The organism is Nonomuraea antri, from assembly GCF_013283785.1.
Taxonomy (GTDB): domain Bacteria; phylum Actinomycetota; class Actinomycetes; order Streptosporangiales; family Streptosporangiaceae; genus Nonomuraea; species Nonomuraea antri.
The window spans coordinates 1-57671 of sequence record NZ_JABCPZ010000034.1 but is presented as its reverse complement, the minus strand read 5'-3'; the positions used below and the strand labels follow the sequence as shown (position 1 = coordinate 57671).

The following is a 57671-nucleotide window of genomic DNA, read 5'->3' as shown; positions in this document are numbered from 1 at the left end:
GCCCAGTGCAGCGCGCGGCCGATGCCCATGAAGAGACCGGGGATCGCGTACCACAGCACCTTGGCGAGGTACTTCGGCGCGCGCACGCAGTGGTAGCCGAGGACGTAGCCCGCGTCGCGGGCCTGCCAGACGACCATGGTTCGGACGGACTGCCAGGTGCGCAGCCAGACCGGGACGATCGGCGCCCTGCGCTGTGCGGTCCGGGTGGCCTGCGGGATGACGTCCTCGTCCGGAGGGTCCACCGGCGGTCCGAGTACGCGATCGGTGACAGCGATCGTCTCGCGGTCGAAGAACTCGTCCTCGTCCTGGACCTCCTCGGCCGGCCGGGCACGACGACGGGAGTCGAGCGGAACGACCTCGGCCGTGCCCTCATCTTCCGCGTCGGGCCACTCGAAGCCCTCCAGCTCGCGTCCGGGGACCGGCCGCCTGCCGGGTTCGTGTGGATCGTGGGTCATGATGAGTACACCTCGTGTGCCTTGACGGTTGCCGGGGTGCGGGGCGCGGCCACTGTTCTTGGCGGAGTGGGGGCCGCGCCCTGCGGTGAGTGGTCGGACCGCTGCTCGTCCGGCAGCGGACCGGCGGTCGAGCCCTGCGGTCCGTCCGCCTGAGGGTCAGCGGTCGGGAGCCGGTCCGGTGGAGCCTCGGTCCGCAGGCGGGCGAGGAGGGTTCCGGCGCGGTCGGTGGAGATCGACCGGCCGGTCTGCCGGATGGCGTCGCGGAGCCGGTCCCGGGTGAGTTGCACGCCCTGGGCCTGGTGATCGGTGGCGATCTGCCAGCCGAGCTGCATCAGGTCGTCCACGTCACCGCGAGCCGCGGGCGGGCGCCGCCGGCCCTTCCGTCCGGTCCTGGTGATGACGGGTTTCGGCAAGGCTGCCCGCTTGGTCTCGGGCACGAGTCGTACGCCTTCAGGTGCGAGTTCGCCGAGCCGGTAGAGGGCACGTTCGCGACGAGTGGCCTTGAACCTCCACAGCCAGCCGTACTGGTCCTGAAGGTCGGTGCGGGCGAGGATGCGGTCACGCTCGCGCCTGAGCGTGTTCGGGTAGGAACGGATCTCCCAGAGCACCATCCGGCGCCACAGTGCGAGCGTGGACGGGAAGGCCAGCAGCCAGCGGGAAAGCCGGATGGAGTCCATGCGGTCAGGCTTGGCGAGGTCGGCCCGCTTGCGAACCGCGTACGCGCCCACCTCCACGGCCACCACCCACAGCAGCGGGAGCATGGCGTGCGCGACCATCCCGAAGAGCGTGCTCTCGCTCGCCACGTTCAGGTACACGGTCGCCCCCGTCAGCGACCACGGGACGAGCCGCAGCACGCGTATCCGCATGCCGAGCCGCGCCAGGACGATGTCCAGCGCCGAGAAGACGGCGATGCCCAGGTCGATGCCGAGCGGCACCATCCAGGCCATCGCCCCGAAGGACGGCGCCGCGGCCCTGGCCACGGTGGCGAAGCTGATGACGAATCCGAACAGTCCCAGGAGGGCCACGGCGGCCGTCGTGACCGAGACGGCGGTGTGCTCCCCCTCGGTCAGCGGGCGCGGCCCGCAGCTCATGGTTTCGGCCGCGGTCATCGGCCCCACCGCCTCCGGCACTGCGGGCAGCCCGGCCGGTTGCACCGGTTCGCCACGTGGCTGGACCAGGCGCGAAGCACCATGTCCGGTGACCCCGCCGCTTGGACCGTGAAGCGTGCGGCCTGACGCAGGCGGTGGCGTTCTTGGGCAATGCGCACGAGCTCGCAGGCGAGCCATCCGGCGCTGAACGTGAACAGGTAGAGCAGGACTGAGATCATGCGGCCCTCCTCGATGGGGCGTGGGTCTCGTGGTCGAGGTCCGCGGCGAACACCGCTCGCCGGCAGGGCGAGCAGTAGAACTGCACGGGTCCTCCGTCGAGCAGTGCCGAGCAACGTGGACAGCGCGTGGTCGGCCAAGGCGAGTGATGCATGGCTCCTCCTTCAGCGGCCGGACTGGGAACGGACGAGGATGCGGCACCGGCGGCAGCCGGACAGGCCGCGAGTGCCGTGGGAGGTGCAGACCTCCACTTGGCGGCTGGTGCCGCAGCGGCGGCAGCGGATGGCGCTGCGCGAGCGATTGCCGCAGTCAGAGCACTGGAAGCGAGCCATCAGGCAGCTCCCCTGCGGCTGGCCCGCCTCCGGACGGCGCGGAGTTCGGCTGCGGTCAGGCCGGCCCAGATGCCCGTCTGCGGGCGTACGGCCAGCGCGTACGTCAGGCAGGCGGTCTGGGCGGGACACGTGGCGCATACGGCCTTGGCCCGGTCCTCGCGGGCCTGCCGCTCGTCCTCCGGTTCCTCCTCGAACAGATCGGGACCGGTGAACAGCTCGGCGTCGCCGGTCTCGCAGGCCGGGTCGGAGTTGAGCACCTCGTCCCGGAGGTCTGACAGTTGCCTGTCGCTCAGGCGAGCGGCGTTCCTCTTGGTCATCGCCGCACCACCGCCAGAGCGGCGAGCGCCTCGGCCACGGCGAGCCGGTGGCATGAGGGGCAGATCGGCGGAGTCGGCGCCTCCTCATCGGAGGCGATTTCTTCCATGCCGCCGCAGACCAGGCAGGTCCACTGCGCGTACAGGACGGTGATGGGCTGGAGATCGGACTCAGGCAGTACGTGGTCAGGCCCGAAGGGCATGATGGAGATACCTCTCTCAAGGGGTGCCGGGGCGTGGATCAGGTTTGGCGACTTTGGGCCACGCCCCGGCTTTTCGTTTTGGCAGGTCAGCCGAGACCGTTGCTGAACGTGGTCAGGGCTTTGGTGATCGTCTGGATGCCATCCACGGCGGCGTTCACCGCCACTGCGGCCTTGTGCGGCTGAGTCACCACGAAGAAGGCCGCGAGGATCATCAGCACCGTGGGAAGGAAGCGTCGAGGTCGAAGAACAGGCATGTCGTGGTGATCCCTTCTGGTCTTGGTCGGGCCTGTTCTTCCTGGTGGCAGGCTTCCAAGTGGAAACTCTGTCCTGTACAGGTATAGAACAGGTCCTGCAAGTCCGTCAAGCTCCTTTCGGGACCCGCCGTGTTCGTGGCACCAGAAAACCGCGCAGGTCAGGGGGTGCGGCAGTGTTCAAAAGGCGGTGCAATTCAGCAAAGGGGGGTGCACGACCGCCGGGCAGGGGTGCAAACTGACAGCGACGAAGTGATCACTGTGGGTTGCAGAGCCCCCGTAGTGCCGGGAGTGCCATGAAGCTCCGAGAGCCGAACCACCAGCTCGCGGCGGTGATGGCACGGGCAGGCACGTCGAACAAGGGGCTGGCGCGCCGGGTGCAGGACATGGCCGCACGTCACGGCGTGGACATCCGTTGCGATCACGTGTCGGTGAAACGCTGGCTGGACGGTATGCACCCCCGCGGCATGACCCCACACTTCATCGCCGAGGCTCTGAGCCGCCTCGGAGAACGGGTCAGCGTGCGCGACATCGGCATGATGTACGCCGAAGCCACGCCCTTCGTCGCCCGGTCCTCGCAGCGCGCCGAGAGCTGCGCTGCCGGTGTTTCGGTTCTGATCTCGGGAGACCTGTCGGCCAACCCTCGGGTGGTCGACAGCGAGGTGTCCTCGAACGCCTGGAACGACTCCATGGTCACGTGGCTGGTGGCCCCTGGCGCCTCGGCCCGGTCACGTTCCGCCGGACAGCTGATCACTGCGGGCAGCGTCGAAGCCGTGCGCGAGACGACCGCTCTGTTCGCCAAGCTCGACTACCGGTTCGGCGGCGGTCACGCCCGCTCCACGGTCGTCCAGTACATCGCCATGGAGATCGAACCGCTGCTCAAGCACGTCCGCGCGGACACGGCGCTCGGCCGGCAGTTTCTCTCGGAGACGGCGGCCATGCTGCGACTGGCCGCGTGGATGGCGTACGACACGGGGCTCCACGGCCTGGCCCAGCAGTACATGACCAAAGCCCTCGCGCTGGCCCGCGAAGCCGGCGACCGGATGCTCGGCGGCCGCATCCTGGCCGGCATGAGCCACCAGGCCAACTACCTGGGCCATTACGGCATGTCCGCCAACCTGGCGAGGTCGGCCCGCATGGGCGCCGAGGGCGCGGCCACGCCCACCGCCATGGCGCTGTTCAACGCGATGGAGGCCCGCGCACTGGCGTCACAGGGCGACGAGGCCGGCTGCAGCCGCGCACTGGGCGAGGCCGAACGGTGGTTCGAGCGACGCAGGCCCGAGGACGATCCGGTGTGGCTCAGGTACTTCGACGAGGCCGAGCTGGCGGCCGAGTTCGCACACTGTTTTCACGACCTCGGCTACCACCGCCGTGCCCGCGACTGCGTGATGGAAAGCGTTCAACTTGCCGACAGTCTCTACGTCCGAAGCTTGTCTTTCGTACGCACCATTCTTGCCACGAGCCACGTCGCCAGCGGCGAGCTCGAACATGGACTTGCCGTAGCGCGCGAGGTAGTGACCACCGTGGCCGACCTGCGATCGGCTCGGACTCGACGCTATGTACGGGACTTCGTCAAGCAACTCGCTCGCTTCAGGAACGATCAAAGGGTGCACGAGTTTCAAACATTCGCCGAGACGAGGCTGGCCCGAGCCCGCTCAGAGGCGGAAGCAGCAAAGTAATGCGAGTAGTCGGACACGACAACGGATTCAGCGGCCGAAATATTCGCAACTATAACTGCAACATTCATTTCACAGGAGCCGGTACCCAAAACAGGAGCCACCAGGTCCCGACTGCAGAGGCCAGCCATGCCCTCTCCGAGCCACCGATTGCTTCCGACCTGCCAGGGTTGATTGTGCTGCGGTCCGTCACACTTGGTTCCGATAGCCTCACGAAAAAAGAGAAAGATCACAGCACGAACCATCCATCTCGAAGTTAGACATGTGATGCAGATCACACTCCCCTTGCCGGTGTCATTAAACGGAGCCTTGACATCCGACTTGACCAGGCCAGACTGGCAAGGACTTCAACAGTTCCTGACTGGGCGTGTTGGGTAAGCGACGCTCCCATCGTTGACCGGTCGTCGTTCCTCGATCATAAACAGAGCGATCGTCCTTATGCCTGCCTAGGCGCCTGGAGGCCCTCTTGCCCGGGGCCTGCGTCAGCGTGCCACAAAGGAGTTCAGGATGCGCGCTCGTCTACGGATGCGGTTGGTGGTTTTCGTCGTCGGGCTGGCGGCAATGGTACTGATCGCCAGCGTCGGAGTTTCGGATCAACTGATCACCATGGCCGCGGCGGCTGCGCCTGATCCCGAACAGTCGGTGGATGCCCAGCCGGTGCCAGCGAAACGAGCGGCCAAGGGCGCGGAGGAGACAACGCCGAAGCTGACGCGGGCCAAGCCGGTATGGCCACGGCCGGGCAAAGCTGAAGTGAACGTGCCCGAATCTGGCGAACTGGCTGCGGCAGGGGGGGTTGCCGGTGCAGGTGGGCCGAGCTCAGGGTGCCGGGCTGGACAAGGTCATGGTGGAGACTCTCTCCCCGGAGGCCACTGCGAAGCTGGGCGGAGTGGGGATGGTGGCCCGGCTAGTGCGGGCCGATGGCGGGACTACACCGGGCAAGGTGCGAGCTGCGTTCTCCTATGCCGACTTCCGTGATGCCTACGGCGGCCAGTTCTCGGGTCGGCTGCAGGTGCTGAGGCTGCCCGCGTGCGTGGTGCAGCAGCCGCGTCCACGCGGCTGTGTAGTGCGGCCATCGGTGGTGCCGACGGTCAACGATCGCAAGGCTGGGACATTGATCGCGGAGGTGGAGGTGTCCCCCGCCAACGCCTCCATGACAGCGGTCAAGGCACCGACGCTAGGCAAGGACCGTAAGACGGATGCGATCAAGGCATCTGAGGCGGTGCTGGCAGCGCAGTTGGCGGCAGGCTCGGTGTATCTGCTGGCGGGTGATCTGACCGGGCCGGACGGCAACTGGGGCGCGACCGATCTCAAGCCGTCGGGGACGTGGCAGGCGGGTACATCGGGTGGTGGGTTCGACTATGACGTTCCGTTGCCAGAGCCGCCGTCGCCAGCTGGTAGCGGTCCGAGCTTGTCGCTTCAATACAGTGCCTCGTCGGTGGACGGTCAGGGATCGTGGACCAACAACCAGTCCGGTGTGGTGGGAGCAGGCTGGGATCTGAGCGCGGGGTTCATGAGCGGCGTTTCCGCCGCTGTGACGTGTGGACCTACTACGACGACAACACAGCCGAGCTGATTTGGATCGCCGATGAGAGCAAGGTCGGGCGCGCGTTGTGCTGGGAGTCGCCGGACGAGACCGCCGTCGGCGCCGACCGAACGCAGTCGGAGTTGGTGCTGAACGCAGGCGGGCGGTCGGCGCAGATCGTGAAGACCACTGCGGGGGCCTGGAGGACGGTACCGGACTTCGGCTGGAAGATCGAGCAGGTGGCCGGGGGCGCGGACGGAAACGCGTATTGGAGGATCACCGATCGGGAGGGGCAGATCTGGCGATTCGGCGCCACTAAGGACGCCCAGTGGCAGGTCCCTTATGTTGGCGACGAGAACGGCGAGCCGTGCTTTGACCGGTATTGGAACAACGCCATCCCGCCCACCTGCACGGGGGTGTGGCGGTGGAACCTGGACCAAGAGGTCGACCGCAACGAGAACGTGATCGATTACTCCTACAACCGGGAGACCAACTACTTCTGCCTGCCCTCCTGCGTCGATGAGGTCTACCAGGTACTTCCCTATGATCGGGGCGGCTTCCTGGCTTCAGTCTCATGGGGACACAACACGCAGGTGACCGGTAGCACGCCGACGGCGCGCACCCTGTTCACCACCCTCGCCCGGGACGGCGATGACGTGCCGACCGACCTGCACTGCGCGCAGCCGACCGGATGCGTCAATGACGCGATCGCGTTCTACTCCACCCGCAAGCTCACCACCATCCGCACCGAATCCCGCAACCCGAGTTCAGCGGCTTGGGATCCGGTGGACCGGCTGGACTTAACCCACACCTGGGTCTATCAGCGGACCGACCAGGGCCTGCCCTGGGACGCGGCGATGTGGCTGGACACCGTGCAACAGACCGGGCAAGCCGCCAGCCCGAACGTAGTGTTGCCGCCGCTGGACTTCGACGCGGTAATGCTGGCCGGGCGGATGGACTACATCAACAACTCCGACTGGCCCGATCAGCTGTCGTGGCGGATGGTGCCGCGAATCGCCGCGATCAAGAACGGCATGGGCGGCCGGATCGAGGTCACCTACGGCCAAGCCGACCCTTGCGGGGGCGGCAAGGGTCGCGACGGTTCCAACTACCACAGCGACCAGAGCGGTGATTGCTACCAGGTCGATATGGGCAGCGACCCCGAAGGCGGCTATGAGGCCTGGGCCCGCTATTACAAGCAACTGGCGACCAAGGTAATAGAGCGGGACATGGTTGCCGGCTCGCCGGACGTGGTGCACAGCTACGAGTTCCTGGGCAGCCCACGTTGGGCCAACCCGACACAGACCGCCGAGCCTGGCCTGGCACCCTCAGGCTCGGACTGGCGCGGTTACGGCCAGGTCCGCACCGTGAAGGGCTCAGGCAGCGACCCAACTGGCTACACCGTCACCACGCAAACGTTCCTGCGCGGCAGCGGGCTGCAGGTCATGGACTTCGACGGCACCGCGATCAGCGACGCGCCGCTGCTGCAAGGCGAGGTGCTGCAGGAGCAGACCTGGCAGATGACCTCCCTCAGCCCGCGCGCCTATACCGAGGTCGACTCCACCCGCTGGGAGTACACGCTCCAATCCACCGGCACCGGCCCCGGCGGGCAGAATCCGGCCTACGTCCTGCAGACCCGAGAGCGCTCCCGGCAGAAGGTCACCGGTGGCACCTGGCGTTACACCGACGAACGCACTGCCTACAACGCCGACGGGCTACCTATCAAGGTCAACGACTACGGCGAGGATGGCGTCACTACCGACAACTCCTGCACCACCACCACATACGCCCGCAACACCGACCCCGGCCAATGGCTCGTCGCCTTCCCCTCAGTGGTGGAAAGGCGCTCCGGCGACAACTGCACCACTGGCACCCTGGTCGGCAAGGCCGTCACCCTGTACGACGGGGGCTCCGACCCAGCCACCAACAAGCCCAGCGACGGCAACCCCACCGAGATCCGCTCCTACGCCGACGCCTCCACCATCTCCACCACCAAGGCGACCTTCGACGACTACGGCCGGACACGGACTGCGACCGACCCGCTGAACAAGACCACCACGACCACCTACATCCCGGCCGTTGGCTGGCCCAAGGACGGCATCACCGTCACCAACCCACTTCAGCACATTGTCACCACCCGGCTTTCGCACACGCTGGGCGAACCGGCCTCGGTTACCGACGCCAACGGCAAGATCACCGAGGCCGACTACGACGGGCTGGGCCGCACCACCGCGTTGTGGAGGCCGGGCCAGCCGCGCAGCGGCGGCACTCCCAGCGCCACAGTCGCCTACGACATTCCGTTCGACAACTCGCTCGGCCAGCCCACCGCGCCAATCAAAACCACGATCAAGCAGTTGCTGACCGGCACCGGCACTGCGGCCAAATGGACCACAACTCACAGCTACGACGACGGCCTCGGCCGCGCTCGCGAGTCCCAGACTGCTTCCCCGGGAGGTGGCCGGATCGTCCTGGCCACCACCTACAACCCGCGCGGCCTCGCCGAAGCGGTCTCCGAACCGGTCTACAACAGCCAGGCTCCGGGCAGCGGACTCCTCAATCCGACGCTGACCAGTTTGCCGCAGTGGACCAAGACCCTCTACGACGGGTTGGAACGGCCCACAGCCGCCATCGCCTACCACGAAGGCACCGAACTGCGCCGCACCACCACTGCCTACCCCGGCGTTGAGCGCACCGAGGCCACTCCGCCCGTCGGCGGCAAGACCGCCACCGTCACTGACGTCTTCGACCGGGTCGTCAAGGTCGAGGAATGGTCTGACGCCAGCAACCACGCCGACAGCAGCTACGGCTACGACCTCAACGACAACCTCACCCGTATGACGGACGCCAACGGCAACGTACGCACCTACACCTACGACTGGCTGGACCGGCGCACCGCCTCCTCCGACCCGGACGCCGGCACCTCTAGCCACGGCTACGACTCGGCTGGCCGCCAAATCTGGAGCATCGATGGCAACGGCCAGAAGATCTCCACGACCTACGACGATCTCGGCCGCCGTACCAGCCAATGGGCCGGCGAACCCAATACCGGCACCAAGCTCGCCGACTGGACCTACGACACCATCGCCAAGGGCCATCCCGGCGCCGCCATCCGCTACACCGGTGGCCAGCCCTACACCCGAACGGTCACCGGTTACGACAGCGACTACCGGCCCACCACCACCAAGGTCACCATCCCGGCTGCTGAAGGCGCTCTGGCCAGCGAATACACCTTCACCTCCGTCTATGACGCCGCGGGGAACCTTCGCCAACAAGGCCTGCCCGCAGCCGGTGGCCTGGCTGCCGAAACGCTCACCCATAGCTACACCGACCTCGGCTTCGCCAAGAGTCTGACCAGCGACCTCGGCGGCTCCATCTACGTCAAGGACACCGCCTTCACGGCCACGGGCAAGCTGGAAAGCCGTCTGCTGGGCGGCAACGGCCAGCTCAAGCGCACCCTGGAGCGCAACTCCACCACCGACTGGCTGTCCCGGGTCACCACCCAGACCAAGGCGGACACGCCCAGCCCCGACACCGTCCAAGACGACCGCTACAGCTACAACATCGCCGGCAACATCGCCCGCGTCCTAGACGCGGCCTCAGCCGTCCCCGGCAGCAACGACGGCCAGTCCGAATGCTTCACCTACGACGGCCTGCTCCGCCTCAAGACCGCCTACACCACCACCGCCAGCTCGTGCACCGGAACCGGCGACGCCCACGGCGCCGACCCCTACAGCCAGGCCTACGCCTACGACAAGGTCGGCAACCTCACCAGTCTGACCGACAACGGCCAGACCGCCACCTACACCTATCCCGCCCCCGGTCCGACCGCGGTCCGTCCCAATGCCGTCACCACCATCACTCGCCCCACCGGCACAGACACCTATGCCTACGACAACGCCGGCCAACTTGCCGCCCGCACCGTCGCCGACAAACAAGCCACCTTCGGCTGGAACCCGCTCGGCCAACTCGACCGAGCCACCATCGACAGCCAGCAAACCAGCATGGTGTATGACGCGGAGGGCGAACGGCTCCTCCGCCGTGATCCTGACGGCAGCACAATCCTCTACCTCGGCCTTATGGAACTACGCCTGTCCGCCGGACAGGTCTCCGCCAAGCGCTACTACACCGCTAGCGACGGCTCCCTGATCGCTCTGCGTGAGACCAGCGGCGTCACCTGGCTGCTCGCCGGTATGCACGGCAGCGCCCAACTGGCGATCAACGACGCCACTGGCACCGTCAGCCGTGAACGCTATCTGCCCTTCGGTCAGCGCCGCGGCGGCGACGACCTGCCCTTCACCGACCGTGGTTTCCTCGGCAAGACCGAAGACGCCTCCACTGGCCTGACCTACCTCGGTGCCCGCTACTACGACCCGGCCATCGCCCGGTTCATCTCCGTCGACCCCGAACTCGACCTGCGCACCCCCGAATGGGCCAACCCCTATTCCTACGCTGCCAACAACCCGATCGACATGTCCGACCCCGACGGCCGCCGCGTCGACACCGGCAGCCGGAAATCTGACGCGAGGTTCGCCGAAACCCACCACACCAGCGGCAAGAAGAAGACCGCCCGCGAACGCAACATTTACAAGAAGCGCCATAAGGAGTACGACGATCTTAAGCGGAAACGCGAAACCGAGCGCAAACGAGACGAACTCATCCGCAAGATCCTCGGCGGAAGGGACTGGAACAAAAACCCAGGGGTTAGAAAGGAAAACACTGAAGCGCTCCGCTGGCTGGGCGAGGTGGAGCAGGGCGGGATATCCGACAATGGATTCGGAACTCTCCCGGTGTTCCACACATCTATCTCCAAATATCGGGCCTTGTCCAAGCAAAAGCTGGACAGCCTGGCAGGTGAATTGAAGGCGCTCGGGAAATGCAACAGCTTCGTTCCCGGCACTCAAATCCTCATGGCTGACGGGACCAGCAAGGCGATCGAGACCGTCAAAGTCGGAGATAAGGTTCTCGCGACAGACCCAGCGAACGGTAAGTCGGCTGCGAAACGCGTCGAGGCGCTGATTCGCGGCGAGGGCGCCAAGAACCTGGTCGAGGTGACCGTCACCACGGACAGCACAAGCGACAGCAAGGTCCGCGTGGTCATCTCCACAGAGGCTCACCCCTTCTGGGCGAGCGATCTCCGTAAGTGGATCCGCGCCGGGGACCTCGAGAGAGGCATGTGGCTACGCACTTCCGCGGGAACCCATGTTCAAATTTCGGCCATCAAGCGGTGGACTGCTGTCAAACGGGTCCACAACATAACAGTCGAGCACCTGCAAACGTACTATGTTCTGGCAGACGCTACGCCGGTTCTGGTCCACAACAGTGGGCCTTGCTCGAAAACTCTTGGTGAGAACCTTGAAAAGGCAGGACATAGAGGCGGACCAGGGGAAGCCGCTCACCATATCGTAGCGGGAAAGGACCTCAGAGCGGCTCCAGCGAGAAAGGCGCTGGACAAATTCGGTATCGATATCAATGACGCAGTAAATGGCGTCTGGCTCCCTGGTGGATCAAAGAAGCCAAATCCCGGAGGATCCATTCCTCACTCCAGGGTTCACACGAACACCTACTATGACTCCGTCAACGACGCGCTGAGCATGGCCAGATCACGAAGTGAGGCAATCGAAATACTGGCACAATTGAGGCGAGAGCTACGAGACGGACTCCTGGGCTAGAACCCCAGAAAGCACTCTCGAGCCCCCGCGACTTCCACCAATTCCTAGAATGCCAATGACAGCAAATCGTTTCACGGATCGCCGGCAGGGCGGGATCCATCACATCCTGCCACAGGATGCAGAGGTATGACTGCTCTGCTATGATCTGAACGGGGTTCGTGTTGTTGCGATTATATTTCCCTCATCGAAGGACTGCGAACTCTCCCCTCCATCGGATAATACACAGGAAAGGGGAGTACCAGCTCAATGAACGAATCCGAATGGGAAGAGTGGTGCGCCGCACTCCCTCGCGAGGAGCGGGAAGTTGCTCATGCAATGCTGATAAAGGTCGCCGATTTGGGTTCTACGGAAGACCTACGGGGAGTTATCTGGAGCGAATTGGATCAAGGCGCTCCGGAGCTTGCACGATTTCTCCTGCTCAGGAGAATCTGGCTGACTTTGATTAGATCGTGGTCGGAAAATGATAACCTACGCGGATTGCGAGCAATTGAGCGCTTGGTGGACCAGGGCGTAGACTTGAACGATCTGAAGAGCCTCGCTCAAGAGATTTCCTACGAAACTGTGTTCGGTCTACTTTACCTGCTGGATCTCGGCCATGATGATACGATGAGCGGTATGCCGGGATGGAGGCTTCTAGAGGTAGACAGTGATAGGAATTCTGTCGGCCGATCAATGGGCGGATTGCATGAGAGTCTCCTCGGCGCCGATCCGACCGGAAATGAAGGAATGGACTTCTTGGACTAGCTTCGATCTTCGTGATCCTGGCGTAGCCAGTCAGAAGGGCCGCCAAGCGCGCGGCAGGACATCATGTCGCAGTGAGGCCATACGGCGGTCGAACTCAACGCGGATATCAGATCCGTGGTTTACGTTCTGCATGAGCCATGTCGTCATGGCAGTCTCCCGGATGCGGCGCAATGTGTGAAACCCAGGCCACCGGGCGATGTCGAAGCCGTAGGCGTCCACAGCCTGTGCGTACGCCTCGTCCTCGATCCAGCGGAAGCCCTGGTACGGAATCCCGACCGCGGTACTGATGTCCCACTCGCGTGGGCCGAAGGCGAACCTTTCGAAGTCGATGAGGATGACGTTCCCGTCCGTCCGTCGCATCAGATTGCCCTTGTGGGCATCACCGTGGATGTGGCCGGCGGGAAGCGCGAACTCCAGCGCGTTGTACTCCGCGTAAAGCTCCTTGATCCGCCGCCGGAGGAACTCGATGTCCTTGTCCGGCACGCTCGGCGCGCAGTCCAGGCGGTCCTCCACCCGGCCCAGCGGGTCGAACAGCGGAAGGACCAGATCCACCGGCTTGGGCAGCGCGTGCAGCTCTCGCAGCATCACCGCGAGGTCCTTGAAGCCCGGGGCTGGATCGGCGCTCTCCACGAGCTGCCAGAACGTCACCACCCGGCCCTCGTGGACGAGCGCCTGGGGGCAGTCCGGGAAGAGCCGCACGCCAGGGAAGCCCGCCTCTTCCAGCCAGGCCGCGATCGCCACCTCCTTGCGGACGTCGGCGAGAAGATCCACGCTGCGAGCGATCCTCACCACCACCGGCGCGGACGTGAGGCGGAACAGCTTGTTCTCACCCACACGCAGAGGGACCGCGTCCCGGCTGTCCAGCCCGACCTCGGCGCATGCCGCGACGAGCGCCGTGTGGGCATCTTGCAGGGAGAAGCCTCGCGCGGTGTGGGTCTCCGTCATGGACTAGCCCTCGCTGTTCGTATCCGAAGGTGGTGATTGGGCGGCCACGAAGCGGCCTTTGCTGGGGACGACGACGATCAGGCCCTCTTGCTGAAGCAGTTCCAGGGCCTTGCGTACCGTGATGCGTGCCGTGCCGAACCTTGCGGCGAGGACAGGTTCACCAGGCAGTCGGACGTCGGGTGGAAACTCGCCGGCCTTGATGGCGGTGCGGAGCTGGTTCGCCACGTCTTCGTAGCGGGTACTCGCCGGCGTGTCCGCCGTGGGCTGGCCTTGCACCCGGCGGCCCCGGCCCATCTGGCTGACGACCAGGCCCTCGCGCTCCAGCTCGGCGAGCGCCTGCCGTACGGTCCCGCGGGCCACGCCGAACTCGGCCGTCAGAGCAGACTCGGACGGCATCATCGATCCAGGCGGGTACTCCCCCGCCTCGATCCGGCTGCGCAGATCGCCGGCCAGCGTGACGTACGTGGGCTGAGCTTTGCCTTGAGTCATGGGGCTCCCTTGCCGAGCAACATCAGACCAAGGCTAGGACGACGCGGTCATGAGCAGGGTCCGCTTGGGTCCGGGCGCCTGCCTGACCGATGGCTTCAGTGGTCAGGCAGGCGACCTAAGCCGACGTCGCCCGTGAGGATCGATTCCCATATGTCCTCTGCCACCCGGCGACGCCATGGGCCGGCATAGACCTCCCGAGGCAACGTGTCCCGATCCGTACGGCGGATCCGATAGCAGCCGCCGGTGGCGAGGAACTCGTAGACGGTGGGCCGACACGGGCACGTGTGCTTGAGCGTCCGGCTCTGGGAGGGTTCGTCGGTGGTCCAGTCGAGGGAAGGCGCCTGGCGACCGGCTCGGAGGGGCGGGTGCGGCGAGTGCCCGGGACATGACCAGGTGTCCGTCTCCGGACTCGTCGGTTCGCACCCTTGCCTCTTGGATTCAGCGTGGGTCGTCATCCACCGCTCCAGGCGTCGCGGCCATCATGGTTCCCCCTGCAGATCAAGGGCGAGCTGATCGTCGTTGCCCCGTTCCGGCTGGTGAGGGACACCGGCTGTGCGCTGGAGGGTCGCCATACCGGCGTTTGGGAGTTGATCGACCAGCTCGGCCAGGAGCAGGGCGGCGCCTACCGCGTCCCACAGCGCGCGGTGCGGCTGCCCGTCCGGGACCAGCGCCTTCACCTCGCCCTCCAGTTCGTGCTGCGCGAGCAGACCGGTCAGGTTCCACCGCTTGATGTCCGGGCGCAGGTGGCGGACGAGCCGTGCGGTGTCGATCAGGCCGGCGGGCTCGACCTCGGGCAGGCGCAGGTGGATGAGCCGCCAGTCGACGCCGATGTTGTGGCCGACCAGGATGCGGTTGTTCAGCTTCTCGGCGATGGTGGCGCGGACCGCGTCGAGGCTGGGGGCGCCGGTCAGGGCGGCACCGGAGAGGCCGGGCGAGATCCAGGGGCGGGGCTGGATCCAGCGGCCCGGGTTGATGAGGCTGTGCCAGGCCGCGCCCATGTCGGGCCGGCCCTCGGCCAGCGGGACGACCGCGATCTCCAGGATCGCCTCGTCCTGGCGGTCCTGCGCGCCTGTGCCTTCGAGGTCGAGCGCGACGAGTTCGGCGGCCGTCCACGTCTGGTCTCGCATGGGGTGCTCCAGAGGTCGGTTCAGTCGTCTTCGTGACGGGCGGCGGACGCCAGCCGTTCGCGAGCGCCGTCGAGCAGCGCCCGGTCCTCGGCGCTCAGCTCGTAGCCTTCCAGGGCCCGGCCGTGTGCGGTGTGCACGTGCGGGTGTTCGACCTCCCAGAACTGGAAGCCGAACAGGTGCTGGAGGGCGTATCGGCGCTGTTCGCCCAGCTTGGCGGTCAGGACGTGGCCGTCCTCGATCAGGAACGGCGTGTCCGGGTCGAACCCGAACGAGTCCAGCGCGACCCGGATCTCCTCGGTCGTCGGCGGCGAGAGCGCCGCGGCGCAGCGCGCCACCTGCTCGGGCGGGCAGATGTCGCACAGTTCGGGCACCCCGAGGTGGCCGTTGTAGTCGGGGAGCTGCCAGCCGTACGTGACCCCGCACGAGGTCTTACGGAACAGCGGGATCGAGATGCCGGATTCGCGCCATGCCTGAACGACTCGGGCGTCCAGTTCCTGCGGGAGGATCTTGCGGCGCTGCCAGTTCTCGCCGTACGGCACCGGGACGCCCAGGCTCTTGAGGTGGGCCGCGTTCTCCTCCTTGTGGTAGTAGCCGGTGAACACGAGCGCGTCCACGCCGGCGTCGGCGGCGACGCCGAGCACGTGCGCCATCGAGGCGCAGTCGTCGTTCCAGCCGGGCACGATGGGCCGCCAGTAGAGGATCACCTTCGTGCGGCGCTTGTGCCGGGCCGCGGTGACGATGGAGTCCACGGTGATGGTGGACTTGGCGATCGGCTCGACCCGGTCGTCCCGGATGCCGGAGTAGGTGAACAGCAGGGTCGGCCGCACGTGCTTGAGGCGCTCCAGCCGAGCCATGTCGTTCTCGGTGACGTGGAAGCGGGTGATGACCAGCACCAGGTTGGTCAGGCCGCGCCGGTCGAGGTCCTCCAGCACGGCGAAGGTGTGCGGCTTCACGCCCGGCAGCATCGGGTCGGTGGCCTTGTTGAAGAGCTGGACCGGCGTGGTGTGCGGCACGAACTCGGGATGCGCGGTGAGCATTTGCACCGCCTCGTCCGTGGGGACGAGGAGCTGGGGCATCTTCTGGTCGAAGTTCCCCCAGAAGTGACGCACGCAGTACGCGCAGTCCAGCGGGCAGCCGATGATGTGGTTCAGGCTGAGCCCGGACTTGCGGTTGGTGATGATCTGCGCCATGTACGGGTCGAGCGTCGCCTGCTGGGCGGCGGGCATGAGGGGCAGCTTTCCGGGGCCGGTGAAGAGGGGCTTGCTCATCGTGCGTGCGCCTCCTGGGTCAGGATGTGCCGGTACGGTTCGCCGAACCAGATCATGAAGTCGGCCGCGGCGTCGGCGACGTTGTCGCTGGCGTGGACGAGGTTCCGGATGAACCGGCCCTCGGCCGCGGCCTGCTCGGCGCTGTCATTGCCGTAGTAGCCGCGGATGGTGATCGCCGGTGCCCGGGACGGGTCGTAGTGGCCGAGCAGGTCCCGTACGCGCTGCGCGGTGTCGTCGGTGCAACCGCGGGCGAGCGCGACGGTCACGGTCGAGCCCACATAGTGGTCGATCAGGTCGGCGCGGACGTCGAACGGGAAGCGGTGCTGCAGCTCCAGCATGTCGGCGTAGTGGGCGAGGATCTGCCTGGCGGTGACCACCACTTCGCGGGTCTGGACGATGGTCACGGTGCCGGCGATCCATTCGAGGATCGGCCCGACCAGCCCGCGCTCGGTGGCGTCGGGCTTGCACATGACGACCGTCCAGTAGCCCCAGCCACCCGGCGGCGTCGTCGGCTGCCCGGTCATGCCGCCACCTGCGGCATCCGGTTCGGCCAGCGGCGTTCGACCAGCCAGCGATAGCTCGGGACCAGCGCCTGCAGGATCTCCGTGCTGACGGGCTGGTCGGTGTGAGAGATCTGCCGGTACGCCTCCCACACCAGCAGGACCTGCTGCCAGTACGGTGCCAGGCCGGTCGCGGCGATGCTGGCCACGGTGTGCTGATGAGCGTTGGTCCGCAGTCCGGCCTCCTCCTGGGCGAGCAGGCGCAGCCAGGTGAGACAGGCGTCGGCGGGCATGGCCGCGAAGCGGAAGGCCGGCGGCTGGTAGCCGTCCGCGCCGACCTCGGCGAGGATCTTGCGGACCTTGGGCCGGTTGGGCAGGTTGACGTGCATCGACCCGACGTGGTGGCTGTAGTGCCCGACCTGGACGCCGAGCTGGTGGGCAGCCAGCTCCTGCAGGACGGTGAAGGAGAAGACGTCGCTCGGCAAACCCATGAACGCGTCGTTTCCTCGCATGTAGCACGTCAGGTGCAGCCGGTCCTCGCGCAGGAAGAACTGGGCGGCGATCGTGCAGGACACATCCGGGTTGTCGTCGACGGCCAGCTCGGCTGGACTGAAGATCGACAGGACGGCGCGTTTGGTGTCGTTGTCCTTGCCCAGCAGGTCGAGCACGCGCTGCCACTGGGTCCGGCCGTCCGGCCCGGGGGTGAACAGGCTGCGACCGTAGGCCGTGCCCGTGAGTGTGCTTCCATCGTGGCTGCCGGCCCGCATCATAGGCGCGTAGTAGCCGATCATGTCGAGGTCGGCGCGGCCGGACCAGTACCAGAGCACCTCCGCCCAGTTGTAGGCGAGGTTGATCGGCCGGCTGGTCAGGTAGGGCACGCGCTGCGTCGGGTCGGCGATGCGGAAGGACACGTCGAGCAGCTCCAGCGAGGTGTTTCCGCGCGTGGAGATGCGGTACTCGGGGCTCGTCGTTACCTGCCGCAACACTTCGATGTACGCCTCGTGGAACGTCTCTGCGCGATCAGGTGTCATGGGGGGTTCCTTCGGTTGCGGACCTCGCTCGTACGGTCTGCGAAGAGGTCCGGACGCGATTGTGTGGACGGAGGGGTGACCACGGGACCGGCTGATGCAGCCAGGTCCGGGTGCGGACGCAAGGGGTCGAACCTGAGAATCCGCTCCCCCAGCCCTCGGAGAGTGCCGGCCTTGCGACAGGCGCCGCCCTCGACCGTGTCCCCGAGGTAGAAGGCGGTGAACTGCCGGCTGCCCGGCTCCCAGAGCACGAGCCACTGGCTGCGCAGGTGCCACTGCAGGTGAGCGGCCCCGAGTTCGTCCGGAACGAGCCCGAGCCGTGGAGAGTCGGTGGTCATGAGCGTGCCTCGGATGGTTGTCAGGGAGGGGGAAGCGGCTGAGAGACGTCCGCGCTCGGGAGCCGGCCGTCACTACGGAGCGACACGAGCGGAGGCGCACCGGCGGCGACGTCTTCGCCCTCGTCGACGAGCCATGCCTGCACCTGCCACACGACGTCCGCGCCGAGGTCCTCGGGCGTCGTGCTCATCGCCGTCATGAGGAAGAGCCGCGCGGCGGCCTCGTACCGGTCGGTGGGCAGGTTGAGCGCGCCGCTGGCCCGCCACGTCCTCCCCTTGTCAGTCGAGACGCGCAGGGCGAGCAGGACCGATCGGCCCGCTAACACGGGCGTTCCGGCGGGGTTGGCGAAGGCGTGGCGGTGATCCGCATCCAGAGCCTGCATCGTGTGCCGCTCCTCACGTACGGTGACGATTCCCTTCCACCCTGGATTCGTACGGCTCTGCCGGGAACACCAGCGAGCCAGGCAGTCAAGAGTCAGCCCGCGGTCAGATCACGGTCAGTTCGGCGGCCTTTCAGTCAGGCCGCTGTGCGACGATGCGGACGGAGGGAGACAGCCGATGTCCGAGCCCAACCTGCTGTTGCAGCAGGCGCGAGAACGATTGCCGTCCCCCGGCGTTCCAGGTGAGCACGCCTCGCGCCAGGAGCTGGCAGACCTGGTCAACGCCTGGTTGTACGAGAACCGCAACCGTCAGGGCGGCCTGACACAGGAGTACGTCGGGAAGCTGGAGCGCGGCGAAGTGCGCTGGCCGAACCGCGACTACCGCGAGGCGTTCCGCACCATTCTCGGCGCGGAACGTGACCGGGACCTTGGATTCACCCGATCACGGCGCGCGACCTCGGTCGTTACCGTGGCAGACGTGGATCGGAAAGGCTTCATCCGCACCGCCCTGGGCGCGGTCGCCGCTGTCCCGCTCGCCGACCTGGCCCTGCCCGCCCAGGCCATCGCCCCACCCGCGGTCGTCCACCCTTCCGACATCGCCGAGCTGCGCACCATCGCCAACGTCTTCACCACGTGGGATCACACGTACGGCGGCTGCCTCGTCCGTGAAGCGGTCGCCGGCCAACTCCGCTTCGCGGTGGGCCTGCTGAAGCAGTCTCGCTGCCCGGCCAAGCTGCACGATCCCCTGTACTCGGCTGTCGGCTGGCTGGCGCACACGGCGGCGTTCATGGCGTTCGACGCGTACGCGCACGACGACGCCCGGAAGATGTTCACCCTCGCTCTCACCTGCGCCGAGCAGGCGAACGACTGGCACCTGCGCGCCAAGGTGCTCTCCGCGATGGCGCGGCAGGCCATCTGGTGCGGCGACCCTGACAACGGGCTGACCCTGGTGGAGTTCGCCATGGTGCGGGCGGACCGGCTGACACCGGGCGAGCGCGCCATGCTCCGGTCGGCCCAGGCGCGGGCGTTCGCCAAGCTCGGCAGGGTGGCGGAGGCGTGGCGGGCCGTCGAGGACGCGGACACCGAGTTCGGCCGCATCTGCCCCGGCGAAGAGAAGCCGTGGATGCGGTACTACGACGCCGCCCAGCACTCAGGAGACACCGGTCATGCCTTGTTCGACCTGGTCATCGATGTGCATGGCCCATCGGTCGATCGGAGATACCTGGACGAGGCGTCCACCAGACTGGCCGGCGCGGTAGCCGGCCACACCGCGGCCTACGTCCGATCCCGCGCGATCAGCGGGATCAAGCTCGCCTCGCTCACCATGGCCGCAGGAGATCCCGAGGAAGCCGCCTCCATAGGCGGCCGGGCAGTCACGGACGCGGGGACGGTACGTTCCCGCCGAGCACAGGACGACATGAAGGAGCTCGCCCGCCTCGCCCTCCCCCACCGGAGCCGAACGCCCGTGGCCGTCCTGCGCCACCGCATCCGGGAGGCCGTCCAGACATGACGCAGACCAGCAGCGCCGAGACGACGGTCAGGACCACGCTGGATGCGGCCTGCCGCCGTGCTGGACTCGACCCGGCCGGCGCCGAGCTGATGCGGCTCGGCGAGAACGCCCTGTACCGGTTGCCCGGCGGCATCGTCGCCCGTGTATCGCGCAGCGGCCAACTCGCCGCCGCGGCGCGGGAGGTGGCGGTGGCGCGCTGGCTCGAAGCCAACCACGTGCCGGCCGTACGGGCATGGCCGGACGTCGACCAGCCCGTGGAGGTCGACGGCCGGGCGGTCACCTGGTGGCGAGAGCTGCCACTCCACCGGCACGGCACCGCGCCGCTGGTCGCGACCGCCCTGCGCCGCCTCCACGACCTCCCACCGCCGACCGGCTTCGCCATCGGCCAGCTGGACCCGTTCGTCCGGCTGGCGGAGCGGATCGACCGCGCCGTCACCCTCGACGAGCGGGACCGCTCCTGGATGCGCGCCCACCTCGCCGAGCTGGAGGCCCGGTGGGTGGAGCTGCCCAAGGGCCTGCCGAAAACCGTCGTGCACGGGGACGCGTGGATCGGCAACGTAGTGAGGACGGACGACGGCGAGGCGGTGCTGCTGGATCTGGAGCGCTGCTCAGCCGGCCCACCCGAATGGGACCTGACCTCCACGGCGGTGAAGGCGTTCACTCTGGCCGGCATCACGACCGAGGACTACGACGCCTTCGTCCGGGCGTACGGGCACGACGTCACCTCGTGGGCTGGTTTCGAGACCCTACGGGACATCCGAGAGTTCCGTATGACCTGCATGGCCGCCCAGGTGGCAGCAGAGAATCCCGCCCGGCGCGACGAGGCGGTGCTGAGGCTGGCGTGCCTGCGTGGCGAGCGTGGACCAAGACCGTGGTCCTGGACAGCCGTGCCATAGCGCGCTTCCTGCGCGCTGCCGAGAAGCTTGCCCATCGCGTGACATGATCATTTATCGATGGCACCGTAGACAGCCTGCATCCCACTCGGAGCGTGCCACACTCAGATGTGCTAAGCCGCCGCCTCCGCATCCGGCCCCGGGGAGCCCGCAATGTCCGATTTCACGAAAGTGCTTCAAAACGGCCTCGGCTCCCAGTAAACATGCAGGTCGGCGAGAGTGCTCCCCGCGCACGCGGGGATGGTCCCCGATCATGCGGCGTCTGGGGGAACGGGGGGAAGTGCTCCCCGCGCACGCGGGGATGGTCCCTTCAGGCAGAGCTGAAGTCAGAGCGTGAAGCCGTGCTCCCCGCGCACGCGGGGATGGTCCCGCGATGAACGCCCCGAAGGGCGGCAGGACGATGTGCTCCCCGCGCACGCGGGGATGGTCCCGCTCGCGACGTACTCCCCGACATCGAGCGCGTGTGCTCCCCGCGCACGCGGGGATGGTCCCGTGGCCGGGGTGGTCGTGCCCGTGGTGGCCGTGTGCTCCCCGCGCACGCGGGGATGGTCCCCTCAGCAAGGGGTCCGTGCTCGAAATTGAATCGTGCTCCCCGCGCACGCGGGGATGGTCCCCGCACCTCGCTGCGCAGAGCCTCGGTCCGCGTGTGCTCCCCGCGCACGCGGGGATGGTCCCTCGCGGATCGCGCTGCGGGAGCTGAAGGAGAGGTGCTCCCCGCGCACGCGGGGATGGTCCCGTGGCGCTACCGGCCGTGCCCGAAGCGGAGAAGTGCTCCCCGCGCACGCGGGGATGGTCCCTACCAGCACGAGATGCCGCGCGAGGACCAGCAGTGCTCCCCGCGCACGCGGGGATGGTCCCGACCTGCACGACCGCCCGCGCACCGTGAGCGAGTGCTCCCCGCGCACGCGGGGATGGTCCCAGCCTGGGCGGCGCCGCAGTGGACATCACCGCGTGCTCCCCGCGCACGCGGGGATGGTCCCAGGGACTTGCTTAAGGGGGTTGTTAGAACGCTGTGCTCCCCGCGCACGCGGGGATGGTCCCAGCGTGTCCATGAGCGTCGTCGGGTCGACCGGGTGCTCCCCGCGCACGCGGGGATGGTCCCGCGCCCTCCTCCCCGTCGCCGTCGGCATCGCTGTGCTCCCCGCGCACGCGGGGATGGTCCCTGCCGAGACTCCGCTTGGTATAGACGAGCCCCGTGCTCCCCGCGCACGCGGGGATGGTCCCGATCCCCGAGCTGTTCACCATGGCCCTGAGCGGTGCTCCCCGCGCACGCGGGGATGGTCCCCTGGAAACGCGCGAGGGTGCGGACGCCTATTCGTGCTCCCCGCGCACGCGGGGATGGTCCCCCGTACATGTCCAGCGTGGCGCTGCGGGAGACGTGCTCCCCGCGCACGCGGGGATGGTCCTGATGCGCGCTTGCAGGGCTTCAACCTGGGGTTGTGCTCCCCGCGCACGCGGGGATGGTCCCATGCCTGGAAGCGCCTGAGTTTGCCGCTGACGGTGCTCCCCGCGCACGCGGGGATGGTCCTCCGGGCGGGTGCTGAACCACACCTATGTCGGAGTGCTCCCCGCGCACGCGGGGATGGTCCCAGTGGAGCGGATGATGGCGCGCATCGCGGACTGTGCTCCCCGCGCACGCGGGGATGGTCCCCTGACCCTGGATCGCCTGCGAGAGTTTCCGCAGTGCTCCCCGCGCACGCGGGGATGGTCCCTCCTGGTCGGCTTGGCATCTGGCTTCACGTCGAGCTCAGTGCTCCCCGCGCACGCGGGGATGGTCCCGAGTGGCGTCGGCTGGAGCTGCAGGACGAGGTGTGCTCCCCGCGCACGCGGGGATGGTCCTACGGTGATCGCGTGCCCGAAACGACAGGTCGTGTGCTCCCCGCGCACGCGGGGATGGTCCCGTTGACCCGGCTGAGCACGAGCTCAGCCGGGTGTGCTCCCCGCACACGCGGGGATGGTCCCTCCGGATGCTCCGTCGACCGGCCGCCCCGCAGGTGCTCCCCGCGCACGCGGGGATGGTCCCACTTCGATCACGCCGCGCTCCTCGGGCACGCCGTGCTCCCCGCGCACGCGGGGATGGTCCCGTTGACCCGGCTGAGCACGAGCTCAGCCGGGTGTGCTCCCCGCGCACGCGGGATGGCCCCGCGTACGAGTACCTGAAGAGGCTCTTCTCTGGGTGCTCCCCGCGCACGCCGGGATGGTCCCTCGTGCACCTTGCCGGGGGTGTCCTCGTGGTCGTGCTCCCCGCGCACGCGGGGATGGTCCCGCGCGCCGGGTCTCGCACACCTTCACCGCCTCGTGCTCCCCGCGCATGCGGGGATGGTCCCGCATCCAAGACGGGAAATACCCGCCCGGCACGGTGCTCCCCGCGCACGCGGGGATGGTCCCGCGCCCGCCACGCCCAGGGACAGGTTCTCCATGTGCTCCCCGCGCACGCGGGGATGGTCCCTACGTGCGGGGTGACGTGGTCGAGCTTCCGGGATGCTCCCCGCGCACGCGGGGATGGTCCGGTGCTGCTGGATGAGGGTTTGCCGATGGCGGAGTGCTCCCCGCGCACGCGGGGATGGTCCCCAAGGACGGCCCCGCGCCCTCGTACCGGCCGTGTGCTCCCCGCGCACGTGGGGATGGTCCCTCGGCCAGGTCGCGCAGCTTGTCCCGCTGTCCTGCGCTCCCCCGCACACGGGGATGGTCCCGTTCCGTCTTGCGAGCTGCACTCCTGGCCAAAGTGCTCCCGCGCACACAAGGAGCACCCGGAGATCGCCAGCCAACTCGTGCGGGCACCGCCACTCTTCGCTACGTCTATTGATCAGCTCTCCCGTATCGACGGCGCTTCGCCGCCTTGCTCCAGTTACGAGGCGCTTCCGATGAGGTCCGCTCCTGCCGCTCCTTCGGCCGGCGCAGCAGGATGAGTCCCTCGTGGTCGATGGGGTGCCACTTGTGATCATGTGTCTCGAAGGCGAACCCCTGCTCGTTGTCCGTGGTGTACGCAAGAAGTGCCCTGCCGGTGTCGGCGTACTGCTGGACCTGCAGCCAGAGTTGCTCTCGAATACGCGCTGACGGTCCCCCGATGAACACGCCGGGAGAGATCTCCATGAGCCAGCGGGTCAGGAACCCGCGCAGACCGACCGGGCATCGGGTGAGCACGATGACGGTCACCAGGGCACCTCATCCGCGTAGTTGCGCCCTGACTCCAGCTCGATGCCGTGATCGCTCTGTAGGAGCACTCGGTCGACGTCCTCGTCGACGGCGCCTGTCTCAGCGGTATCGCCGGTCAGAAGCAGGCGTTTGATGTCGCCCACGCACCGCTTGAGTAGACCGACCTTGTTGATCCTGTCGCGGACGGCACGACGGGTTCGTGATCCGACGTCATCCGGACTGTGCGCCGCTTCTTCAAAGGCGACCGGGATGGCAATTTCAGTCTTGTAGAGGTCTGCGATGTCGAGGACGAACGCGAGCTCATGCCCAGAGTGAATGAAGCCCAGCCCAGGCGAGCAACCGAGCGCCGCCACCGTGGTCTGAGCCACGCCGTACATGCACTGTGCCGCAGCCGTGATCGCCTGATTCAGGGGGTCGCCCGCGTTGAAGTCGCCAGGGATGTAGACCCTGCCGTTCCACGGAAGCCCGACGCGGTCGGCTTCCTTGCGGTAGTGCTCCTTGACCCGGCGTCCCTCTCTCCCGAGGAGCTCGTGCCGGGTCAACGCTGACGGATCCTCTCCCGGAAAACGCATGCGGTACATCTCCCGAGCTACCTCAAGCCGGGTTCGGCGGTTGGCCCACTTGGCCGCCTGTGGGCTTGATCCGGTTTGACGGACATCCGAGATCAGGGGTTCGCCCCCGAAAGGATGCCCATGATGGACAGCATGGGGAAGAAGAAGCCGCGTCCTCGCCGCTCGTTCACACCGGAGTTCAAGGCCGAGATCGTCGAGCTGTGCCGACGTGGTGACCGCTCGGTCGGCCAGGTGGCCAAGGACTTCGACCTGACCGAGACGGCGGTGCGGCAATGGGTGCGCCAGGCCGAGGTCGACGAGGGGCATCGGGATGGGCTGACCAGCAGTGAGAGGGAGGAGCTGGCGGCGTTGCGGCGGGAGAACCGGCGGCTGCGCGAGGACGTCGACGTTCTCAAGCGGGCGACGGCTTTCTTCGTGAGGGAGACCCGGTGAGCGTGCACCCGTTCATCGAGGCGGAGAAGCAGGGTGGTCACAGCGTCAAGCGCGCGTGTGAGTTGCTGGGAGTCTCCCGTGCCGCCTTCTACGCCCGCCGTACCGCAGTGCCCGGTCCGCGTGCGGTGCGCGATGCCGAACTGGCCGAGCGGATCGCCGTGGTGCACGCGCGCTCACGCGACAGCTACGGGGTGCCGCGGGTGCACGCGCAGTTGCGGCAGGACGGGCAGCGGTGCGGACGGCGGCGGGTGGCCCGGCTGATGCGCGCGCTGGGCCTGGCCGGACGGTATCAGCGACGCCGGCGGCAGACCACGGTCCCCGACCCGCAGGCGAGCCTTCGGCCGGACCTGATCGAGCGTGACTTCACACCGGACGCGGCGGCTATCGATACGCGCTGGTGCGGCGATATCACCTACATCGCCACCGAGGAGGGCTGGCTGTATCTGGCCACCGTCATCGACATCGCCTCCCGGCGGGTGGTCGGCTGGGCGACGGCCGATCATCTGCGTACCGGCCTGGTCGCCGAAGCCCTGCAGCAGGCCTGCGCCCGCCGCCGCCCGGCCGGGCCGGTGATCTTCCACTCCGATCGCGGCTGTCAATACACCAGCGCCGCCTACGCCGAGCTGGCCACACGGCTCGGCGTGCGGTTGTCGGTCGGACGGACCGGGCAGTGCTGGGACAACGCGCTGGCCGAGTCGTTCTTCGCCACCATCAAGGGCGAACTCCTCGATACCCGGCCCTGGCCCACCCGAGCTGCCGCCCGCAGAGCGATCTTCGAGTTCGTCGAAAGCTGGTACAACCTGCACCGGCTGCACAGCAGCCTGGGCTACCGTAGCCCTGCCGACTACGAGGCCGCCCGCGCGGCCTGACCACCACAACGATGGTGTCCGTCAAAGCGGAGCAAGCTCACTGCGCCTCCACGAGGGACGACGAACGATTGAGCGATCTCCCGCCGGAGTAGAAGCGAACGCCCTGCTCACCTACCCAGACCACGCCGGCTCCGCTGTCGCCGAGCAGGCTCATCGCCTGATGAGTCACTCGGGTACCTGGGCCCAGGAGCAGGGTGCCGATCGTCGCGGCCGGGATGTGAGTGGTGCCGTGGGCGTCCTCGGCCGTGATCGCATTGTCTTCTCTGTGCAGGACGCAGCGTTCCAGATAGATGAAGGAGATGCGGTCTCCCATTCGCACGAGTTCGTGAGGCGAGGACTGGCCTCGCTGGCCTACGGTGGCCATCTTTCACGCCTCAGCGAGAGTCATCAGACCGCAGCCGTAGGCCTTCGCCTTGCCCAGCCCGCGGGTGAGGGTATGGCGCAAGGCGTCAGGGTCGGTCACCTGCAGGCGGCCGTCGAAGGTGACGGTGACGAGGGTGACGGGCTTTCGGTGGCCGGTCTTGGCGAATTCGAGTTGCCTGCGATCGCGCACGACGAGTTCGTACTGATCGAGTTCATCGTGCAGGCGTTGCTCCTGCGGCTTTTCGAGGACCGCGAAGCCCGCCTTCTCCTGTCGTTGGAGAAGCCAGTGCATCTGATGACGCTGTCCGATGTGCGCTGTGAGTTTGGTCGGTTCATCGGCGTTTCTGCGAATGCTGTGAACAGGGTTCGCAGTCAGGCGGAACGACCAGACGTCTCCCTTGGCCAGCCGGGACAGCAGGGGACTGTAGTCATGGGTCTGCCATCGCCCGGTCTCCGGCCAGCCGGCCTCCTCCACCAGATGGGTGAGGTCCGGTTTGTCTGGGCTTACGAGGTAGAGAAACGTCTCGGAGCGGCTGTTGCGGTCGATCCGCCAGAGAACCCGGGAGCCGCCGTCCTGAGGCAGGGGCTCTGCGAACGCAAACATGACCGCGGCGTGCAACCGCTGTGGCGAGGACAGCAGGCGTCGGGCGCCGAGCCGCGCGGTGTTGAAGCGGAACCTGGTCAGGAACATCATGCGCCCCCGAGAGCGGCGATGGGATCGTGGGCGGGGCCGGCCGCGGGATTGGTCACAGTGGCAGGGCGGGGCCGGTGGACACCACGAAGCCGGTACTGGCGGTGCAGGGGGTCGAAGCTCACCGGCTGGTCGCGCAAGCTGTCCACCGGCCCGTCCTCCTCGACAGCTTCCACAAGGATTTCGAGCTTGACCTGGTGCTCGTTGCGCCGCCGTCGCTGGTACCAGCGAGCAGCGCGCCACGGCTCCCGGCGCAGAGCCTCCACCAGGCCGTTCTCTCGAACTCCGAGATAGACCGGCCGGGACGGCGGGCAAGAGCGTCGTCCCAGGTATGGCAGGAAGACCGGCGCATGCAGCGCCAAGCGGAGCATGTCGATGAGCGTGTCGTCGCCTTCGACCCCGGCCACGAACACCGCATCCGCCAGATAGAACCGCTCCGACACGGGCGCGGCTTCGCCGGTGACGAAGTGGTGGGCGGTGTGGAAGTCGCGCAGCATCGTGCCCGGCTGATCCACTCGGACGCCGAAGCGCATGGCCGCCAGGTCGTCGAGGTCGTCCGAGCGCTCTCGCCCGAGGGCGGCCGCCAGCAACCCGATCACGCCGCTCTTGGTCGGCGCAGCTTCTGTGGACCGGCGGGCGAAGCGCGAAGTCGATCCCCAGGACTGAAGCGGTCCAGCGAGCTGCAACAGCAGGACGCTCATGCCTCGCCCTGCCTCCGTGCGACTTCCGCGCCCACGGCGGCGATCAGATCGGGCATGGGCATGCTGGAGCCGAGCCTGGTCAGGGCTTCGGTGCTCTTGCCCACCCGCAGAACCCACGTGGGATCGCTGTCTCCGATGCCGTACGCGGTCTCGACGTCGCTGAGATAGGAGACGAGCGCCTCGGTCGCCTGCTTCATGTGGCCGCCCGTCTCCGGATCGGCCCGGCAGGGCTCCTCGAATGCCGCCACGAGGTTGACGGGCCGTACGCTTCGTAGCTTCACGACGACGGCGTCGGGCAGGGTGTGGTTACCGAAGGTGTTGATCTTCCCTGTGGGCAGCGATGTGAGGAAGCACTGAACGAACGCTTCCACCGCCCTGCGGACGGGTTCAGTGACCGGCTCGTCGTCTCGGAGTCCGGCACCGAGGTTGCGGCGGAGCAGGTCGACGTCCACCGCGGCGTAGCGATAGAGGGTGGCGGAGTTGAACTCGACCGTGCCGATCATGCCGGCGCCCAGGTCGTCGTCCTCGCGTTCCTTGTAGTCGTCGACCGCCGTGTAGTAATCGGACTCGTTGTCCACCCGATGGACGCTGATCGAGTGCGCCACCTGGGCCGCAGCATCGACGTTGATGTCCGCTCCGTCCGCGATCATCCGGCCGAAGAGTGCGATGTCCACGGAGTGGTGCGTGTTCGCGATCCGCTTGGCCTGGTCCTTGACGGCCTTGTCCTTGAAGTAGTCCTTGCTGCCCGAACCGTGAGCCTTGACCGCGAGCTCTGCCAGACCATCGAGCTGATGAGCGCTCAGGAACATGAGGTACTTCGATTCAGGAGCCGCGGCACCCGCAGCCGCGTCATTACGACCTCTCTTCGGGACCTCGATCTTTGACCCTGTAGCGGTTTGAACGGTCTCCGCCGCGAGCGACCACGCATCGGCCTGCTCGATCGAACCGTCCAGTTTGCGGATGCGTTCGGCGAGCAGTTCCGCCACCCGCCGGGTTCGCACGCCGAGCTCGCTCGGATCCAGGAGCCCTTGGAAGCCCCGCCGGGTCGCTCGCTTCCACGCCTGGCTCGATACCCGGGCCCGGCGCACGCCACCGTACGTCGCCGTCTTGGGCGTCCCGGTGTCGTCGCGGTTCAAGCAGCTCGGAGGGACGGTCTGCAGCGCGTGGACTTCGAGGATGGTCCGAGTCATCAGGTGTCCTTGTCGGGGGTAGCTGCCGGGTCCGCATCGGCTCGTGGAGCGGCAGGACGGTAGGAGTGGAAACTGCCGCCCCAGCGCTGCCGCACCTGCCGCATGCCATCGGGGTCCTGCGCCTGGTACAGCTGCCGGGACAGGATCCCGTAGTCGAGCGCAATCGAGGCGTTGCGCAGCAGGATGACGACTTCGCGGAGGCGTTCGGTGAGCACCTTCGGCGTGGTCGCGGTGCCCAGACGGACGAAGCGGCGGCGGATCGGCTCGTCGAGCGTCGCGCTGGGCATGAGCCGGCGCACAGCGGTACCCAACTCCGTTCCCGTCTGATGCATGTCCTGGCCGGGTTTGGACTGCTGGTGGAGGGCGTACAGGGTGATGGCCGAGAACAACGCGAACTCGGCCTTGAGCGCCTCCCGCTCCGACAGCGACTGTTCGCCGTAGAGCTGTTCCGTCCCCGCCATGCCCCAGAGCTCGGGCACCTCTTCGGGCAGCTTCCCGGCTCCTCGTCTCAGCTGCGCCAATGCGGCGACGGCGGCGCTGGTGTCCGCCCGGTAGCCCCTCTGCAAGGCGCTGACATAGGTGGAAGCCGCCTCGCCGACGAGGTCTTGGACCGGACGCGGCGCAGTCGCCGTCTGTGATGGAGATGCGGTCGTCATGATGTGGCCTCCATGGCCTCGGTGCTCGCCGGAAGGGGTTCAGGTTCTTTCGGCACCACTGTCGGCAGTGCGGACCGCAACCGAGCGCGGAAGAGCAGATCGGCGTGGGAGGCGGTCAGCCACAGACTCTGACCCTTCCTTGTCTCGATCACCCGCCCCTCCCAGGCCGCATCCCCTGCCTCACGGAGCAACTCGTTCCCAAGACGGCTGATGATCTCGTGCGCCTCCCGCTGCCATGCCGCTCTGCGTTCCTTGGCATCGTCCTCAGGCCTTATGGCGGCCAGCCAGGTGCGGAACGCTCCATCCAGCATGGCGAATCCTCGGTGGCGTGCCATCTCCTTCCGAGACTCCGCCTCGTCGCCGCCGGCCCGGGCCAGGTCGGCCGCCAGGTCTCCGAGGGTTGTGACGGCGCTTTCCGCGTCGGAGACCGCATCGATCGCCGCCATCCCCAGCGGCTGATCCCGACCATGGAGCAGCACTACGGGGATGGCGACAGAGTCGTCCACGATCTCGTCGATGACGGATTGCTGGGTCCCGTATCGGGCGCCGATCAGGTGCGCCCGGATGAGGTAGCCGGTCGGCAGGTCACCTTCGACAGTGAGGCGCGCGACCCAGTCAAGGATCCGAGGGCGGACGATGCGTGCAGCTTCAGCACGCTGCTCGGCACCAGCCACACGACCGGCGACCAGGGCCCCCAAACCTCTCCAGGCGCTGCGGCTGACGTCATGCTCACGGGGCAGGTAGACCTGGGCGAGCCCGAGCTTCTTCTCCTGAACCGGACTGCGTCGCCAAGCCGTCATCGGCTCATGCTGATGTTTGTTACCTGGAGTCAGCGGATCGCCGTAGGTGAGGATCACTCCCGTGACGGCCTGGCCGTCGTGGAAGAGCCGTACCCGGCGGGACTGCCAGGTGTAGAGGTCTCTGACGCCGGCTGGCCTGCGGCTCAGCTCCAGCACATTGGTTTCGCCTGGCTTGTCCGGCGGGCGTCGCCAGGCCGGCCGGTCCTGATCCGGCTTGGTACGGAGATTGTCCGTGTCGAACGCGATCAGGTTGAGGAGCAACGTCTGTCTCAGCGTCTCTCCTTCGGCGAAGACGCCGCCCAGGTTCCCGGCCCATGCCACACCCTGCGGGTACGCCCGTCCGCCCTTCACCCTGGGGTCATCGAGGACGCCCGTCTTGATACCGGAGGTGTCGAAGGCGTGCGCGTGCACCAGCCAGCGAGCCGCCTCCGGGAAGGTGAGACGGTTTGCTCCGCGTCCACGCATGGTGAAGAACGGAAGGCCGTTCGGCACATCGGCGACGATCCGGTCCAGGGCGTTCACCTCGCCTTTCGCTGTCCGCAGCTCTGGCGTTTGGTAGAAGGGCTGGCTGGGATGGAGCAGATCGAATCGGTCGCGATGCTCGTCCAGGTAGTTGGTGATGCGTTCGATGGGCAACCCGTCGTCCCACAGTTCCTGCCAGTCGGCGAGTTCCGCGGGCCCGTCGACAGCGTCGTGCAGGATGGCCAGAAGGAGCCGCAGCAGCGCGAACTCCTGGGTCGGCACGTCGCCTACCAGCCGTCGCACGTTGTCCGCCTGCGCGAACACTTCGCGAAGTGACAGCTCGTCCTCGCTGCCGTCGCGGCGCTGGACCGGCAGCCATGGCTGCCGGGTCAGGTCGAACGAGGCCGCAGTGGGCTCCTCACTGGGCACGAGACACCTCCAGACCGTCCGTGGACGTGTAGCGCAGGTCGTAGCCTGCCAGCGAGGTACGACAATTCTCGTCAAGGACGAGGATCAGTTCGCCGGCCAGCCAGTAGCTCTCCTTGGCCTGCCAGGCGGGGATGTAGTGGCGCTCCAACTCGTCGATGGCCTTGTCCAGGACGGCGGGGAAGGAGAAGTGGTAGGGCAGGCGCAGCCCGCAACCTGCGACGATCCTGGCGAGGCGCGACTCCGGGACGACGTCCGTCGGCAGCTCCAACCCGCCGCGCCGTCTGGACAGGTTCGGCAAGGTCGCCAAGGTGCCATCGGCCCGGCGTTGCACCACAAGCACTTCGAGCGTCTCGCGGCTGTCACGCACCTGGGCGTGGCCTCGTCGCGTGTCGTCCGCGTCTCCTACACCGGCATCGATCCAGCCGAGCAGCGAGCGACCGGCCCGGCCGACATCCTTGATCTGAAAGTCCTGCGCGGCCTCTTCCTGTCTGGCCTGATGCAGTTCCTGAGCAGCCGCCGCCTTGGCCATCTCGTCCTGCCACTCGTCAGGCCCCACCGCACCGCTGCCGTAGGCGGCCTGAACCAGAGGGCTGATGTCCTCCGGCAACCGGATGACGTGCCCGTTCTCGGCTTCGCCGGACAGGAACGGTTCGAGGACTGCCGCCGATCTCAGCAGGGCGTGATCGCGATAGATCAGCGTGGAGCCCCTCACCGGCTTGGGCGGTGTCACATCCCAATCCGCACCCGTGAGCAGGCAACGCGCTGTCTGGAGCTTCTTCGGGCGATCGCTCTGATTCAGGCCGCGTACGTGCCGGTGAAGCCGTCCCATCCGCTGTAGGAGAAGGTCCACGGGACAGAGGTCGGAAACCAATAAGTCGAAGTCGATGTCCAGGGATTGCTCCGCCACGGAGCTCGCCACGACGATATGACGACCGGCAGGCCGACGGACTCCACTTTTTTCGGGAGGTCCGAAGCGGTTCAAAAGATCTGCATCTTTGTCGGCACGGTCGATATCCACGAAACGGGCATGTGCCACGGTGACATTCTCGCTGCCGAACAAGCCACGCAAATATGCCGCAGCCTCCAGGACACGATCTACGGTATTACGAACGACGAGCGCGCATCCTCCGTCTGCCAACTCCCGGTTAAGCCGGTCTCCCATGCTGGGCAGATCATCGCTCAGGCGATCTAAATGGACGCGAACAGCGCGGCCTGATGCCGCGGGCGTCTCAGGCAGAATCCTGCCGTCCGGCTCGACCGCCGTGAGAAGTGGATACCCTCGGGCCTCCGCCACCGCGTCGAGATCGGCATCCGCCCCCTTGCTTGCATACGCCTTGGCCAACTCGCGGCGGCGCATGGCCGGAAGCGTCGCCGACAGGACCACGACCGGTACCCGGTACGAGCCCAGCCACGACAACACTCGATCGAGGTAGGAGTTCATGTAGGTGTCGTAGGCGTGTGCCTCGTCGATGACGACGACCTTGCCCGCCAATGCGAGGTGGCGCAGCGCGAGATGGCGACTCTTCAACCCCATGAACAGAAGCTGATCAATCGTTCCAACGACGAACGACGAGAGCATCGCCTTCTTACGTCCGCGGAGCCACTGGTGCGCGACGAGTTCGGCCGGCGCCACCGACTGGTCGGCATTTGGCCGCCATCGACCGGCTTCACCGTCCAGTTCGACACCCCGCACGTTTCGACTGCCGGCCCGCATCAACGCGGCGAAGTCGTCGTTGAGCGCAGCCTTGGAGTGCGCCAGCAGAACTGACCGCCTTCCCGGGGCCGGCTGCAGGTCCGGAACGCGCTTCAACCATTCCAGCATCCGTGGAAACATCGCGTTGCCCGTGGCCATGGTGGGCAGGGCGATGAAACACCCACCAGCGCCAGACCTCGCAGCGAACACTTCGGCCGCAGCCAGTGCCGCTTCCGTCTTTCCCTCTCCCATGGGCGCCTCGACTATGAGCAGCCCGGGCGTCAGCATGCTCCGAGCCAGTTGCACCGCACTCTCTTGCACGGGTCGGATACGACTTCCGACCGGCAACCGGAACCGTGACTCGAAGACCTCCTGCACAGAGCCCTTCGGTTCGGATGCTTGCCACGGACTCGGCAGGTCCAAGCCGCGCCACGCCGACTCCACCCTGTCTCGGTCGCTGACGTGCTCGGCGTCGGGGAAGTACGGAAACAGGTCCGGATTACTGGCGATCCAATCGGCCACGATGACGAGGCCGGTCAGCAGTGCTTGGGCGGGCTGCGAGAGTCGTATTTCCCGCCAGCCGACCAGGGCTGCACTCACCTCGCACGCTTCTGCGCAGCGGTCCAAGAGTTCCCACTGCACGTCCCGCCACAGAGAAGCACACTCCGCGGTCCGTACGAGGTCTGGGTGGTCATTCAGCGCCTTGATGTCCGAGGCCGTCGGCGGAACCCCGTGATGACCCCCGATGATGACACCCAACTGCAACGTCTCAGACCGTGACCAGCCGAACCGCTCGATCAGCCATGCTTGCAGGAGCACCTGACCGACGAGACCATGCGGACCTAGTTTCCGATCCAGGAATGCTTTATGGGGCGGCATTTCCAAACCCGCCGCTCGCATCGCGTCGGCGAGCGATTCCACCTGACACGCAAAAGCCGGACTGGCCTTGCCGATGTCGTGAATGGTCGCCAGCCATATCGCCAGTCGACGACCGTCTTTCAAACCGTCGGGAAGTCCTGCGGCGATTACTCGTTTAACCTGTAATGGCAGCCATCGGTCCCAGAGGAGCCCCGCCACTGCGCCGCTGTCAGCGAAGTGCCGCCACAACGGCAACCACCCATCGGTGTCCCGATCATGCTTCGCCCAGACAGTACGGGCATATACGGACAAACCATCAACGAATGCGGCGGGTTGCGACTCTTCGTTGAGCACGAGAGCTATTAAAGTGCATGAGACTCGCTGCGTTGCCATCTTTTCGGCAACAAAGCTCCAACGAGAGTCGGCCGGCCCCTGGAGAGCAGGGCCGGGTTGCCCAACACTCCTAGGTACTGCAGCCTGGAACGACTAGATAGTCAACTTGATAACCGAAATGTCCAGCCATGTCCTTTTCTGTGAAAGTGCTCATTTTCAGGCCCAGACGCTGACAACGTCGCAGGTCAGGGAGAGTGCTCCCCGCGCACGCGGGGATGGTCCCCCCGCAGCGCGCGCCGGGCCTCCCCGCTCGCGTGCTCCCCGCGCACGCGGGGATGGTCCCTTGGCCAGCTCCGCCACCTGAGCGGCGGTGTTGTGCTCCCCGCGCACGCGGGGATGGTCCCGCAAACTCAGCCCCGAGGGCCTGGCCGCCGTCGTGCTCCCCGCGCACGCGGGGATGGTCCCCCCCGCTCCACCAGGGGAAAAGTCTGTACGGGGTGCTCCCCGCGCACGCGGGGATGGTCCCAGCAAGTCCAGCAGGGCGCGCACCACGGCGACGTGCTCCCCGCGCACGCGGGGATGGTCCCCAGGTCCTCATCACCACGCTGGACAACGCCATGTGCTCCCCGCGCACGCGGGGATGGTCCCACGTCGTAGGGCAGCTTCCACGCCCGAACCCGGTGCTCCCCGCGCACGCGGGGATGGTCCCGCCGTCGGCGCCACCGAATGACAGGGGGCTGGGTGCTCCCCGCGCACGCGGGGATGGTCCTAGCGGGCTGTGACACTTTCCTGAGATCAACTGGTGCTCCCCGCGCACGCGGGGATGGTCCCATGTACATCGCCTTGCCGCGCGCCACAGGATCGTGCTCCCCGCGCACGCGGGGATGGTCCCGACGTCCAGCGCAGCAGGGTCACCTCGCCGGTGTGCTCCCCGCGCACGCGGGGATGGTCCCGTGTACGTGGAGGAGGGGTACGCCTACCGGGTGTGCTCCCCGCGCACGCGGGGATGGTCCCCGATCCCATGCCGCGCTCGGTGTAGATCCATCCGTGCTCCCCGCGCACGCGGGGATGGTCCCAGTGTGATCAGGGTCGCCCGGCCGGTCCGCCTGTGCTCCCCGCGCACGCGGGGATGGTCCCGGCACCTCGCCGAACTCGACCGCCGCCGCGCCGTGCTCCCCGCGCACGCGGGGATGGTCCCGAGCCCGGCGTGTTCTTCTTCACCACGGACGGGTGCTCCCCGCGCACGCGGGGATGGTCCCGTCAGGACCGTCTAATGACCGACACCCGCACCGTGCTCCCCGCGCACGCGGGGATGGTCCTTCGGGCTCCGGCACAAGAGCCAACGCGGACTGGTGCTCCCCGCGCACGCGGGGATGGTCCCTCGCACGGGATCGTGGTCTTCTCCGCGCCCTTGTGCTCCCCGCGCACGCGGGGATGGTCCCTTGGGGGCGCGCGGGTCGATCAGGCCGGCGGCTTGCTCCCCGCGCACGCGGGGATGGTCCCAATCGCAACCGCGAGTTCGTCCCCTTCAAGGTGTGCTCCCCGGCTATCGATCGTTGATCGAGTGCAGTAGATGAACGACCGAGCCGTGCCAAATACGTGCGCAATTCTCGTCCGGCTCGCCTCTGCTCAGCCCTCTGACCTGGGGAAACGGCCAGGCTGTTTGGCTGACTCCTAAAGCGGGTGCCGCAGGTTCGAATCCTGCCGGGGGCACTCTTCTCCACCAAGCGATTCGCCTTCTGACCTGCGGTTTCTCAGCCGCAGGTCTTTGCTTTCCAGACCCGGATAGGCCACCGAGAGCAGGCGCATGCAGCCATAGGACCTTGATCACGGGATATGCACGGGATGATCTTGACGTTGTTTCCGCACGTCGAGTCCCTGTCTCAGCCGGACCGCCTCCATGAAGCCCAGCGATTGCACCAGGTCGAGCGCGGACGCCACCTTGCCGGTTAATCCCCGTGACGAACACGAACAGTCGATCTACTCTGAACTGAACGTCACAGGGGTGGACCGCGGGCCGGCCTGCCGATGGGTTGACCGTGTCCGGCTGTTCCGGTGTAGAGCGGAGGGCTGATTGAGGTGGCGAGTGGTCGCAGCGAGTGGGAACGGCGCCAGGCAGCTCTTCGCCGCGAAGCCGAACGACAAGCCCGCGAAGCTGCGAAGGCCGCCAAAGAGCAGGAACGTGAGCGCCAACGCCAACACCTCGAACGTCAGCAATCCAGCACCGAGCGGAAGTCCGCCGAGGTCGCCCAGCGCATTGGAGAACTAGACAAGGTCTTGGTCTCGGCGCTGGGAGTCCGCCCTCTCTCCTTCGATCAGATGCGAGTGGCCAGCTCCATACCGCCGTTCGCGCCAGATCCCCGCCTGACCGTCTCCGAGTCGGCTCCCGACTGGGCGGCTTACCAACCTTCCCCACCATCCAGCGTGGGCAAGCTCCTCGGAGGCAAGGCTCGCTACGAACGAGCCCTGACCGAAGCCCGCGCCCGCTACAACAGAGCAACTGACAGCTATCAGCAGCGTGTGCAACAACGGCTGAGCGAGTTGAATGCCGCTCGCAGCGCCTACGACCGCCGGGTGGCCGAGGAGAAGAGGAAGGTCGCAGAAGCCAACGCTCAGCTCAACCAGATACGTGCAGACTTCGACGCTGGCCGTCCGGAAGCGTTGGAGTGGTTCGCGACGAAGGTGTTGGAACGATCGACGTACCCGCCGGGATTCCCCAAGCTCTTCCAGGTGGCATATCGCCCCGAGAACCGCGATCTGGTCGTCGAATTCGAGCTACCGCCGCAGAGCGTCGTGCCGGAGGTACGTGCGTACAAGTACGTCAAAGCTCGGGACACCATCGACCCGATTCCGCGGCCGCAGACGGAAGTGAAGCAGCGATACGCCAAGCTCCTCGCCGACGTTGCGCTCCGCACCTTGCACGAGATCTTCACCTCGACACCCCGTGAACTCGTCGAAGCGGTCGTGTTCAACGGACGCCTCAACACCGTCGATCAGGCGACAGGCAAGAAGGTTCGCCCTCACCTGCTGAGCGTTGAGGCCGAACGGGCTGAGTTCGAAGACCTCGTCCTCGCCGACGTCAATCCGGTGGCATGCCTGAAACGCCTCAACGCTCTCGTGTCACCGAACCCGTACGATCTTGAAGCCATCGAGCCATTCATTACCTTCGATCTCAAGCGCTTCCGGTTCTCCGAGGACATGGACGTCGTGTCGGGGCTCGATTCCCGGCGTAACCTGCTCAAACTCTCGCCCACGGAGTTCGAGCATTTGGTGAGAGAGCTGTTCGTGGCTATGGGCGCCGAGGCATGGACGACCATCCCCTCGAAAGACGGCGGTGTTGACGCCGTGGCAACAAGCGACAACCTCTTTTTCGGAGGTGTCTGTCTCATCCAGGCGAAGCGATGGGCGAATCTGGTCGGCCTCGAAGCTGTTCACGCCCTCACCGGCGTAATGGCCGATCACAACGCAACTACCGGTGTCCTGGTCACCACTTCATGGTTCGGTCGGGCCAGCGAGCAGTTCGCTCAGCGCAACAGGATCACCCTCATCAACGGTGCGGAGCTCAAACATCTCATCAAGAAACACTTGAACATCGATGTCATTCCAGGCACCACACCCCCACGCAACTTGAGAGCCTCCGACAATAAGCAAACCGGCCGCCCTGGGCCCACTATCTGACGCGATATGTGAATCTGTGATGCGCACGTGTTCTATCAGATGCGCTAGCTCATTTTATGGCGCACCTCCTGGATGAATTTCCACCATCCGTCGGCGCGTCCTTCTGCAACGCCGTGGCGTTTCAAGGACAGTTGAAGGGTTCGCTTCAGCGGATGAGGCGATTTCATGATCGCCTCGTTTCTCAGAGCTAGACGGGTGAGCTGGCCGTCTGTGGGCGGACGGTTGCTCTTCTGCCCGTTGCAGTCCCTGTGCGCGGGTGCCAGATTCCAGATCGCGTCCAGATCTATGTCCGCGCCAAGCAGTAGCCGCTTGAACGAATACGGGAACACGTGGTCCACGGCGACTTCGTCCACACCAAGGATGAGCGGTTCAGCGCAGATGATGCATCGGCCATGCTGGAACCCGATGACGGCCTCGGTAACCCCTGTGACCGAGCGTCGGCGCTGTTTGTCGGTGATCTGCAGCGCCTCCAGGTCGACGGCGACGCCTTCCTCGACCAGGCTTCGCCCTACTCCGGCGGCGAAGGACGTCTCGACGATGCTCCATCGCGCGACCAGTTCCGCCTGCAAACCGGACTGCTGCTCCGACAGTGCCACCTCGCGAAGGTGAGCGGTCAACCTGACCACCCGTTCCCGGGAAGTGCCAGTCACTTCGTAGAAGCGGTGAGGCACCTCAGCGCCTTCGCCGCGCAGGTTGTGGAACTTCTGCATCACCATCTCGGGCATCGACTTCATCGCAGCGGCCAGCAGTTTCTCGGTCGGGGAACCGAGCCGGACGGACTCGGCGGCCTCCTTCTGCGCCACGGACAGAAAATCCGACTCGCGGGGGGTGCCCCTCGTCGACGCCTGCGGCGCATGAGCCAGATGCTCCACCAGACTCATCGCGTACGGCTTGGCCAAGTCTCTGAGCAGGATGTCGGCCCGGCCTTCGGCGGCGGCCCCCAGCAACGCCTCGCCCAGGGCGAACTTGTAGGTACGCACGTTGGCGCCCATGAGCACGGCCAGCCGCCAGGAGGAGCGGGCGGTGGGCTCTTCGCGGAAGAACTCCAGAGTCATCCGTATATGCCAGTCTTGATCGCGATATCGACCGGTTCAGAGTAGTTCGCGATCACCGGCGATGTCACTGAGCCTGGATAGGCTTTTGAGCTCTACGGGGAGACCTTGGAAGAGCGAAGGATATGAAGCGTGGGCAAGCTGGTGCGGGACAACATTCCGGACATCATCCGTCGCAACGGCGAAGAACCGATCGTCACCGTGCTCGACGAAGCCGACTACCGCAAAGCCCTACTGACGAAGCTGTTCGAAGAGGCCACTGAGCTCAACGAAGCCTCCCCCGCCGGGGTCACCGCAGAGATCGCCGACGTGTACGAGGTCCTCCGCGCGCTGGCCGCGGTACATGGGCATGACTGGACGGCGGTCGAAGAAGTGGCGGCGGCCAAGAGAGAGGAACGCGGCGCGTTCCGTAACCGGCTCTACCTGGCGTGACACCCACGCCTTCGCCAGCGTGAAATCCGCTTGCTGAATGTCAGGAGCCAACCGGGAGGCTGCGAGCTTGGGCACGTGCCGAGGCGCGCAAGAGCTCGAATCCATTCTCGCCTCGGGGCTGGCACCGCCCGTGACCGTCGGCTGTTGCTGGCCGTGGAGCGACCCCCACCCAGATGGCACGCTCGTCAACGATGTCGTCATCGGCGACTGGGCCCGGCCATGGAGCGTCAAGAGGGATCACGCCATCGGCGCCTACCGCCGAGCATGCTGTGGGCCATGCTGCGACAAGCGGCTCTACACCCCTCCCCGCCACTCGCACAGACGGCTTGACTCAATCATTGAGATTCCTTCCCGAGGACGAAACCCTGATCTCGGATCTCCGTCAAACCTGATCAAGCCTGGCACCTAACTTGTGAGCTCATGCCAGTTCGGCAGTTGTCCTCGACGAGGTTGCGTCCACCCCATATCGTCACATTGATCCCAGGGATAGCCGTCTTAAGGTCCGGAGGAACCCGGATGATGGCGACGCAGGAAGAGATCAATGCAGCTCGACGCACGATCGAGCTCTTACGTGACCAGCACGCGAACGACGTGCGCAAGCTCATCGGCCTGCTCGAAAGCGGAGCGATGAAGGGCAAGGCCGCGGACAAGCTCATTCAGGATTGCCAGGGCTGGGAAGCTGCCTACCGGGATGTCTTTCGTCGGGCGCTCGCACAAGTCGAATCCATCCCCGCGCGCCCGGAGATGAAGAATCCGCTTGATTGGACCGGGCCTCCGTTCTTTCCACCCCCTGACGGGGTTCGCCGATGAGTTCGCCGGCGAACCGAGTCGGCATAGATCCGGCGCTGATGACGCAACTCATCGCCGAGATGAAGCGCCTAGAGGGATCATGGTCTGATGTTGACGTCCAAATCCACAATGCCTTGCGCTCGATCGGTACGACGATCTCCGGCCCTGGTCTTCTGAAGGACATCGGGTTCCAGGTCGCGAGAGAGGTACCCAGGCTGCAGCAACGCCTCGACCTCATCATCAATACCCAGAAGATCGGACTGGACAAGGGAGTGGTCTGGGCAGACGAAACGCTCTGGGCATCCAACTCGCCTGCGGGTGGTGCGGCAGCGGCCAAGTCCGTCGCCGACCAGTTGCGGAAGGCGAGGAAGGACGCTACGGAAGCCGGGGGCCCGATGGTACTGAGCCGCGAGACCCTTGATCTTTTGGAGCGGCACCAGCACGATCCGTACTTCGCCGTCGCCCTCATGAAGGAGATTCCTCCCAAGGAACTCAAGGCTCTCTTAGGTGATCTTCATGGCTCAGTACGCAACCCTATGGTCAAGGATGGTGCAGGACCACAGTCTTCAGACCTGGATCGATTGCTGAAAACCTTGAGTGTGACCCTCGGAACAGCCTCGCGAGGCGTCGGCGACATGAGGCTGCCCAAGGGGTACACCGATGAGCTGATAGCGACCGACGGATCTGTGGCTGCGGTAGACGGCCGTATCGTTGACAAGCTCCTGCAGTACGGCACCTTCGACGACGCGTTTCTTCGCGACATCGCCAACAAAGTCTTCGACAACGCGCAGAAGCCAGCCTCGGAACGCGCGGACGTCATCGCGTTCAGTTCCGGACTGGCGACTGCGCTGGCGAGGAATCCAAGGGTCGCTCAGGATTTCTTCACCGATCCTGTGCGTAAGCCCCTGGCCTTCCTGATGAGAGAGACCCACTGGAGCGACCGTGGTGCGGCGCTCGGCCGTGCGATCGAGGCCGCCACTCGGACATACCGCGACCATGGTCAGCCTCCAGGTACTTCACGCGGATACAAGTCGGCGCTCATCGCATCGTGGGCCGGCCACTTCTGGTCGGATCCAAAAGCTCAGGCCGCCCTTGCCGATAGCCGACAGAGTGCCGCTCGCATCTTCTCCACCTATATGAGCGACGTTCATCGTGTCGCCAACGGCACTACCTCCGAGAAGCCAGGGGTTCATCCACTGCCAGATACGGACCCCAACCTCCCCGGCAACCAACCTCATGGTGCCCGCTTCGACAGAGAAAACCTAATGAAGGCGATGACCTGGGCGGCAAAGGATCCGAAGGCATTCAGTGCCATCGTTGAAGGCCACGGAGAGTACAGCCTCAAGCTGTTGGATGCACGTGCAGCAGCGGTCGCGAAAGAAGTGAACGGCGAGTTCACCGCCTGGCTGAGACGCCACCCTGAAGCCACGAAAGCCGAGCAGAGTGCCTATCGTGAGAAGATTTTGAAGGACAGCATGGCCGGCAGCCCGGGAGATTTCTTCAAGGCCCAAGTGTTCTCCTTGAGCAAATCGCTCTACTTCGTGACCGACGCCGGCAATATGGCCAGCATCAACGATGCCGATAGAAAGGATGAGCGAAACAAAGCCTTCTCAGAAGGCCTTGCAAGAACCACCAAGCTGGCGCTCACGCCGTTCGGAAACGCGCCCGCCGCGATCTTCGAGTTTGCCGAAGGGTTTGTCAGTGACAAAATAAAGTTCAACGAAGGCGATAAGGCGCGCGATCAAGGAGAGAGCAAGCTGCTCCAGAGTCAGAATCTTTTCAAGGATGTAACCGCAAACATCATGATGCGATACGGCCTGTTTGGAAAGGAAGCCGCATCAGATGGAACCCATCCTCACGCATTCGGAAACTCCGCAAAGGGCTCGGAAGGCGATTTTCTCGAGGGAGGTTTGATCAAGCCGCGCAGCCAAATGACCGAGACCGAGGTGGCCGCGTACGAGGAGTGGTTGAAGCACTCGAAGGCTTCGGGCATCTTCGCCAGCGTATCCCAGAATGTCGAGCAGGGGTTCCAGAGGCCTGTTCCAAAGTACGAGGAGGCCAAAGATTGAAACCTTGTCGTACGACAGGGGTAATGCTGGTAGTTCTAGTCACCACCCTAGCAGCCTGCACGCCTTCCTCTTCGCCTCTCCCTAAGGATCAACATCCCTTGGCGAGCGTGACAGTGCCGCCACTGGAATGTGGAGTCGTCTCCCGCCAAGCCATAGCTCGCGCTCTGGGACTGAACAACTTCCTCGCGAGTGGTTCGACGTCAGTAACCCGTTTTTCGCACTGCATCATCAACAAATCTCCAGAGCCAGACACCAGCGCACTGATGTCCATCGAACTGTACAACCCATTCGACTCCACACTGGAAAGCCTAGAATACACGCAGGAAAAGGATAAAGGGATCGACCTCCCCTCTGGCGCAGGCCCTGGCTACAGCGCTCCCATAAAAGACGCCGACGGGAATGTCGTTGGAGCAAAAGCGCTAGCTTGGACACAAGAAGGCAAGAAGCTTCTTTCTATTTACATAGCTCGCGGGGCACCAGGAAGAGATCACCGAGCGGACGTCATCGAATTCGCACGACAGCTGCGGTCGCTTCTTCTCTCGTGAGCCCATTTTCAGACGTCTGCGCCGGCCTCTACCAGAATCAAAACCCCAACATGGGATCCGTCGCCGTCCTGCTACGCCATATGGCCCCGCCATCCGGAATGCAGCGAGTCAAAGGCTTTTCCGTGGCAGCGAGTGATCCGACCTGGCAGGTATGACATATACCGCAAAGAATGACTCTGGCAAGGACCATCCACTACATCACGCATACTTTCTAGCCAATTTGCCAGGACGGGAACAGAGACCGGACTCCCAGGACAACCTGTACAGGTGCAATACAGGACTGCTGCTGCGGCACCTGGAGCAGCGTTGCTGCCTGCGCACGGACCAGTGGACGGCCGTTCGCGAGGCTTCTGACGTTGAGCTGCTGGAGCGGTTGGGCGAGCACGGCGAGCAGGTGCCGGTGGCCAGGATCGACTTCGGGGCGCGGCCGGGGGGTGAGAATCGGCCGCAAGAGGCGTTCTCCGCGTTGTTCATGATCAAACGCCAGCTCGCCCGGTACCGGATCACGACTCCGCGATTCGACTTCGCCGCGATCACCTACCTCCACAAGCTCGGCTTCGACATCGCGCACCGGGTTCCGGAGCTGTTCCCTCGGAGGGAAACCGGCATCGCCCTGGATCTCGCCGACGCTGTCATGACGCTTCCTGTCCTGCGCGTGGGCCAGCAGCTGTTCCAGCTGGTGAACTCACGAATGGACGAGGTCTTTACCCGGAGGCGGATGCAGCGCCGCATGCCGCAGGAGGATGCCGAGCAGATCCTCACGCTGGTGCCCGAACCGGACCTGCTGCACGAGCTGCCGCGCCTGTTCGCCAAGGATCTGAACGACGCCGCCGAAGAGCATGCGCGCATCGTGTTGCTGTTCGACACCCATGAAGCCTTCTTCGGCGAGGCCATCGGCGACGCGGACAGCCTGATCCACGCCGACAAGCTGATGCGGGACGAGTGGCTGCGCTGCCTGCTGAGCCACCTCGATCTGGGGGCCGGGATCGTCGCCATCCTGGCGGGCCGTACCCGTCCGCCCTGGTCGACCACGCCCGTCTTCCCCATTCCCGAGCGCCGGCTGGACGTTACCGAGGGCGTCTACAGACGCGATTGACGATCGAGATCATCCGCGTTCATAAGTCTGAACTCTAGAGCGAGATTTATGCCACGATTGTCGCATCATTTCGGCAAGGGGAGGCTGCTTGGTCGTTTTCGCCTGCGCAGAATGTGGCGCCGTGGTGACCACGCGAGTGGCGCGAGTGGCGCTTCCCGACCACGCCGGCCAGAAGTACGGCTATGGCCTGCTCCCCAGTCTTCTGGAGCCAGGAACATACGCCGTGGACCCTGGAGACGGCCGGCCTTGGCAACCCTTGCAGCCCGAACCGGAAATATATGGCGTCCGGCTAATGAGGTACTGCATCACGGGCCCGGCGGACAGGATCGGGATTGCGCCGGGCGACGTCCGGCGAACGGTCTTCATCTGGGAGCGGCTGGGCGGCTGCTGTTGCGGGTGGGACGGCCAATACGGCCCCAACCTCGCGTGCGCAAAGTGCGGCCATCCGGTGGCGACCCGTGTCGACGACTGCGGGTTCTGGCAGGTGGTGTGGCTGGAGCCGGACGCCGTGCGCCCCGTCGCCGTCGCCGGCCCCGTCCAGCGCGTGATGGACTGGGAGGACCTATCGAGCACGCCACCCGTTGACCAGCGTGGTTACTGGAGTCCACAGTGGGAGGCTTCGGTCGCGGTGGCACTGGCGCACCTGCTGACGGTCTCGGATGGTAAACAGGTGGCCGTCCCCGATGGGCCTGTCGCAGAGGTGTTTCGTCAGGCGATCGACGCTCTCTTCCCTCCTGGGCCACCGGAACTACACCTCGTCCTGGCCGGGCCCGGCCTGCCCGCCGCCATCACCGACATCGCCCTGGTACCACGGCATCCGCAGACCGGCGAGGTATGGCCATGCGAGGCAGGAGCAGTGGTCCCGCTGGCCGCAGATGTGTGGACGTATCTGGCCTTCCACGACGATCGGCGGCTCTTACCGGCGGCGTACGGGATGCCCGCCGGCGTTCGCCGCGACGATCCGCCCCCACTACTGCCGAACTCTCTTTTCCGCCCTAATACTCCAGCCGCACTTATCGATCTTTGAGCGGTCGTCGCTGGTAGTGGCTTTGCCGGGCGCGGGCTTGATGACGTCGTCGCCAGCGCGACCAATGCAGGATGTGCTCCACGTCGACGAGTGGACGGGTCAGCAGGGCGAACAGGCGGCGGATCTCGTTGGAAGAGATCGCGACGAGCTGACCCGTGCCAGCAGGTGAGGCAGGTTCGGGACGGAGAGTGGCGCGGGTGACGGCCAAGAAGGCCAGGGCGAGCATGGCCAGGGTGACATAGCGATACCAGGCGGGATAGAGCCGGACCTGGTAGTGATCGAAGGCGGCCTCGTTCTTGCCGGTCTGGAAGCATTCCTCGATCGTCCAACGGGCTCCGGCCACCTGCACCAGGCGCTGTAACGGCACCGGTCGGGGCGTGTGGCACAGGTAGAAGGCCAGGTCGGTGGGATTGCTGAGGGAGCGGCGGATGAGCAGGCGGTGGGCTGGGCCAGCGGTGGCGATCAGTGCCCAGTCGTAGCGCCGCTCGCCCTTGGCGCCCGGCCCGCAGGACAGGCGCTGCCAGCCGCTCTTGGGCACCTTGGCGGCCATGACATCGGCGCGGACCTTGCCGGCACCGGTGGTGATCTGGTGGGCGCGGGAGACGGCGAGCACGTAGCCGACCTGGTGTTCTTCCAGGTAGCGGCGTAGCGGACCGTTGTCGCCGTAGGCCTCATCGGCGGTCACCCAGCCGAACGGCACCCCCGCGGCCAGCACTCGTTCGATCATGGCCTGCAGCAGCTGGGGTTTGGTGGCGAAGCCGGTCTGCTCGGGGATCTGTGCGGCGGCGCAGCGTTCGGGCTGGGCGATCCAGGAGTCCTTGGGCAGGTAGAGCTCCCGGTCCAGCACGGCCCGGCCGCGGCCGGAGGCGTAGCCGAGGAACACCCCGATCTGGCAGTTGGCGACCTTGCCCAGCGTGCCGGTGTATTGCCGTTGCACTCCCGCTGAACAGGCCCCCTGCTTGGCGAAGCCGGTGTCGTCGCCGACCAGGACTCCATCAGCTTCGCCCAAGTGCTGCATCAGATAGGCGCGGATGTCGTCGCGCACGCCATCGGCATCCCATTTGGCGGCATTGAACAGCCGCTGCATGCCATCAGGAGTGCTCTCGCCGGCGTATTCGGCCAGCGACCAACCGTTCTTACGCTCCAGCCCGGACAGCAGGCCCTCCAGGCAAGCACGTGCCCGCCGCCGCACCTCGGGTCGTTTGAAGCGTCCCGCCACCAGCGCGAACGCGGCATCCAGACCGGCTTGCAGACGGGTGGCGTCGAGATGTTCTACCCTGGCCATCGCGGCCACCGCATGATCTTCAGATCCATCACACCTGAATGATCACAGCGGTGGCCGTTCCCCTTTAATCCGGGATTTGCCTGGGCAGACCCAGGCAGTACTGGGTCTGCCCAGGCATGCCTAAGCACACCTACTCCGGGGAGAAGTGCAGCTGGAGTACTAATGCGTGGGTGTTCCTCAACACGCTGGAGCGATTACCAGCGGTTCAGCAGCCGTGGTTGCGCCGCATCTATGACCGGATAAAACATCGTCCATACATCAACCCGTTCTGGTAGCCGTCAGACCTCGAACCCAGGCGTATACGCCACCTACATCAGCCCGTTCTCGCCGACCAGCTCCATTCCTCAGCCTGGGCCTGACGATCTTTGGTCTCGCAGCGCAGACCGCAGGCAATCCCTCTGATCGCCGTACAGGCTCTAGGCCGCGTATCGAGTCGTATTCAAGACGTGGTCCTGGTGAGGTCTTTGATCCAGATCATTGAGGCGCGCAGGTGGAGGCCGGCCAGGTAGCTGTCCGGAGTCTTGTCATGCCTTGAGCCTGTTGATCAGGCGCTCAACGGTGTTCCTCTCCTTGTAGAGATCGGCGTCGTAGTCGATAGGCCGTCCGCCCGCGGAGCCCTTGTTCTTGCGGTTGGCAGCCTGATCTCTCTTCTTCGGGATCACCGCCTTGATGCCGCGCCGGCGCAGGTGAGCTCGGTCACCGCGGGAGGAGTAGGCCTTGTCGGCGGCGACCGCACTCGGCCAGGTACGGGACGGCCGGCAGCCCCCACCTGTTGAGAATGGAGGCCGAGCGGGCCGAGTTTCAGGACCTCGTCCGGGCCGACGTCAACCCAGTGGCCTACCTGAAACGGCTCAACGCGCTCGTCTCGCCGAACCCCTACAATCTCGAAGCCATCGAGCCGTTCATCACCGTCGATCTCAAGCGGTTTCGCTTGTCGGAGGACATGAACGTCCTGTCGGGGCTGGACTCGCGGCGCAACCTGCTCAAGCTCTCACCGACCGCGTTCGAGCACCTGGTACGGGAGTTGTTCGTGGCCATGGACGCCGAGGCCTGGACCACCATCCCGTCCAAGGACGGTGGCGTGGACGCCGTGGCGACCGGCGACGACCTCTTCTTCAGCGGCGTCTGCCTCATTCAGGCCAAGCGGTGGTCAAGGCTGGTCGGGTTAGAGGCGGTGCACGCGCTCACCGGCGTCATGGCCGACCACAACGCGACCATCGGCGTCCTGGTCACCACGTCGTGGTTCGGCCGCGCCAGTGAGCAGTTCGCCCAGCGCAACAGGATCACTCTGATCAACCGAGCCGAGCTCAAACACCTCATCAAGAAGCATCTGAAGATTGATGTGTTTCCGGGCGCAACTCCACCGAGAAACGCGAGGGCGTCTGACCACAAACAGTCTGGGCGACCTGGCCCAACCATCTAACTTCTCTTGGCACAGGTTCAGCGCTAGTGGCAAAGCTCAGCCATGCCCTTCCTGAATTTATCTTTCGCCCGGAAGGCAGCGAGAGACGAACAATAGGCCGACGCGGCGCGGCCACCATCAGGGGATACGCACGCGCGGTCAGTTCGGTTCATGCCGTATGCCAGTTCGGCAAGTTCACTCGACCGGCCGCAATTCTCCCTTTATCGTCACGTGGGTCTACGGGATAGCTGCCCATGAAGAACAAGGGATCCCTGACATGCCGATGTCGCGTGAGCAGGTGGAGCAGGCGCTGCGGCGAGCCGAAGAACTGACCGATCAGGTACGCGGTTCCCTGGACCGCGCTCTCGGGCTGATGGGCCAGCCGGTGTGGACCGGGCCGGCAGCCGACCAGTTCGGCGCCGAGTTGGCCGCGCAGAGGCAGGCCCTGCTGACCGCGTGCACCGGCGTGGTCGACGACCTACGTGGCCTGCTGGCCCGAACTCAGGGGTAATGGCATGGCCCTCGACGGCATGGTCCCTGACGGCGTCCGCGCACTCAAGGACGAACTGAGCAAAGCGCAGAGCACCCTTGAGTCCGCGGGCAACGAATTGTGGAGCCTGCTGCTGGGTGTCGGGCTCGCCACCGCGCATGCCGACACGATTCGCAGGATGGGCGGCTGGGCCGGGTCCAAGATGCCCGACCTCCATCGGCGCGTACTGCTGCTGGAGCGCCTGGTGGCGCACGATCCCAAGGTCAAGCCCGACCTGCCGGTGTTCATCAAACCCGAGATGTTCGACGGCCGGCCGCTGCCCACGGTGGGCGGCGTGTGGGACCGGCTCCTTCAGGACGTGCAGTCCACTTTCGATCTGGATCAGAACTCCGGCAACCCTATGGCGGAAATGGCCAAGGGCGCGGTGGAAAGCACAGCCGGTCTCGCGGGCACGATGTGGGATTACTCCGAACTACGTCGGCTCATCGACCGCGACGGATGGCTGCGCCAAGCCCAGGACACCAAGGACGGGATCGTCGCCGGGGTGCAGAATCCCTGGGAGTTCCTCAAGGGGATCGTGGATTGGGAGACCTGGGTCGACAATCCCAACCGCGCTTTGGGCAGGCTTGGGCCCGACATTCTGATCGGCGCCGCCACCGGCGGCCTCGGCGGCGCCGCCTCCGTGGCGAGCAGGATGGCCCGGGTCGTCAGCAAGATGGACGAGCTTCTCAAGGTTGCCAAGGCCAACGCAGGCTCAGCCGTCGCCCCTGCCCGAATCAAGTCGGATGGCAGCTGGGAGTGGAAGAACTTGACCCTGAGCCCGGAGGCCAACCGTGTGGCAGACCGCAGGCTCGCCAAGATGCGGGCGGTCGAGCCACAGATATCGTCGGGGGTGCAGGCTGCGGCGGGTGACCTCGGAGCCGAAATGTCGGGCTTCCCCGAGCATGTGCTCAAAGGCCCGGACCGATTCAAGGAAAAGCTCGCGAAGGCGATGGAGAACAACCCTCACAGGACACCGGAGGATCTCAGCGCCAAACTGCACGACGGAATCCGCTACACCTTCACCTTCAGTGAAGATCGCTACGCGAAGGGCGTCGCGGATACAAAGAAGGCATTGGAGCAGCGTGGGTTCGAGTTGGTCCAGCAGATCCCGAACTGGAGTGAGCCCGGCAAGTATAAGGGGGTCAACACGAGGTGGCGGGGACCTGATGGGCAATTATTCGAACTGCAGATACACACGCCATCGAGTCTGTGGGCGAAGGAAGTGACGCACGAAGTCTACGAGTACAAGAAGAAGCTATCGCCTCAGGACCGGGCACGCTTGGAGGAGTACGAGAAGCAGATCTTCGAGGCTGTCCCCGTACCACGCGGAGCAAGAGACATCCCCGAATACACGGAAAGTGATTGACCATGGAAGAGCAGGTCACGTACTACGGCCTCTTGTTCACCGACGACACTCGCGATTCTCCGAGCGGCCTGGCACGGCGACGCATCCTGTCGGATGGCGGCATCATCGACGAAACCTTTCGGAGAGATCTCCAATGGCGTGAAAGTGACATCATCGATAGCTGGAGGCGTGGCGAGTCGACAGAAAGGCTTGTCGAACTCAGCGAAGCAGAGGCAGAGCGGGTCATGGAGCGGTTTCGGACGATGTTCGGCTAGGTCGGCAAGAGGCCAGTCCTTTCCACCCAATCTTGTGGCCCCTCCAAACATTCCCTGAGATTGCAAGCCAGGATGGCTAGGAACGGAGGGTCATGGGTTCCTGATGCCTTCAATGCCTCAGCCGCCGTAGAGTCTGTGGCAGCCCTGATTGCGTGTGCGGAACTCCGGAGGGTCCGGCGGAAACAGCTCCTCGCACTTCGCCGCCATCAGGGGAGACACTTTCTCGACCTTTCTCTCTCCCCCCCGGCCGAGATCTCGTTGAAATCAGCGAAGCCGAGGCGGAGCAGGTCATGGAAGGGATCCGTGAGAAGATCGGCCGGAAGACGCAGTAGAACCTCAGGCCGGCGCTCCTGATCGCGGGCCTCCCGGATGACTGAGCCTGTACTGGAGCAGGGTCAGCAACGCCGAGATTCGCACCCGTGGTCATGCGCTCAACAACGTGGTCTATCGGACCGATGATGAGCCCACGTCACGCCGCCGCTCAAGCAGCCGTCCTATGCCCGTATGCCATCAATCTGCCGGCATGCTCGAAGCGCATGCCGCCTGCGGCGCCCCCGGATTGGTCACGCCGTGTGCATGCGACGGGAACGCGCCGGGCGCATCTGCACGAAGACCGGGTTGCGGAACACCGAGCCCGTCAGCAGGCATTGTCCCTGCCCCAGCGCGGGAACCGTCGACCACAGCGCCTCGTGCACGCCGCCCGTGGTGGCACGCACCGGAGCCAGGTTTCCGGCCGACTTGAGCTGATGGATGAATCGCGTGTTCGCCAGCTCGAACAACTCCTCCGGCACATGTCCGGGCTGCTGCGACACCAGCACCAGACCCATCCAGCGCTTGCGGCCGCGACGGCTGATGACCTGCAACTGGTCCAGTACCGCTCGCATCCTGCCGGCGCTGGCCCGTGAGACGAACGTGTGCACCTCCTCGATCACGACCAGCACCGGCGGCCGCGGCCGGCCGTCCTTGCCGATGGGTTCGCCGCGAGCCACCGCGATCACCCGGTCGAACAGGGCCTGCAGCAGGAAGGAGATGGCGATGTTGCGGGCGCTGTCGTTGGTCTCACTCACGTCGAAGACGCTCAGGCGCCGCTCCACGAGAAGCTCGTCCACGTCCAGGTACGGCGTATTCCTGGTGGGCCGCCAGTCGAGCATCTCGGATCTGCCGAGCTTGTACAGCTTGTTCCGCAGCGTCGACGCGGTGGCCTTCTCCATCGAAAGGAGCCCGGGCGAGAGCAGGGGCATGCCGCCCGTGGTCGGGTCCTCCTGCAAGCCGTCGATCAGGTCGCTGAGATCGTAGGGGCGAGCGGGAGAAGGCGGTGCGGGGGCGGCGAGGGCGCCCATCTTGCCCGGCCGGGAGGTCCTCTCCGCGTTGCGCCGGGCCTGGCCTGTGATGGCACCCCACATTCTCACCTGGGGTTCGGTGAATTCGAGAACGTCGGCGACTATTTCCTCGGGCACGTCGGCGATCGGCACCTTGAAAGGCAGCGGATCGGGTGCGTCCGTCATGCCGGCGTTCGGCACGTACACCCGGAAGTCCGGGATGCCGCGCGGACGCCGCTCGTCGAAACGTTCCTCCAGCAGGCGGGCGAGGTGGGGCTCGTCGTTTCCCTCGTCCATCCGTACGTATTCGCCCTCGACGTCGATGGCGACGACCGCCCAGCCGGCGCGAATGGCTTCCTCCATCAGCACCTGGGTGGTGTTGGACTTGCCCGATCCGACGGTGCCGAATATGCCGGCGTTACGCGGCAGGAAACCCTTGTTCGCCGAATTCGCCTCGACTCTCACATCGTCGTAGCCGAGCAGCGAGCCCAACTGCATGTCGCCTTCGATGCCGAGCATCCGGCGCAGCCGGTCGCTGGGATAGATGAACACCTGGGAGTACGGGCGGGGGCGGGTCGAGGTGGGGAGAACGTTCTCCGTAGGCGTGACCTCACCGAGGATCTCGATCGTGCCGGCGGCGTAGTAGGTGGGCCGGAACTGGGTGCGTTCCGGATGGAGCAGTGTGGTACGGCTGATGGCCGAATCGGGGCTGATCTCGTGTGGGCTGTGGAAGGGGCCTTCGACGACGCGTCCCAGGAAGACGATGCCTTGTTCGGTGTCGTCAACGCCCACGTATGCGTCGCGGCGGAAATGGCGGCGCAGTTGTTCCGAGACCATGACGCCACTGCTGGTGTTGTCCGTTCCCGGCCCGTCGAAGGCGACGAAACCGAGGGTGATCAGCGATCGGGCGAGGCTGGCTTCGGCGGCCTCCACGTCTTCGGCAGGAATCTCCTGTTCCGCGGGGGCAGGCGCGTCGTGCTGGTCTTCCGGCCCTTCCAGCGATTCTTCGACCTCGGCTTCGATCTCGGTGTCCGAGCTCATCCTCGTGTCCTCCGCGGGTCCAGATCGGTGAGTCCGTGCTCCACTCCGAGTTCCATCAAGCGCGTTTCGATGAACGTCCGGAATTCCCCGCCCTTGAACATCGTGCGGGCCACGTTGTCGGCGAGGTCGATGTGGAAGGGAAAGCCGCGCGCGGTCGCGGGTGCGCCGGTGTCGGGCAGGCCTCGCGTCCAGAGCGCGTCGGCGAGAAAGAGCGCCGCCGCCTCCTCGACCCGCTCCCGGTGACACTCCAGGAGAAACGGACGATGCCCGGCCTTGATCAGCAGAATGGTCACCTCCGGCCCGACCTCCGCGATGAAGGAGCGGAAATTCGCCTGATCCATCCGGTTGAAAAGGGCCTTGGTCCCTCCCGACCTCTCGTCGCCGTCCAAAAAGCCGGTGAGGTCGTCGGCCAGCGTGCGCAGCTCGATGAACTCCCCCGGTTCCAGGACTATGCCGGCGTTGAGCACGTCCAGGTCTTCGGGGCTTTCACTGACCGCGATGAACCGCTGGTCCTTGATGTAGTGGCGGACGAGATCGAAGACGGGCGGCAGATTCCCGCCCGGATGTCCCACGCCGGTACGAAGTTCGAAGGGAATCAGCTCGCCGTGGATCATCCGCCAGTCGGCCTCTTGCGCGAGCAGGAGTTTGCGTTCGCCGAAGAGCATGAGGGCACGGCTGGCCAGGTTCGAGGTGCCGTGCACCTTGCGGAGATTGTCGAAGAACTCTCTGGCCGTGTCGCCGGTGGTGGTCAGCTCGTGCTCGAAGACCCTTGTCACGAGGCCGACGGATTCGCCGGTGTTGGTGACGATCACCACGCCGACCTGGATCTTCGTGCCGCTGAGGAGGGGTACGGCGGCAAGCGTCCCATCGGAGGCGGCGACGACTCCGGTGCGTAGCAGATGCTTGGCCCATTGCGTCTTCTCAAGCGGCGGACGACGTATCTGGGCGCTCAGATCTGGATTCTCCGCCAATATCTCGGCGCGGAGCTGCTCCCGCCGCTCGTGGGAGGCCAGAACGGCCGTGTCCACCCGCTCCCGCAGGTGGTCGACATATTCTTCGAGCTCCATCCATGGCGCAACCGACAGGATGTCGGCGAGGCTTTGCGCGTCACGCTGTTCCACTGGACCTCCAGCTCCTCCAGTGACGCTTCGCAACCGATCACCACACTCTGTTGAAGAGTAGCTACGCGTCCGGCGGAGATCCAGGCTTTATAAGCACCAGGTCACTCTCGGTGGAAAGCGCACGCATGAGTGCTTGAGCTCGCCTGTTCGGAGTCGTTCAAAGCGGGGGAAAGATTTCTCGCGCCTGGGGCGATTACCAGGAAGGCGACGCCTCACCACTCGGCGCAGGCGCGAATCACGCGACGTGAGAATCACGCGGTCGACGGCGGGCAGAATGGCGGGCGGCGCCCATCGATCGTCGATCACGTGCCCGGCTCTCAGCCATCCATCGGTCGCTGTCTACCGTGCCGCGCCGGTTCGCCTGCTTTACGCCCCCGGTGTGCCGCCGGCCTGCCGGTGACAGTGCGCCGCCCTTCTGGTCATCTTCGTGTCAGCTTGACGCGCGTGCGCCGGGGCTCGTCGCCTCTTGCCTCATGAGGTGGCCAAGGTCTGGAGATCGCCCCGGACCAGCATCTGGTTGGCGAACATCACGTTCGTGGTGCTGTTCAGGGTCAGGACGGCCCGCAGCACCGTGTGATCGTCCGAGCTGACCCGATCGTGCGCGATCTCCTGGGCGTGCTTTCCGTACGTCCCGCCGTTGCTCATGCTTCCCGTCGGGACGAGGCGGGTCGTCAGGGCGCGTTCGACGTCGGCGGCGGCGGATGTCGCCGGCAGCACGCAGATGACGTTGACGGGCCGGTCGTTCAGATCGGCTGGACGACGCAGCCCCACTCCGTACAGCGTGACGGTGCCACCGGCAGGGGACGGGGCCATGATCGTGGCGGCGGCGACGTCGCCGAGGCAGGCGGCCACGGCCGCGTACGCCGGCTTATCGGCCAGCGCCGTCTCCCCGCCCAGGACGTCCGTGAGCAGTTCGGGGGTCGAGGCCGCCGCCACCAGGGAATCGGTGACCACCACCTGGTTGAGCTGGTTGGTCACGCCGGGAACGAGCGCGCGGGACAGGTCGATCTCGTCGCCGGGGAAGAACGAGAGCCCTTCGTGGCCGCCCATTTCGCGAGGCTTGGCGCCGCGGGCGGCCAGCTTCTCGCGGACGGCGTCCGAATCGACGTCACCGTCGAACCGGAACGCCTGCCGGGGAGGCACGCCGATCGAGATCGCCCGCGTACCGGCCTCGGGGGTCATCCCCGTGGCCTCGGGCAGGGCCGCCGCGGCCGGGGCGAGGTCGCCCAGGCCGGAGACGGCCGCGGGTAACCAACGGCGAGCCTCGCCGGCACCCGCCTTGACGCCCAGCTCACGCCACCAAGCCGGTTCGCCGTATTCGAAATACGCGGCGGCGGGTCCCTCTCCGGACACGGCGGCCATCGCGTCCATCAGGCCATCTTCGCCGGCGTTCTGCCCGCATCCGGTCAGGACCAGCAGCGCGGTCAGCGCCATACTCACTTTTCGCATGGGCGCGAGCGTAGACGGCGTTCCCGGGGTCTCGCTGGTGAATCATCGCGTCGAGGCGCGGTATGTCAGTCGGGCCGCGGCTCATATCGGTTTGCCCCACCGAGCAGCCGTACGGTGGAGCGCGGAAGGCTCGGCGTTGACGGGCCGACGCGGCCGGGAGTGCGTGGCTGTCCTACGACACCCCGATGTCGGTAATGCCGGGGTGAGGTCGAGACATCCTCAGCATCACGCTGGGAGGCCATTGGGCTTTTCGGACGCTGAGGAGATACCGGGTGCGGTGGCTGTGCTTGCCCTTCGATCTACCCCTGTCATGTTGTCCCCTGAGCCTGCCTGGTCTGCAGCCTTTTCTCCGCAACGGCGGCTTTCTCGTGGAGGTCGGAGCGTTCCAAGTACCTCCCACGGGAGAAACACACCGGGTGCCGGGGGAAGAAAGCACACCTGGCGATCGGCCGCGTCCAGCGACGATCTGCAGCATCTGCCATTGTGCTCATCGTCAGCCCCGAGCCCCTCCCAGCGGCGCGGGGATTCCCTTCCTAGCTGTACAAAGGCAGGAATGCGTGAACGCTGAGGCACAGATCCTCGAGTTGGTGACGCGACTTCGGGTACTGGAGGCAAGAGTCCAGACCATCCAGGCGCTCACCCTCTCAACAGTGGCCAGAATCGCTGAGGCATTGATCGAGCTCACCAGTACGCGCGACGAGGTGGTTCAGGACCTCGCCGTGCTCCTCGACGAACTCAGCGGGCTTCGTCAGCACATGCACGACCATCTCTCCGAACTGCGCACCGACCTGCATAATCGGTTCAGGATCTTTCCGCCTGAAACATTCAACTAGCCCGACTCGTCATTAATCGTGGCAATGACGCCCACGGCGTGCCGACAGCCTGATCTTGGGGCGTGAGTAGCCAGGGTGTGTTGTGGGCGGGTCGCGGGGGAGGTCTCTGATGAAAGGGGTTCGCCAGCCAAGAAGAACCCGTGATTCGGAGGCCTCGTGACCATGAGGAGCTGTCTGGAGTGGGGTCACGTGGTTGAGATGAGGAGTCTTGACCACGTGACCGGCCCCGGAGGTGGAGCTCGGTCTCGTAGCTTTCCGGAGACGGGTCGAAATCGGCCGAGAGACCACGCCTGCCGGTGGTGCGGGGGTAGCGCTTCGGGATCGAAGGCGACGGGCCGTTGACCGGCTGGCTCCTTCCTCCCCTGGCTGGTCTGCTGGTCCCTCCTCGCAGGGAGGAGACCCAGCCGTACCTGGCCGACGCTCGCGGGTGCCGACCTGGTCATGGTGGCCGAAGGCGAGTCACGCCTGCTGCGCCTTGCCCGCTGAATGAGCTGAACGGTGGCGTGCCAGGCTCTGGCCGTACTGACCACAGAGGTTAGGTACGGGACGACACGACTCGGATGATCTTGTGAAAAGGTGAGGGCCTTCGGTTCGGTGTGGATTGTGACATCTGCACCTGAACCAGAAGGCTTCATGCCCCACCGCAACGCCCCGCTGACCGAAATCGGGCGTCTGCGCCTGGCCCGCTGCATCGTCGAGGACGGCTGCCGCTGTGCCGCGCCGCCGAACGCTTCCAGGTCGCCGTCACCACCGCCCGGCGCTGGCAGACCGCTACCGCCGGCACGGAGCAGCCGGCATGGCTGATCGCTCCTCACGTCCGCACCACCGTCCGCGCCGCACACCCACCCGCACCGAGCGGTGCATCATCGAGGTGCGACTGGCCCGCCGGTGGGGCCGGCGTGCATCGCCTACCTGCGCCCCTCGACCGTGCACCGCGTGCTGACCCGCTACCGGCTCTCCCGTCTGGCCTACAGCTCGATGGTCGGGAGGGACGGTGTGGCTTTCATTTGGTGGACCAGAGGATCCAGTTGGGTGGGGCGGCGCCGGACCAGCCCAGTAGCCAGGTGTGGGTGGTGCCGGGTTGGGTGGCGATGGCGGTGAGGCGGGTGAAGTCGCCGGGGAGGTGGACCGGGGTCAGGCGTCCGTGCGACAGGTGGGCGAGTTTGTTGCCGTCCGCTTCCGGGAGCCAGAAACCGCCGGTTCCGTCCGGGGCGATTCGGCCGCTGATGTCCCAGGCCACCGGTTTGCCGAGGTGTTGGGACCAGGTGGTGCCGTTCCAGTGCAGGATCAGCAGGCGGGCCTGGACGCAGGTTTCGTCCTCCATGGGGGTGCAGGCCGGGGGCGGGATCTTGGAGCCGACCCGGCCCACGGCCCAGACGTCGTCGGGGGCGGACGCGAACTGGTCCGTGAGGAACAGCCAGGAGCGGCGGGCGTCCTTGGGGAGGTCGAGTTCGGGGGACGGGATGGGGTCCCAGACTCGGCCGTTCCAGCGGGCGAAGTGCGGGACGTTCTCCGCGGCCGTGTACTGTTCCGCCTCCTTGTCGGCCGGGCGGCGGAAACCGACTGCCCAGGCCTTGTTCGGGCCCAGGACGCTGACCGTCTGCGGGGTCATGCCGAGTTCGTACTTGCGGGTGGAGCGGCCGGAACGGCGGACGAGGGCGGTTCCCTTCCTGAGCCAGAGCCCGTCGGTGCCGAACGCCGCCAGGACCGTGTCGCTGGTCAGGGTGCTCTCGTCGGTCCAGGTGGTGCCGTTCCAGCGGGCTGAGCAGCCGGTCTTGCTTCCTTCGCCGAGCACCCACACGGCGCCCGCGGTCGTCGTGAGGACGCGGGTCAGTTCGGTGGCGCAGTCGGGCGCGGGGAGTGAGCGCCATTCGCGGCCGTTGTAGTGCCAGACCGCGCCGCTGATGGTGTTGTCGGCATCGCTGATGGTGTTGTCGGCATCGCTGATGGTGTTGTCGGCACCGCTGGTGGTGTTGTGGCCGCCGCTGATGATGCTGTCGCTGATCGTGCTGCCGGGGTTGGGCGTGGCGCATTTGGTCTGGCGTTTGCCGACGACCCAGACCTGTCCGTCGTGCGTGGTGGCGAGGTCGGTGGGGTTGCCGTCGGTGAATGCCACGGCCATACGCCAACCTGCGGCTTGGGTCATGGGTGGGGGTGTGGTCATCGGGACGTCTGTGCGGACGCAGGTCAGGGTGGGGCTGGGGGTGAAT

45 protein-coding genes, 4 pseudogenes and 3 CRISPR repeat arrays (1 of these 52 running past the window's edge) are annotated in these 57671 nt (G+C 65.9%); of the genes and pseudogenes, 21 read left to right on the top strand and 28 right to left on the bottom strand.

Annotated elements, in window-relative coordinates:
- The 5 genes from HII36_RS14230 to HII36_RS57860 all read right to left on the bottom strand — a co-directional run.
- Positions 1-455: the start of a cell division protein FtsK gene (locus HII36_RS14230; RefSeq protein ID WP_173523626.1), read on the bottom strand. The gene continues 1759 nt to the left of window position 1, outside the view; only the first 455 of its 2214 coding nucleotides appear in the window; the start codon lies at positions 453-455; its stop codon lies beyond the left edge, outside the window.
- On the bottom strand, positions 452-1564 hold the full coding sequence (locus HII36_RS14225) for a DUF2637 domain-containing protein (protein WP_173523625.1): 1113 nt from the start codon (positions 1562-1564) through the stop codon (positions 452-454). Before HII36_RS14225 ends, HII36_RS14230 begins: the two co-directional genes overlap by 4 nt.
- A gap of 547 nt (positions 1565-2111) precedes the next feature.
- Positions 2112-2429: a WhiB family transcriptional regulator gene (locus HII36_RS14220; protein ID WP_173523624.1), complete on the bottom strand. Its 318-nt coding sequence runs from the start codon at positions 2427-2429 to the stop codon at positions 2112-2114.
- Positions 2426-2629 carry a hypothetical protein gene (locus HII36_RS14215; protein ID WP_173523623.1) on the bottom strand — a complete coding sequence of 68 codons (204 nt, stop codon included), beginning with the start codon at positions 2627-2629 and terminating at the stop codon, positions 2426-2428. Before HII36_RS14215 ends, HII36_RS14220 begins: the two co-directional genes overlap by 4 nt.
- An 86-nt stretch (positions 2630-2715) precedes the next feature.
- Positions 2716-2847, bottom strand: coding sequence for a hypothetical protein (locus tag HII36_RS57860; protein WP_268959514.1), 132 nt, complete (start codon positions 2845-2847; stop codon positions 2716-2718).
- A 329-nt stretch (positions 2848-3176) separates the two neighbouring features.
- On the opposite strand from HII36_RS57860, the gene HII36_RS14210 reads away from it, so the two are divergent.
- From HII36_RS14210 to HII36_RS14195, 4 genes are all read left to right on the top strand, one after another.
- Positions 3177-4559, top strand: a complete 1383-nt coding sequence (locus tag HII36_RS14210; RefSeq protein WP_173523622.1) for a hypothetical protein — start codon at positions 3177-3179, stop codon at positions 4557-4559.
- 838 nt (positions 4560-5397) lie between these two features.
- Complete coding sequence (locus HII36_RS14205) at positions 5398-6129, top strand: hypothetical protein (RefSeq protein ID WP_173523621.1); 732 nt, start codon at positions 5398-5400, stop codon at positions 6127-6129.
- Positions 6093-11747, top strand: coding sequence for an RHS repeat-associated core domain-containing protein (locus HII36_RS57855; RefSeq protein WP_173523620.1), 5655 nt, complete (start codon positions 6093-6095; stop codon positions 11745-11747). Before HII36_RS14205 ends, HII36_RS57855 begins: the two co-directional genes overlap by 37 nt.
- 246 nt (positions 11748-11993) lie before the next feature.
- Entirely contained in the window at positions 11994-12491 is a 498-nt protein-coding gene (locus tag HII36_RS14195) for a hypothetical protein (protein ID WP_173523619.1), read from the top strand.
- 30 nt (positions 12492-12521) lie between these two features.
- On the opposite strand, the gene HII36_RS14190 is transcribed toward HII36_RS14195, so the two are convergent.
- The 7 genes from HII36_RS14190 to HII36_RS14160 form a co-directional block, all read right to left on the bottom strand.
- Positions 12522-13436, bottom strand: a complete 915-nt coding sequence (locus HII36_RS14190) for a phosphotransferase enzyme family protein (protein ID WP_173523618.1) — start codon at positions 13434-13436, stop codon at positions 12522-12524.
- 3 nt (positions 13437-13439) lie between these two features.
- Positions 13440-13925: a GntR family transcriptional regulator gene (locus HII36_RS14185; RefSeq protein WP_173523617.1), complete on the bottom strand. Its 486-nt coding sequence runs from the start codon at positions 13923-13925 to the stop codon at positions 13440-13442.
- A 479-nt stretch (positions 13926-14404) separates the two neighbouring features.
- The gene (locus HII36_RS14180; RefSeq protein WP_173523616.1) at positions 14405-15052 is read right to left on the bottom strand and encodes a 3'-5' exonuclease; all 648 of its coding nucleotides are present in this window, start codon (positions 15050-15052) and stop codon (positions 14405-14407) included.
- Between the two features lie 20 nt (positions 15053-15072).
- Positions 15073-16320 carry a hypothetical protein gene (locus tag HII36_RS14175; RefSeq protein WP_217369509.1) on the bottom strand — a complete coding sequence of 416 codons (1248 nt, stop codon included), beginning with the start codon at positions 16318-16320 and terminating at the stop codon, positions 15073-15075.
- Positions 16317-16844, bottom strand: a complete 528-nt coding sequence (locus HII36_RS14170) for a nucleoside-diphosphate kinase (RefSeq protein ID WP_173523615.1) — start codon at positions 16842-16844, stop codon at positions 16317-16319. The genes HII36_RS14175 and HII36_RS14170 overlap by 4 nt, the downstream gene beginning before the upstream one ends.
- A complete protein-coding gene (locus HII36_RS14165) occupies positions 16841-17851 on the bottom strand; it encodes a thymidylate synthase (RefSeq protein WP_173523614.1) in 1011 nt (336 codons plus the stop codon). Before HII36_RS14165 ends, HII36_RS14170 begins: the two co-directional genes overlap by 4 nt.
- 355 nt (positions 17852-18206) lie before the next feature.
- The gene (locus HII36_RS14160; RefSeq protein ID WP_173523613.1) at positions 18207-18566 is read right to left on the bottom strand and encodes a hypothetical protein; all 360 of its coding nucleotides are present in this window, start codon (positions 18564-18566) and stop codon (positions 18207-18209) included.
- A 175-nt stretch (positions 18567-18741) separates the two neighbouring features.
- Here HII36_RS14160 and HII36_RS14155 point away from each other — a divergent pair, with 175 nt between their 5' ends.
- Positions 18742-20073 carry an XRE family transcriptional regulator gene (locus tag HII36_RS14155; RefSeq protein WP_173523612.1) on the top strand — a complete coding sequence of 444 codons (1332 nt, stop codon included), beginning with the start codon at positions 18742-18744 and terminating at the stop codon, positions 20071-20073.
- On the top strand, positions 20070-20969 hold the full coding sequence (locus tag HII36_RS14150) for a phosphotransferase family protein (RefSeq protein WP_173523611.1): 900 nt from the start codon (positions 20070-20072) through the stop codon (positions 20967-20969). The genes HII36_RS14155 and HII36_RS14150 overlap by 4 nt, the downstream gene beginning before the upstream one ends.
- Positions 20970-21185: 216 nt before the next feature.
- Positions 21186-23050: direct repeats of the CRISPR family, unit length 29 nt; unit sequence GTGCTCCCCGCGCACGCGGGGATGGTCCC.
- Between the two features lie 91 nt (positions 23051-23141).
- A CRISPR array of direct repeats spans positions 23142-23598; the repeat unit is 29 nt; unit sequence GTGCTCCCCGCGCACGCGGGGATGGTCCC.
- A gap of 167 nt (positions 23599-23765) precedes the next feature.
- On the opposite strand, the gene cas2e is transcribed toward HII36_RS14150, so the two are convergent.
- Entirely contained in the window at positions 23766-24122 is a 357-nt protein-coding gene (cas2e, locus tag HII36_RS14145) for a type I-E CRISPR-associated endoribonuclease Cas2e (protein ID WP_173523610.1), read from the bottom strand.
- Positions 24119-24754 (bottom strand): annotated as a pseudogene (gene cas1e / locus HII36_RS14140) (type I-E CRISPR-associated endonuclease Cas1e); the annotation flags it as partial. The gene cas2e and the pseudogene cas1e, both read right to left, overlap by 4 nt.
- A 72-nt stretch (positions 24755-24826) precedes the next feature.
- Between cas1e and HII36_RS14135 the strand changes: the two are divergent.
- Positions 24827-25126 (top strand): transposase, encoded by a 300-nt coding sequence (locus HII36_RS14135; protein WP_173523609.1) that lies wholly within the window; start codon positions 24827-24829, stop codon positions 25124-25126.
- Positions 25123-25995 (top strand): IS3 family transposase, encoded by an 873-nt coding sequence (locus HII36_RS14130; RefSeq protein ID WP_173523608.1) that lies wholly within the window; start codon positions 25123-25125, stop codon positions 25993-25995. Before HII36_RS14135 ends, HII36_RS14130 begins: the two co-directional genes overlap by 4 nt.
- Before the next feature lie 40 nt (positions 25996-26035).
- Here the strand turns inward: HII36_RS14130 and HII36_RS14125 are convergent.
- The 7 genes and pseudogenes from HII36_RS14125 to cas3 form a co-directional block, all read right to left on the bottom strand.
- Positions 26036-26359 (bottom strand): annotated as a pseudogene (locus HII36_RS14125) (type I-E CRISPR-associated endonuclease Cas1e); the annotation flags it as partial.
- Positions 26360-26362: 3 nt separating this feature from the next.
- Positions 26363-27049 (bottom strand): type I-E CRISPR-associated protein Cas6/Cse3/CasE, encoded by a 687-nt coding sequence (gene cas6e, locus HII36_RS14120; protein ID WP_173523633.1) that lies wholly within the window; start codon positions 27047-27049, stop codon positions 26363-26365.
- A complete protein-coding gene (gene cas5e / locus HII36_RS14115; RefSeq protein WP_173523607.1) occupies positions 27049-27750 on the bottom strand; it encodes a type I-E CRISPR-associated protein Cas5/CasD in 702 nt (233 codons plus the stop codon). Before cas5e ends, cas6e begins: the two co-directional genes overlap by 1 nt.
- Positions 27747-28940 carry a type I-E CRISPR-associated protein Cas7/Cse4/CasC gene (cas7e, locus tag HII36_RS14110; RefSeq protein WP_173523606.1) on the bottom strand — a complete coding sequence of 398 codons (1194 nt, stop codon included), beginning with the start codon at positions 28938-28940 and terminating at the stop codon, positions 27747-27749. The genes cas5e and cas7e overlap by 4 nt, the downstream gene beginning before the upstream one ends.
- Positions 28940-29596, bottom strand: a complete 657-nt coding sequence (gene casB / locus HII36_RS14105; RefSeq protein ID WP_173523605.1) for a type I-E CRISPR-associated protein Cse2/CasB — start codon at positions 29594-29596, stop codon at positions 28940-28942. Before casB ends, cas7e begins: the two co-directional genes overlap by 1 nt.
- Complete coding sequence (gene casA, locus HII36_RS14100) at positions 29593-31287, bottom strand: type I-E CRISPR-associated protein Cse1/CasA (RefSeq protein WP_173523604.1); 1695 nt, start codon at positions 31285-31287, stop codon at positions 29593-29595. Before casA ends, casB begins: the two co-directional genes overlap by 4 nt.
- Positions 31277-34192: a CRISPR-associated helicase Cas3' gene (gene cas3, locus HII36_RS14095; RefSeq protein ID WP_328807708.1), complete on the bottom strand. Its 2916-nt coding sequence runs from the start codon at positions 34190-34192 to the stop codon at positions 31277-31279. Before cas3 ends, casA begins: the two co-directional genes overlap by 11 nt.
- Positions 34193-34425: 233 nt before the next feature.
- Positions 34426-35674: direct repeats of the CRISPR family, unit length 29 nt; unit sequence GTGCTCCCCGCGCACGCGGGGATGGTCCC.
- Between the two features lie 576 nt (positions 35675-36250).
- Between cas3 and HII36_RS58625 the strand changes: the two genes are divergently transcribed.
- Complete coding sequence (locus tag HII36_RS58625; RefSeq protein WP_217369507.1) at positions 36251-37849, top strand: restriction endonuclease; 1599 nt, start codon at positions 36251-36253, stop codon at positions 37847-37849.
- A 44-nt stretch (positions 37850-37893) separates the two neighbouring features.
- Here HII36_RS58625 and HII36_RS14085 read toward each other — a convergent pair whose 3' ends face one another.
- Entirely contained in the window at positions 37894-38904 is a 1011-nt protein-coding gene (locus HII36_RS14085) for an HNH endonuclease family protein (protein ID WP_173523602.1), read from the bottom strand.
- Positions 38905-39033: 129 nt separating this feature from the next.
- Between HII36_RS14085 and HII36_RS14080 the strand changes: the two genes are divergently transcribed.
- The 6 genes from HII36_RS14080 (at position 39034) to HII36_RS14055 (ending at position 44859) form a co-directional block, all read left to right on the top strand.
- Positions 39034-39333 (top strand): nucleoside triphosphate pyrophosphohydrolase, encoded by a 300-nt coding sequence (locus HII36_RS14080; RefSeq protein WP_173523601.1) that lies wholly within the window; start codon positions 39034-39036, stop codon positions 39331-39333.
- Between the two features lie 516 nt (positions 39334-39849).
- Complete coding sequence (locus tag HII36_RS14075; protein ID WP_173523600.1) at positions 39850-40143, top strand: hypothetical protein; 294 nt, start codon at positions 39850-39852, stop codon at positions 40141-40143.
- A 38-nt stretch (positions 40144-40181) separates the two neighbouring features.
- Positions 40182-42191: a hypothetical protein gene (locus HII36_RS59475; protein ID WP_173523599.1), complete on the top strand. Its 2010-nt coding sequence runs from the start codon at positions 40182-40184 to the stop codon at positions 42189-42191.
- Between the two features lie 263 nt (positions 42192-42454).
- Complete coding sequence (locus tag HII36_RS14065) at positions 42455-42736, top strand: hypothetical protein (RefSeq protein WP_173523598.1); 282 nt, start codon at positions 42455-42457, stop codon at positions 42734-42736.
- Between the two features lie 373 nt (positions 42737-43109).
- On the top strand, positions 43110-43832 hold the full coding sequence (locus HII36_RS14060; protein ID WP_173523597.1) for a hypothetical protein: 723 nt from the start codon (positions 43110-43112) through the stop codon (positions 43830-43832).
- A 121-nt stretch (positions 43833-43953) separates the two neighbouring features.
- Positions 43954-44859, top strand: coding sequence for a hypothetical protein (locus HII36_RS14055; RefSeq protein WP_173523596.1), 906 nt, complete (start codon positions 43954-43956; stop codon positions 44857-44859).
- Here HII36_RS14055 and HII36_RS14050 read toward each other — a convergent pair.
- On the bottom strand, positions 44846-46144 hold the full coding sequence (locus tag HII36_RS14050; RefSeq protein ID WP_217369510.1) for an IS701 family transposase: 1299 nt from the start codon (positions 46142-46144) through the stop codon (positions 44846-44848). The two genes, HII36_RS14055 and HII36_RS14050, sit on opposite strands and share 14 nt — an antisense overlap.
- A gap of 439 nt (positions 46145-46583) precedes the next feature.
- Positions 46584-46893: pseudogene (locus tag HII36_RS14045) on the bottom strand (IS5-like element ISDge16 family transposase); the annotation flags it as partial.
- 29 nt (positions 46894-46922) lie between these two features.
- On the opposite strand from HII36_RS14045, the gene HII36_RS14040 reads away from it, so the two are divergent.
- From HII36_RS14040 to HII36_RS14025, 4 genes are all read left to right on the top strand, one after another.
- Positions 46923-47567 (top strand): restriction endonuclease, encoded by a 645-nt coding sequence (locus tag HII36_RS14040; protein WP_173523595.1) that lies wholly within the window; start codon positions 46923-46925, stop codon positions 47565-47567.
- Between the two features lie 256 nt (positions 47568-47823).
- Positions 47824-48057: a hypothetical protein gene (locus tag HII36_RS14035; protein ID WP_173523594.1), complete on the top strand. Its 234-nt coding sequence runs from the start codon at positions 47824-47826 to the stop codon at positions 48055-48057.
- A 4-nt stretch (positions 48058-48061) separates the two neighbouring features.
- Positions 48062-49444: a hypothetical protein gene (locus tag HII36_RS14030; RefSeq protein ID WP_173523593.1), complete on the top strand. Its 1383-nt coding sequence runs from the start codon at positions 48062-48064 to the stop codon at positions 49442-49444.
- Positions 49445-49446: 2 nt separating this feature from the next.
- A complete protein-coding gene (locus tag HII36_RS14025; RefSeq protein ID WP_173523592.1) occupies positions 49447-49698 on the top strand; it encodes a hypothetical protein in 252 nt (83 codons plus the stop codon).
- A 563-nt stretch (positions 49699-50261) separates the two neighbouring features.
- On the opposite strand, the gene HII36_RS14020 is transcribed toward HII36_RS14025, so the two are convergent.
- The 3 genes from HII36_RS14020 to HII36_RS14010 form a co-directional block, all read right to left on the bottom strand.
- On the bottom strand, positions 50262-52058 hold the full coding sequence (locus HII36_RS14020) for an ATP-binding protein (RefSeq protein ID WP_173523591.1): 1797 nt from the start codon (positions 52056-52058) through the stop codon (positions 50262-50264).
- A complete protein-coding gene (locus tag HII36_RS14015; RefSeq protein ID WP_173523590.1) occupies positions 52055-53179 on the bottom strand; it encodes a hypothetical protein in 1125 nt (374 codons plus the stop codon). Before HII36_RS14015 ends, HII36_RS14020 begins: the two co-directional genes overlap by 4 nt.
- A 471-nt stretch (positions 53180-53650) precedes the next feature.
- Positions 53651-54628 (bottom strand): hypothetical protein, encoded by a 978-nt coding sequence (locus HII36_RS14010; protein ID WP_173523589.1) that lies wholly within the window; start codon positions 54626-54628, stop codon positions 53651-53653.
- Positions 54629-55185: 557 nt separating this feature from the next.
- Between HII36_RS14010 and HII36_RS14005 the strand changes: the two genes are divergently transcribed.
- The gene (locus HII36_RS14005; RefSeq protein WP_173523588.1) at positions 55186-55461 is read left to right on the top strand and encodes a hypothetical protein; all 276 of its coding nucleotides are present in this window, start codon (positions 55186-55188) and stop codon (positions 55459-55461) included.
- A 633-nt stretch (positions 55462-56094) separates the two neighbouring features.
- A pseudogene (locus HII36_RS14000) lies at positions 56095-56433 on the top strand (leucine zipper domain-containing protein); the annotation flags it as partial.
- A gap of 31 nt (positions 56434-56464) precedes the next feature.
- On the opposite strand, the gene HII36_RS13995 reads toward HII36_RS14000, so the two are convergent.
- Complete coding sequence (locus HII36_RS13995) at positions 56465-57583, bottom strand: hypothetical protein (RefSeq protein ID WP_173523587.1); 1119 nt, start codon at positions 57581-57583, stop codon at positions 56465-56467.
- Positions 57584-57671: the final 88 nt, after the last annotated feature.

Coding starts and splice junctions, on each gene's coding strand:
- HII36_RS14225 (WP_173523625.1), bottom strand. CDS start 1,564: ATGACCGCGGCCGAAACCATGAGCTGCGGGCCGCGCCCGCTGACCGAG.
- HII36_RS14220 (WP_173523624.1), bottom strand. CDS start 2,429: ATGACCAAGAGGAACGCCGCTCGCCTGAGCGACAGGCAACTGTCAGAC.
- HII36_RS14215 (WP_173523623.1), bottom strand. CDS start 2,629: ATGCCCTTCGGGCCTGACCACGTACTGCCTGAGTCCGATCTCCAGCCC.
- HII36_RS14210 (WP_173523622.1), top strand. CDS start 3,177: ATGAAGCTCCGAGAGCCGAACCACCAGCTCGCGGCGGTGATGGCACGG.
- HII36_RS14205 (WP_173523621.1), top strand. CDS start 5,398: ATGGTGGAGACTCTCTCCCCGGAGGCCACTGCGAAGCTGGGCGGAGTG.
- HII36_RS14195 (WP_173523619.1), top strand. CDS start 11,994: ATGAACGAATCCGAATGGGAAGAGTGGTGCGCCGCACTCCCTCGCGAG.
- HII36_RS14190 (WP_173523618.1), bottom strand. CDS start 13,436: ATGACGGAGACCCACACCGCGCGAGGCTTCTCCCTGCAAGATGCCCAC.
- HII36_RS14185 (WP_173523617.1), bottom strand. CDS start 13,925: ATGACTCAAGGCAAAGCTCAGCCCACGTACGTCACGCTGGCCGGCGAT.
- HII36_RS14180 (WP_173523616.1), bottom strand. CDS start 15,052: ATGCGAGACCAGACGTGGACGGCCGCCGAACTCGTCGCGCTCGACCTC.
- HII36_RS14175 (WP_217369509.1), bottom strand. CDS start 16,320: ATGAGCAAGCCCCTCTTCACCGGCCCCGGAAAGCTGCCCCTCATGCCC.
- HII36_RS14170 (WP_173523615.1), bottom strand. CDS start 16,844: ATGACCGGGCAGCCGACGACGCCGCCGGGTGGCTGGGGCTACTGGACG.
- HII36_RS14165 (WP_173523614.1), bottom strand. CDS start 17,851: ATGACACCTGATCGCGCAGAGACGTTCCACGAGGCGTACATCGAAGTG.
- HII36_RS14160 (WP_173523613.1), bottom strand. CDS start 18,566: ATGCAGGCTCTGGATGCGGATCACCGCCACGCCTTCGCCAACCCCGCC.
- HII36_RS14155 (WP_173523612.1), top strand. CDS start 18,742: ATGTCCGAGCCCAACCTGCTGTTGCAGCAGGCGCGAGAACGATTGCCG.
- HII36_RS14150 (WP_173523611.1), top strand. CDS start 20,070: ATGACGCAGACCAGCAGCGCCGAGACGACGGTCAGGACCACGCTGGAT.
- HII36_RS14135 (WP_173523609.1), top strand. CDS start 24,827: ATGGGGAAGAAGAAGCCGCGTCCTCGCCGCTCGTTCACACCGGAGTTC.
- cas6e (WP_173523633.1), bottom strand. CDS start 27,049: ATGTTCCTGACCAGGTTCCGCTTCAACACCGCGCGGCTCGGCGCCCGA.
- cas5e (WP_173523607.1), bottom strand. CDS start 27,750: ATGAGCGTCCTGCTGTTGCAGCTCGCTGGACCGCTTCAGTCCTGGGGA.
- cas7e (WP_173523606.1), bottom strand. CDS start 28,940: ATGACTCGGACCATCCTCGAAGTCCACGCGCTGCAGACCGTCCCTCCG.
- casB (WP_173523605.1), bottom strand. CDS start 29,596: ATGACGACCGCATCTCCATCACAGACGGCGACTGCGCCGCGTCCGGTC.
- HII36_RS14085 (WP_173523602.1), bottom strand. CDS start 38,904: ATGACTCTGGAGTTCTTCCGCGAAGAGCCCACCGCCCGCTCCTCCTGG.
- HII36_RS14075 (WP_173523600.1), top strand. CDS start 39,850: ATGATGGCGACGCAGGAAGAGATCAATGCAGCTCGACGCACGATCGAG.
- HII36_RS59475 (WP_173523599.1), top strand. CDS start 40,182: ATGACGCAACTCATCGCCGAGATGAAGCGCCTAGAGGGATCATGGTCT.
- HII36_RS14065 (WP_173523598.1), top strand. CDS start 42,455: ATGTCCATCGAACTGTACAACCCATTCGACTCCACACTGGAAAGCCTA.
- HII36_RS14050 (WP_217369510.1), bottom strand. CDS start 46,144: ATGGCCAGGGTAGAACATCTCGACGCCACCCGTCTGCAAGCCGGTCTG.
- HII36_RS14040 (WP_173523595.1), top strand. CDS start 46,923: ATGGAGGCCGAGCGGGCCGAGTTTCAGGACCTCGTCCGGGCCGACGTC.
- HII36_RS14035 (WP_173523594.1), top strand. CDS start 47,824: ATGCCGATGTCGCGTGAGCAGGTGGAGCAGGCGCTGCGGCGAGCCGAA.
- HII36_RS14030 (WP_173523593.1), top strand. CDS start 48,062: ATGGCCCTCGACGGCATGGTCCCTGACGGCGTCCGCGCACTCAAGGAC.
- HII36_RS14025 (WP_173523592.1), top strand. CDS start 49,447: ATGGAAGAGCAGGTCACGTACTACGGCCTCTTGTTCACCGACGACACT.
- HII36_RS14020 (WP_173523591.1), bottom strand. CDS start 52,058: ATGAGCTCGGACACCGAGATCGAAGCCGAGGTCGAAGAATCGCTGGAA.
- HII36_RS14010 (WP_173523589.1), bottom strand. CDS start 54,628: ATGCGAAAAGTGAGTATGGCGCTGACCGCGCTGCTGGTCCTGACCGGA.
- HII36_RS13995 (WP_173523587.1), bottom strand. CDS start 57,583: ATGGCCGTGGCATTCACCGACGGCAACCCCACCGACCTCGCCACCACG.